Source organism: Curtobacterium sp. MCLR17_032 (assembly GCF_003234795.2).
Taxonomy (GTDB): Bacteria; Actinomycetota; Actinomycetes; order Actinomycetales; family Microbacteriaceae; genus Curtobacterium.
Genome location: NZ_CP126268.1, coordinates 2,461,139 through 2,518,809 on the forward strand (window position 1 = coordinate 2,461,139; position 57,671 = coordinate 2,518,809).

50 protein-coding genes, 4 tRNA genes and 1 other RNA gene (2 of these 55 running past the window's edge) are annotated in these 57,671 nt (G+C 71.2%); 16 read left to right on the top strand and 39 right to left on the bottom strand.

Annotated elements, in window-relative coordinates:
• Together DEI97_RS11540 and DEI97_RS11545 are read right to left on the bottom strand one after the other, a co-directional pair.
• Positions 1–521 carry the start of an Rv2578c family radical SAM protein gene (locus DEI97_RS11540; RefSeq protein WP_258376660.1) on the bottom strand. The gene continues 670 nt to the left of window position 1, outside the view, so 521 of the gene's 1,191 nt are visible here — the first part of the coding sequence; the start codon lies at positions 519–521; its stop codon lies off the left edge, out of view.
• A gap of 46 nt (positions 522–567) precedes the next feature.
• Complete coding sequence (locus tag DEI97_RS11545) at positions 568–2,055, bottom strand: malate:quinone oxidoreductase (RefSeq protein WP_111074316.1); 1,488 nt, start codon at positions 2,053–2,055, stop codon at positions 568–570.
• A gap of 119 nt (positions 2,056–2,174) precedes the next feature.
• On the opposite strand from DEI97_RS11545, the gene DEI97_RS11550 reads away from it, so the two are divergent.
• The gene (locus DEI97_RS11550; RefSeq protein WP_111074317.1) at positions 2,175–3,284 is read left to right on the top strand and encodes a hypothetical protein; all 1,110 of its coding nucleotides are present in this window, start codon (positions 2,175–2,177) and stop codon (positions 3,282–3,284) included.
• A 72-nt stretch (positions 3,285–3,356) separates the two neighbouring features.
• On the opposite strand, the gene DEI97_RS11555 is transcribed toward DEI97_RS11550, so the two are convergent.
• The 5 genes from DEI97_RS11555 to ffs all read right to left on the bottom strand — a co-directional run bounded on the left by DEI97_RS11555 (position 3,357) and on the right by ffs (position 9,683).
• On the bottom strand, positions 3,357–4,433 hold the full coding sequence (locus tag DEI97_RS11555) for an aspartate-semialdehyde dehydrogenase (protein WP_111074318.1): 1,077 nt from the start codon (positions 4,431–4,433) through the stop codon (positions 3,357–3,359).
• 17 nt (positions 4,434–4,450) lie between these two features.
• Complete coding sequence (locus tag DEI97_RS11560) at positions 4,451–5,716, bottom strand: aspartate kinase (protein ID WP_110824600.1); 1,266 nt, start codon at positions 5,714–5,716, stop codon at positions 4,451–4,453.
• 163 nt (positions 5,717–5,879) lie between these two features.
• Complete coding sequence (recR, locus tag DEI97_RS11565) at positions 5,880–6,479, bottom strand: recombination mediator RecR (protein WP_111074319.1); 600 nt, start codon at positions 6,477–6,479, stop codon at positions 5,880–5,882.
• Positions 6,479–9,361, bottom strand: coding sequence for a DNA polymerase III subunit gamma and tau (locus DEI97_RS11570; protein ID WP_111074320.1), 2,883 nt, complete (start codon positions 9,359–9,361; stop codon positions 6,479–6,481). The genes recR and DEI97_RS11570 overlap by 1 nt, the downstream gene beginning before the upstream one ends.
• A gap of 225 nt (positions 9,362–9,586) precedes the next feature.
• Positions 9,587–9,683, bottom strand: an RNA gene (ffs, locus tag DEI97_RS11575) — signal recognition particle sRNA small type.
• 37 nt (positions 9,684–9,720) lie between these two features.
• Here ffs and DEI97_RS11580 point away from each other — a divergent pair.
• Entirely contained in the window at positions 9,721–10,395 is a 675-nt protein-coding gene (locus tag DEI97_RS11580) for an SDR family oxidoreductase (protein ID WP_111074321.1), read from the top strand.
• 126 nt (positions 10,396–10,521) lie between these two features.
• Here DEI97_RS11580 and DEI97_RS11585 read toward each other — a convergent pair whose 3' ends face one another.
• Complete coding sequence (locus DEI97_RS11585) at positions 10,522–11,718, bottom strand: acetate/propionate family kinase (RefSeq protein ID WP_111074322.1); 1,197 nt, start codon at positions 11,716–11,718, stop codon at positions 10,522–10,524.
• A complete protein-coding gene (gene pta, locus DEI97_RS11590; RefSeq protein WP_111074323.1) occupies positions 11,715–13,868 on the bottom strand; it encodes a phosphate acetyltransferase in 2,154 nt (717 codons plus the stop codon). The genes DEI97_RS11585 and pta overlap by 4 nt, the downstream gene beginning before the upstream one ends.
• Positions 13,869–13,998: 130 nt before the next feature.
• On the opposite strand from pta, the gene DEI97_RS11595 reads away from it, so the two are divergent.
• Together DEI97_RS11595 and DEI97_RS11600 are read left to right on the top strand one after the other, a co-directional pair.
• A tRNA-Ser gene (locus tag DEI97_RS11595) sits at positions 13,999–14,083 on the top strand.
• Positions 14,084–14,520: 437 nt separating this feature from the next.
• Positions 14,521–15,084, top strand: a complete 564-nt coding sequence (locus DEI97_RS11600; RefSeq protein ID WP_284158272.1) for a hypothetical protein — start codon at positions 14,521–14,523, stop codon at positions 15,082–15,084.
• Positions 15,085–15,153: 69 nt separating this feature from the next.
• On the opposite strand, the gene DEI97_RS11605 is transcribed toward DEI97_RS11600, so the two are convergent.
• Both DEI97_RS11605 and DEI97_RS11610 read right to left on the bottom strand, forming a co-directional pair.
• Entirely contained in the window at positions 15,154–17,208 is a 2,055-nt protein-coding gene (locus tag DEI97_RS11605) for a helicase HerA-like domain-containing protein (RefSeq protein WP_111074325.1), read from the bottom strand.
• Between the two features lie 66 nt (positions 17,209–17,274).
• On the bottom strand, positions 17,275–18,531 hold the full coding sequence (locus DEI97_RS11610) for a multidrug effflux MFS transporter (RefSeq protein ID WP_253463725.1): 1,257 nt from the start codon (positions 18,529–18,531) through the stop codon (positions 17,275–17,277).
• Positions 18,532–18,825: 294 nt separating this feature from the next.
• Between DEI97_RS11610 and DEI97_RS11615 the strand changes: the two genes are divergently transcribed.
• Positions 18,826–19,407: a TetR/AcrR family transcriptional regulator gene (locus DEI97_RS11615; protein ID WP_181439184.1), complete on the top strand. Its 582-nt coding sequence runs from the start codon at positions 18,826–18,828 to the stop codon at positions 19,405–19,407.
• A gap of 18 nt (positions 19,408–19,425) precedes the next feature.
• On the opposite strand, the gene DEI97_RS11620 is transcribed toward DEI97_RS11615, so the two are convergent.
• The 5 genes from DEI97_RS11620 to DEI97_RS11640 form a co-directional block, all read right to left on the bottom strand.
• A complete protein-coding gene (locus DEI97_RS11620) occupies positions 19,426–20,001 on the bottom strand; it encodes a substrate-binding domain-containing protein (protein ID WP_181439185.1) in 576 nt (191 codons plus the stop codon).
• 29 nt (positions 20,002–20,030) lie between these two features.
• Positions 20,031–21,416, bottom strand: a complete 1,386-nt coding sequence (locus DEI97_RS11625; protein WP_111074328.1) for an MFS transporter — start codon at positions 21,414–21,416, stop codon at positions 20,031–20,033.
• 75 nt (positions 21,417–21,491) lie between these two features.
• Positions 21,492–22,637 carry a cystathionine gamma-synthase gene (locus DEI97_RS11630; protein ID WP_111074329.1) on the bottom strand — a complete coding sequence of 382 codons (1,146 nt, stop codon included), beginning with the start codon at positions 22,635–22,637 and terminating at the stop codon, positions 21,492–21,494.
• Between the two features lie 151 nt (positions 22,638–22,788).
• The gene (locus DEI97_RS11635) at positions 22,789–24,153 is read right to left on the bottom strand and encodes a cystathionine beta-synthase (RefSeq protein ID WP_111074330.1); all 1,365 of its coding nucleotides are present in this window, start codon (positions 24,151–24,153) and stop codon (positions 22,789–22,791) included.
• A 338-nt stretch (positions 24,154–24,491) separates the two neighbouring features.
• The gene (locus tag DEI97_RS11640) at positions 24,492–26,393 is read right to left on the bottom strand and encodes an ABC transporter ATP-binding protein (protein ID WP_111074331.1); all 1,902 of its coding nucleotides are present in this window, start codon (positions 26,391–26,393) and stop codon (positions 24,492–24,494) included.
• Positions 26,394–26,603: 210 nt separating this feature from the next.
• On the opposite strand from DEI97_RS11640, the gene DEI97_RS11645 reads away from it, so the two are divergent.
• Positions 26,604–28,016, top strand: a complete 1,413-nt coding sequence (locus tag DEI97_RS11645; RefSeq protein ID WP_111074332.1) for an amino acid permease — start codon at positions 26,604–26,606, stop codon at positions 28,014–28,016.
• A 173-nt stretch (positions 28,017–28,189) separates the two neighbouring features.
• Positions 28,190–29,113, top strand: coding sequence for a hypothetical protein (locus DEI97_RS11650; protein WP_146248091.1), 924 nt, complete (start codon positions 28,190–28,192; stop codon positions 29,111–29,113).
• A gap of 151 nt (positions 29,114–29,264) precedes the next feature.
• Here the strand turns inward: DEI97_RS11650 and rplL are convergent, their stop codons facing one another.
• The 4 genes from rplL to DEI97_RS11670 all read right to left on the bottom strand — a co-directional run bounded on the left by rplL (position 29,265) and on the right by DEI97_RS11670 (position 32,812).
• Positions 29,265–29,648 (bottom strand): 50S ribosomal protein L7/L12, encoded by a 384-nt coding sequence (rplL, locus tag DEI97_RS11655; RefSeq protein ID WP_111074334.1) that lies wholly within the window; start codon positions 29,646–29,648, stop codon positions 29,265–29,267.
• A gap of 51 nt (positions 29,649–29,699) precedes the next feature.
• Positions 29,700–30,215 (bottom strand): 50S ribosomal protein L10, encoded by a 516-nt coding sequence (gene rplJ, locus DEI97_RS11660; RefSeq protein ID WP_110824615.1) that lies wholly within the window; start codon positions 30,213–30,215, stop codon positions 29,700–29,702.
• A gap of 306 nt (positions 30,216–30,521) precedes the next feature.
• Positions 30,522–32,057, bottom strand: a complete 1,536-nt coding sequence (locus DEI97_RS11665; protein ID WP_111074335.1) for a sensor histidine kinase — start codon at positions 32,055–32,057, stop codon at positions 30,522–30,524.
• 14 nt (positions 32,058–32,071) lie between these two features.
• The gene (locus DEI97_RS11670) at positions 32,072–32,812 is read right to left on the bottom strand and encodes a response regulator transcription factor (RefSeq protein WP_111074336.1); all 741 of its coding nucleotides are present in this window, start codon (positions 32,810–32,812) and stop codon (positions 32,072–32,074) included.
• Positions 32,813–32,918: 106 nt separating this feature from the next.
• Between DEI97_RS11670 and DEI97_RS11675 the strand changes: the two genes are divergently transcribed.
• The 5 genes from DEI97_RS11675 (at position 32,919) to DEI97_RS11695 (ending at position 38,715) form a co-directional block, all read left to right on the top strand.
• A complete protein-coding gene (locus tag DEI97_RS11675) occupies positions 32,919–33,998 on the top strand; it encodes an acyl-CoA dehydrogenase family protein (protein ID WP_181439186.1) in 1,080 nt (359 codons plus the stop codon).
• Complete coding sequence (locus DEI97_RS11680) at positions 33,995–35,437, top strand: bifunctional PIG-L family deacetylase/class I SAM-dependent methyltransferase (RefSeq protein ID WP_258376661.1); 1,443 nt, start codon at positions 33,995–33,997, stop codon at positions 35,435–35,437. The genes DEI97_RS11675 and DEI97_RS11680 overlap by 4 nt, the downstream gene beginning before the upstream one ends.
• Entirely contained in the window at positions 35,434–36,180 is a 747-nt protein-coding gene (locus DEI97_RS11685; protein WP_181439187.1) for a glycosyltransferase family 2 protein, read from the top strand. Before DEI97_RS11680 ends, DEI97_RS11685 begins: the two co-directional genes overlap by 4 nt.
• 128 nt (positions 36,181–36,308) lie before the next feature.
• Entirely contained in the window at positions 36,309–37,874 is a 1,566-nt protein-coding gene (locus tag DEI97_RS11690) for an ABC transporter permease (RefSeq protein WP_111074339.1), read from the top strand.
• Positions 37,875–37,983: 109 nt separating this feature from the next.
• Complete coding sequence (locus tag DEI97_RS11695; RefSeq protein WP_258376662.1) at positions 37,984–38,715, top strand: ABC transporter ATP-binding protein; 732 nt, start codon at positions 37,984–37,986, stop codon at positions 38,713–38,715.
• A 141-nt stretch (positions 38,716–38,856) separates the two neighbouring features.
• Here the strand turns inward: DEI97_RS11695 and DEI97_RS11700 are convergent, their stop codons facing one another.
• The 6 genes from DEI97_RS11700 to DEI97_RS11725 all read right to left on the bottom strand — a co-directional run bounded on the left by DEI97_RS11700 (position 38,857) and on the right by DEI97_RS11725 (position 45,227).
• A complete protein-coding gene (locus DEI97_RS11700; protein ID WP_111074421.1) occupies positions 38,857–39,798 on the bottom strand; it encodes a TolB family protein in 942 nt (313 codons plus the stop codon).
• A gap of 232 nt (positions 39,799–40,030) precedes the next feature.
• The gene (locus tag DEI97_RS11705) at positions 40,031–40,870 is read right to left on the bottom strand and encodes a carbohydrate ABC transporter permease (RefSeq protein WP_111074340.1); all 840 of its coding nucleotides are present in this window, start codon (positions 40,868–40,870) and stop codon (positions 40,031–40,033) included.
• Entirely contained in the window at positions 40,863–41,858 is a 996-nt protein-coding gene (locus DEI97_RS11710; protein WP_111074341.1) for a carbohydrate ABC transporter permease, read from the bottom strand. Before DEI97_RS11710 ends, DEI97_RS11705 begins: the two co-directional genes overlap by 8 nt.
• A 92-nt stretch (positions 41,859–41,950) precedes the next feature.
• Positions 41,951–43,252, bottom strand: a complete 1,302-nt coding sequence (locus DEI97_RS11715) for an ABC transporter substrate-binding protein (RefSeq protein WP_111074342.1) — start codon at positions 43,250–43,252, stop codon at positions 41,951–41,953.
• Positions 43,253–43,374: 122 nt separating this feature from the next.
• Positions 43,375–44,484: a Gfo/Idh/MocA family protein gene (locus DEI97_RS11720; protein ID WP_111074343.1), complete on the bottom strand. Its 1,110-nt coding sequence runs from the start codon at positions 44,482–44,484 to the stop codon at positions 43,375–43,377.
• Positions 44,481–45,227, bottom strand: a complete 747-nt coding sequence (locus DEI97_RS11725) for a sugar phosphate isomerase/epimerase family protein (protein WP_111074344.1) — start codon at positions 45,225–45,227, stop codon at positions 44,481–44,483. Before DEI97_RS11725 ends, DEI97_RS11720 begins: the two co-directional genes overlap by 4 nt.
• A 141-nt stretch (positions 45,228–45,368) precedes the next feature.
• Between DEI97_RS11725 and DEI97_RS11730 the strand changes: the two genes are divergently transcribed.
• Positions 45,369–46,580, top strand: a complete 1,212-nt coding sequence (locus DEI97_RS11730) for an ROK family transcriptional regulator (protein ID WP_111074422.1) — start codon at positions 45,369–45,371, stop codon at positions 46,578–46,580.
• A gap of 62 nt (positions 46,581–46,642) precedes the next feature.
• Positions 46,643–47,368: a YqaJ viral recombinase family protein gene (locus DEI97_RS11735; protein WP_111074345.1), complete on the top strand. Its 726-nt coding sequence runs from the start codon at positions 46,643–46,645 to the stop codon at positions 47,366–47,368.
• Here the strand turns inward: DEI97_RS11735 and DEI97_RS11740 are convergent.
• From DEI97_RS11740 to DEI97_RS11765, 6 genes are all read right to left on the bottom strand, one after another.
• Entirely contained in the window at positions 47,319–47,969 is a 651-nt protein-coding gene (locus DEI97_RS11740; RefSeq protein ID WP_111074346.1) for a Pr6Pr family membrane protein, read from the bottom strand. The genes DEI97_RS11735 and DEI97_RS11740 overlap by 50 nt on opposite strands.
• Before the next feature lie 140 nt (positions 47,970–48,109).
• Positions 48,110–48,799 (bottom strand): 50S ribosomal protein L1, encoded by a 690-nt coding sequence (rplA, locus tag DEI97_RS11745; RefSeq protein WP_111074347.1) that lies wholly within the window; start codon positions 48,797–48,799, stop codon positions 48,110–48,112.
• Positions 48,800–48,879: 80 nt separating this feature from the next.
• A complete protein-coding gene (gene rplK, locus DEI97_RS11750) occupies positions 48,880–49,311 on the bottom strand; it encodes a 50S ribosomal protein L11 (RefSeq protein WP_110824626.1) in 432 nt (143 codons plus the stop codon).
• Between the two features lie 143 nt (positions 49,312–49,454).
• The gene (nusG, locus tag DEI97_RS11755; RefSeq protein ID WP_111074348.1) at positions 49,455–50,570 is read right to left on the bottom strand and encodes a transcription termination/antitermination protein NusG; all 1,116 of its coding nucleotides are present in this window, start codon (positions 50,568–50,570) and stop codon (positions 49,455–49,457) included.
• Between the two features lie 170 nt (positions 50,571–50,740).
• Positions 50,741–51,001 carry a preprotein translocase subunit SecE gene (gene secE / locus DEI97_RS11760; protein WP_374107147.1) on the bottom strand — a complete coding sequence of 87 codons (261 nt, stop codon included), beginning with the start codon at positions 50,999–51,001 and terminating at the stop codon, positions 50,741–50,743.
• Between the two features lie 34 nt (positions 51,002–51,035).
• A tRNA-Trp gene (locus DEI97_RS11765) sits at positions 51,036–51,108 on the bottom strand.
• A gap of 248 nt (positions 51,109–51,356) precedes the next feature.
• On the opposite strand from DEI97_RS11765, the gene DEI97_RS11770 reads away from it, so the two are divergent.
• Positions 51,357–52,538, top strand: coding sequence for a pyridoxal phosphate-dependent aminotransferase (locus tag DEI97_RS11770; RefSeq protein ID WP_111074423.1), 1,182 nt, complete (start codon positions 51,357–51,359; stop codon positions 52,536–52,538).
• Between the two features lie 165 nt (positions 52,539–52,703).
• Here the strand turns inward: DEI97_RS11770 and DEI97_RS11775 are convergent, their stop codons facing one another.
• The 3 genes from DEI97_RS11775 to DEI97_RS11785 are packed head-to-tail and all read right to left on the bottom strand — an operon-like array spanning position 52,704 to position 54,606.
• The gene (locus tag DEI97_RS11775; RefSeq protein ID WP_111074350.1) at positions 52,704–53,735 is read right to left on the bottom strand and encodes a UDP-N-acetylmuramate dehydrogenase; all 1,032 of its coding nucleotides are present in this window, start codon (positions 53,733–53,735) and stop codon (positions 52,704–52,706) included.
• Between the two features lie 2 nt (positions 53,736–53,737).
• Positions 53,738–54,160, bottom strand: a complete 423-nt coding sequence (locus DEI97_RS11780; RefSeq protein WP_111074351.1) for a MaoC/PaaZ C-terminal domain-containing protein — start codon at positions 54,158–54,160, stop codon at positions 53,738–53,740.
• Positions 54,157–54,606: an FAS1-like dehydratase domain-containing protein gene (locus DEI97_RS11785; RefSeq protein WP_111074352.1), complete on the bottom strand. Its 450-nt coding sequence runs from the start codon at positions 54,604–54,606 to the stop codon at positions 54,157–54,159. The genes DEI97_RS11780 and DEI97_RS11785 overlap by 4 nt, the downstream gene beginning before the upstream one ends.
• A 132-nt stretch (positions 54,607–54,738) precedes the next feature.
• Here DEI97_RS11785 and DEI97_RS11790 point away from each other — a divergent pair, with 132 nt between their 5' ends.
• Positions 54,739–55,146 (top strand): hypothetical protein, encoded by a 408-nt coding sequence (locus DEI97_RS11790; protein ID WP_111074353.1) that lies wholly within the window; start codon positions 54,739–54,741, stop codon positions 55,144–55,146.
• A gap of 176 nt (positions 55,147–55,322) precedes the next feature.
• On the opposite strand, the gene DEI97_RS11795 is transcribed toward DEI97_RS11790, so the two are convergent.
• From DEI97_RS11795 to DEI97_RS11810, 4 genes are all read right to left on the bottom strand, one after another.
• Positions 55,323–55,396 (bottom strand) — tRNA-Met (locus DEI97_RS11795).
• Between the two features lie 45 nt (positions 55,397–55,441).
• A tRNA-Thr gene (locus DEI97_RS11800) sits at positions 55,442–55,513 on the bottom strand.
• 90 nt (positions 55,514–55,603) lie between these two features.
• On the bottom strand, positions 55,604–56,845 hold the full coding sequence (locus tag DEI97_RS11805; protein ID WP_111074354.1) for a M23 family metallopeptidase: 1,242 nt from the start codon (positions 56,843–56,845) through the stop codon (positions 55,604–55,606).
• 156 nt (positions 56,846–57,001) lie between these two features.
• On the bottom strand, positions 57,002–57,671 hold the 3' portion of the coding sequence (locus tag DEI97_RS11810; protein WP_111074355.1) for an inositol monophosphatase family protein. It continues 161 nt past the right edge of the window; 670 of the gene's 831 nt are visible here — the last part of the coding sequence; its start codon lies beyond the right edge, outside the window; its stop codon occupies positions 57,002–57,004.

Consider the following 57,671-nt stretch of genomic DNA (forward strand, 5'->3'; position numbering starts at 1 on the left):
GCCGCTTCGACCAGCAGCGGGATGTCCCGGCGGAGCAGGCTGCCCTTGGTGAGGATGCTGAACGGCGTCCCCGACTCCGCCAGCGCTCGGATGATGCCGGGCATCAGGCGGTAGCGTCCCTCGGCCCGCTGGTACGGATCGGTGTTGGTGCCGAGTGCCACCGGGTGCCGGTCCCAGCTCGGCTTGGCGAGTTCGCGCGTCAGGACGTCCGCCACGTTGGTCTTCACGACGATCTGCTGGTCGAAGTCCGCGCCGCCGTCGAACTCGAGGTAGGTGTGGGTCGGGCGGGCGAAGCAGTACACGCACGCGTGGCTGCACCCCCGGTAGGGGTTGATGGTCACCCCCCAGGTGCCGCCGTCCGCTCCCCCGACCTTGTTCAGCGCCGACTTCGCCAGGACTTCGTGGAACGTCACGCCGGCGAACTCCGGGGTCGTCACACTCCGGACGAACCCGCTGTTCGACTCGAGCCCGGGGAGCATGTCGCTCCGCTCGGCCGTGATCGCCTGTCCGTCCCACCGCATGCACTCATTCGAACACACGTTCGAACGGGGCGCAAGGCGACCGAAGTCAGCGGTGCAGTCCGAGCACCGCCGCAGTGCGGTCGAGTGTGGCGTCCGCCAGCGCGGCGTCGTCGCCGAGGTCCTGCCCGTACGTCGGGACCATCTCGCGCACCGTGGGCTGCCAGCCGTCCCACCGGTCCGGGAAGCACTTGCGGAGCATGCTCAACATGATCGGCACCGCCGTCGACGCACCCGGCGATGCTCCGAGCAGCCCGGCGATCGAGCCGTCCGCCGACGTGATGACCTCGGTCCCGAACTGCAGGACGCCGCCCTTGTCCTTGTCCGGCTTGATGACCTGGACGCGCTGGCCGGCCGTGATCCGGTGCCAGTTCTCGGGCTCGGCTGCGGGCATGAAGTCGCGGAGGGCGTCGAACTTGGTCTGCTTGGACGCCAGGAGCTGCCCGATCAGGTACCGGACCAGGTCGAAGTTCGAGAACGCGACGCTGAGCATCGGCCGCAGGTTGTGCGGCCGGATCGAGGCGAACAGGTCGAGGACCGAGCCCTGCTTGAGGAACTTCGGGCTGAACCCGGCGTACGGGCCGAACATCAGCGAGGCGCTGCCGTCGACGATGCGGGTGTCCAGGTGCGGCACGGACATCGGCGGAGCACCGACGCTCGCCTTGCCGTAGACCTTCGCCGAGTGCTTCTGCACGACCTCGGGGTCATCGGTGCGGAGGAACTCGCCGGACACCGGGAACCCGCCGTAGCCGCGGATCTCCGGGATGCCGGACTTCTGCAGCAGCTGCAGGGCGCCACCACCCGCACCGACGAAGACGAAGTCCGCCGCGATGCGCTGCTTGGTTCGACCGACCTCGTTGCGGACGTCGAGCACCCAGCCGTCGGACACCTTCGAGCGGACGATCTTCGTGACGCGGTGCGACGGCTCGAACTCGAGCCCGTCGATCTCGAGCCGGTCGAACAGCTGTCGGGTCAGCGAGCCGAAGTCGACGTCCGAGCCGGCCGCCGAGTAGGTCGCCGCGATCGGCTGGTCCTTCTTGCGGCCCGGGATGAGCGCCGGCGCCCACTTGCGGATCTGCTCGGCGTCCTCGCTGTACTCGAGCCCCGCGAACAGCGGGTGGTCCTTCATGGCGTCGTAGCGGGCACGCATGTAGGCGACGTTGTCCGCACCCCAGACGAACGAGATGTGCGGCGTCGGGTTGATGAAGCTCTTCGGGTCGGGCAGGGTGCCGTCCTCGACCAGGTGCGACCAGAACTGGCGTGACACCTGGAACTGCTCGTTGACCGTCACGGCCTTCGCGATCTCGACGCGACCGTCCGGCAGCTCTGGCGTGTAGTTCAGCTCGCAGAGTGCGGAGTGGCCCGTCCCGGCGTTGTTCCACGGGTTCGAGGACTCCTGCGCTGCCGAGCCGAGTCGCTCGTAGACGCGGATCTTCCAGTCCGGCTCGAGCCGGTGGATGATCGCGGCGAGCGTGGCGCTCATGATCCCTCCCCCGACGAGGACGACATCGATGGGGTCCACCTGCTTCACTGCCACCCGTCGAGCCTACCTCCGTTCCCTGCGCGGCCGCGGATCACCTTGCACCTGATGGTCGATTGCGATCCCACATATCTCATACAGTGTTGGGGTTCCTGGCCCTCCACCGAAAGCACACCATGCGCCGCACCACGACCATGGCCGGGCTCGTCGCCGTCCCCCTCCTCGCGACCGCCCCGCTCCTCGCCGTCTCCACGTCGGCTTCCGCCCAGACCGTCGTCGACGCGACCACGTCCGACTCGACGGTCACCAGCACGCTCCGCCTCGCCGGCTCGAACGGCTTCGTCGCCGTGGGCAGCGTCGACGGCGTCGAGCAGGCACACACGAACGCCGCCACCGCCGACGCCGTGCTCCACCCGGAGCCCGGCGCCAGCGGTCCGCTGATCATCGGCGATCGGTGCTTCAGCCCGCTCAACGGACCGGGTCTGCCCTACGCGCTCGTCATCGACGCCACCGACCCGTCGCGGTGCCTCACCATGCGCACCGTCGCGAGCGCCGACGGTTCGCTCCGGTTCGTCGCGGACGACGCACTCTCCCCCGGCAACGGACTGACGCTCGAGCAGACCCCCGGGTCCTCCGCACTCCGTCTCGGCGACGCCGGCTCCGACTTCGACGTCGTCACCCGCGGGGAGTTCACGGCTCCGGAGCTCACCGAGACGACGATCACGGTCGGTTCCGACCTGGCCGGCACCGCGCAGCCCGGTGCCCACGTCGTGGTCGTCCGAGGTACCGACGTGCTCTGCGAAGCGGACGCCGCCGGCGAGGACGCCTCGCAGCCCGGCGCGTGGTCGTGCGCCGCCGACCTGCAGGTCGGCGAGCACGACCTCGAGCTCTACGGCGTCTCAGCGGCGAACCAGCCGGCAGGCCCCCGCGCGGTGCACGTCGTCGTCGCCGACGCCAGCACCGATCCCGGGACGGATCCGGGCACCGACCCCGGCACCGACCCGGGCACCGACCCCAGCCCCGAGCCCGGACCCGACCCCGACCCGGGCACCGACCCGGACCCGGCGCCCGGCGTCGATCCCGCCCCCGGCGCCGGATCCCTGCCGGGTACCCCGTCCGCGACCACCGCACCGACGCCGACCAGCAGCCCGACGGCGACGGCAGCACTCCCCGATCGGCTCGCCTACACGGGTGCCGAGGTCGGCACGGCCACTGCCGCCGCCGGCGTGTTCCTCGGCCTGGGTGGTCTCCTGACCGTCCTGCGCCGACGCCTGCGTCGGTCCTGACCCACCGGCACCACGACGGACGGGAGGCCCGCTACCAGCTGGTAGCGGGCCTCCCGTCCGTCGTGGCGTGCGTCAGGACGCGGCAGCACCGGCCGTGGCGCGGCTCGCGACCACGACCTCGGCGATCTGCACCGCGTTCAGGGCGGCACCCTTCCGCAGGTTGTCGTTGCTCACGAACAGCGCCAGGCCGTGTCCGGCGGGTGCCGACTGGTCGGCGCGGATGCGACCGACGAAGGTCGGGTCCTGCCCGGCCGCCTGCAGCGGGGTCGGCACGTCGGAGAGTTCGACGCCCGGGGCGGACGCGAGCACCTCGGTCGCACGCTCCGGCGAGAGCGGGCGCTCGAACTCGGCGTGCACCGAGATCGAGTGGCCGGTGAAGACGGGCACGCGGACGCAGGTGCCGGCGACGAGCAGGTCCGGCAGGTCGAGGATCTTGCGGCTCTCGTTGCGGAGCTTCTGCTCTTCGTCGGTCTCGCCCGAGCCGTCCTCGACGATGCTGCCGGCGAGCGGGACGACGTCGAACGCGATCGGACGGACGTACTTGACCGGCTCGGGGAACGTCACGGCCGAGCCGTCGTGGGTGAGCGCCGCGGTGTCCTGCTCGAGGGCGGCACGCGCCTGCCCGAGCAGTTCCTCGACACCCGCCAGTCCGCTGCCGGAGACCGCCTGGTAGGTGGTCGCGACGAGGCGACGCAGACCGGACTCGGTGTCGAGTGCCTTGAGGACCGGCATGATCGCCATCGTGGTGCAGTTCGGGTTCGCGATGATGCCCTTCTCGGCGGCGGCGATCGCGTCCGGGTTCACCTCGCTGACCACGAGCGGGACCTGCGGGTCGAGCCGCCAGGCGCTGGAGTTGTCGATGACGAGCGCGCCGGCGGCGGCGAAGCGGGGCGCCAGCGCACGGGACGCCGACGCACCCGCCGAGAAGAGCGCGATGTCGATGCCGGACGGGTCAGCGGTCTCCGAGTCCTCGACCACGATCTGCTGACCGCGGAACGGCAGGGTGGTCCCCGCGGACCGGGCGCTCGCGAAGAAGCGGACCGTGTCCGCCGGGAAGTCGCGCTCCTCGAGCAGACGGCGCATCACGGCACCGACCTGACCGGTGGCGCCGACGACCGCGACGGTGAGCTGGGTGTTGTCGGACTGCATGGTGCTCCTGCTCGGGGTCAGCGGCCGGTGCCGGCGTAGACGACGGCCTCGTTGTCGGCGTCGAGACCGAACGCCTCGTGCACGACGCGCATGGCCTCGTTCAGGGTGTCGGCTCGGGTGACGACCGAGATGCGGATCTCCGACGTCGAGATCATCTCGATGTTGATCGAGGCGTCGTGCAGCGCGCGGAACAGCTGCGCTGAGACGCCGGCGTTGGTGCGCATGCCGGCACCGACGAGCGCGAGCTTGCCGATCTGGTCGTCGTACTGGATGCCCTCGTACCCGATGTCGGACTTCGAGACCTCGAGCGCCGTCAGGACGCTCTGACCCTGGTCCTTCGGCAGCGTGAACGAGATGTCGGTCCGGCCGGTCGATGCCGCCGAGACGTTCTGCACGATCATGTCGATGTTCGCTCCGGCGCGCGCCACGATCGTGAAGATCTCGGCTGCCTTCCCGGGCTGGTCGGGCACGCCGACGACGGTGATCTTGCCCTCGGAGAGGTCGCCGGCGATGCCGGTGATGATCGGTTCTTCCACGGTTTCCCCCTCGGCAGGGTTGTAGACGATGGTGCCCTCGACGTTGCTGAACGAGGAACGGACGTGCAGGGTGACTCCGTGCCGACGGGCGTACTCGACGGCGCGGATGTAGAGGACCTTCGCACCGGATGCTGCGAGCTCGAGCATCTCCTCCGTCGTGACCCGGTCGATCTTGCGGGCCTTCGGGACGATGCGGGGGTCGGCGGTGAAGATGCCGTCGACGTCGGTGTAGATCTCACAGACGTCGGCGTCGAGCGCGGCGGCCAGGGCGACGGCGGTCGTGTCGGAGCCACCGCGGCCGAGGGTGGTGATCTCCCCCGTGGTGCGGTTGAAGCCCTGGAAGCCGGCGACGATCGCGACGTGCCCGGCGTCGAGTGCTTCCCGCACGCGCTTCGGGGTGACGTCGACGATGCGGGCCTTGCCGTGCTGGGCGTCCGTGAGCATGCCGGCCTGGCTGCCCGTGTACGACGAGGCTTCGACCCCGAGGCTCTTGATCGCCATCGCGAGGAGCGCCATCGAGATCCGCTCGCCCGCGGTGAGGAGCATGTCGAGCTCACGTCCGGCCGGGATCGGCGTGACCTCGTGCGCCAGGTCGACGAGCTCGTCGGTGGTGTCGCCCATCGCGGACACCGCGACCACGACGTCGTTGCCGGCCTTCTTCGTCTCGACGATGCGCTTCGCCACGCGCTTGATGCTCTCGGCATCCGCGACGGACGAACCACCGAACTTCTGCACGATCAAGGCCACGGGCACGCACTCCTGGGGACGGTTCTCCGCGACGTCACGCGGCTCGACAATCGTAGACGGTGTTCCACGGATGTTGCGTCCGAGCGGGTCGGCACGCAACGATCCCGCGTGGGCACCCGGACAGGTCGCTCGACCGGCGGGCAGTCCGGGGTGCGGGTCCGGGTCAGCCGCCGACGACCCGACGACCCTCGAACGCACGGCCGAGGGTGACCTCGTCCGCGTACTCCAGGTCGCCGCCCACCGGCAGCCCCGAGGCCAGACGGGTCGTGCGGATGCCCATCGGGACGAGCAACCGGCTGAGGTAGGTCGCGGTCGCCTCACCCTCGAGGTTCGGGTCCGTGGCGATGATGACCTCGTCCACGGTGCCGTCGGCGAGCCGCACCATGAGTTGCTGGATCCGCAGGTCGTCCGGTCCGACGCCGTCGATCGGGCTGATCGCCCCACCGAGCACGTGGTAGAGCCCCCGGAACTCGCGGGTGCGCTCGATCGCGGCGACGTCCTTGGCTTCCTCGACGACGCAGATCGTCGCCGGCGACCGTCGCGGGTCTCGGCAGATGCTGCACTGCACGTTCTCGGTGACGTTGCCGCAGACCTCGCAGAAACGGACCCGCTCCTTGACGTCCGCCAGGAGCTCGGACAGGCGGGTCGGGTCGAACGACTCGGTCTGCAGGATGTGGAACGCGATCCGCTGCGCCGACTTCGGACCGATGCCGGGCAGCCGCCCGAACTCGTCGATGAGGTCCTGCACGATGCCGTCGTACATCAGATCGTCCCCTCGGTCAGCGACGTCTCCTCGATGAACTGCGCACCGAGGATCTCACGCACGACCGCCTCGCCGTAGCGTCCGGGGACGGGGGCACGACGGGCGCCTGACGGCGCCTGCTGGGCCTGACGGGACGGCTGCGCCTGGGCGTTCGGCTGCTGCGGAGCGGTCGGCTGCTGTGCGGCAGCCGGCTTGGCTGCAGCGGGCTGCGACGGGACGCGGCCGGACGGTGCGGAACGGCCGTGACCGGGGTCCGGGAAGGGCGCGCCGTCGTCGAACGGCTCGTCGTCCAGCGGGTAGTCGTCCACCGGGATCGCGTCGGCCGGCACGGGAGGCGCGGCGGACCCGGACGGGGACGCTGCGGTCCTCGATCGGGTCGGCTCCGGCGACTGTGCGGGCGCAGCTGCCTCGGCAGGCGCGGTCGTCTCGGCAGGCGCGGCCGTCTCGGTAGGCGCGGCGCGCTCGGCCGGGGCGACGGTGGCGTCCGACGGGACGACGCCGAAGGGCGCGCCCCACGCGGGGACGACGTCCTCGGGCACGGCACCGGTCGTCGGGTCCGACGCGGGGATCGTCGCGACGGCCCACTCGGTGACCGGTCCGGAGTCCTGGGCTGCGGGCTGCGCGGGGGCTGATCGCTCGGGAGCTGATCGCTCCGCGGCGGGACGCTCGGATGCGGGGCGCTCGGGAGCGGATGCTCCCTGCGGGGCGGAACGCTCCGGCGTGAGGCGTTCCGACGTCTGGCGTTCCGGCGCAGACGGCTGCGACGCCGACGCCGGATCGGCCTGCGGCTGGCGCTGACCCTGCGGCGCGCGCTGTTCGGGCTGCTCCGGAGACTCTGCCTGCTTCGGCGCCGAAGCCTGCTGCGGCGCCGTGGTCCGGGCGGACTGCTCGGGCTTCGCCGGGGCCTGCTGCACCGGCGTTGGCTGCGGGGGCGCCTGCTGCGCCGGCGGCTGCTGTGCGGGTGCCTGCGCCGGCCGGGCACCGGCAGCGCCCGGTCCGCGTGCCACGAACTTCACCCGGAAACCGAGCAGGTCCGTGATCGCGCTGCGGAGGTGCTCGCTGACGCTGGTGTCCGGCCCGCTCATCTCCTTGAACGAGGCCACGTCCTGCTGGCTCGGGAACGTCAGGGTCAGGACGTCGTCCTTGAGCGCGGTGACCTGTGCCGTCGCGACGACCGCCCACGCCGAACGCTTGGCGCGCTGGACGTGCTCGACGATCTGCGGCCAGGTGTCCCGCATCTGCTGCAGACCGACCGGGGTCACGGAGCGGACCGCGGGCTCGGACCCGATGACCGTGCCGACTCCGGTGGAGGACGGCGAGGCCTGTCCCTCGGGCTCGGAGTCTCCGGCAGAGCCGGGCTCTGCCGTGGCAGGTTCCGGCTTCCGGGTGGTGGTGTCGGTCGCCGGGACCGCGGCGGCCCAGGACGCTGCGGCGTCGCGTGCCGCTTCGCCCGGGCCCTCGTCCGTGTGCGAGGCCGGGGCCTCGGGAGCAGTGGAGGCAACGGGAGACGCGGTGCTGGTCGGAGCGGCACCCGCCGGAGCCGGTGGGGCGGCGGACGCAGCAGTCGGCACCGAGGCCGAGGGAGCAGCCACGGGTGCCGCAGCAGGCGCCGTCGGAGCAGATCCCCCCGGAGCAGATCCCCTCGGAGCGGACGTCGTCGGAGCGGACGTCGTCGCGGCCGGCATCGTCTCCGGCGGAGCCTGGTGTCCGCCGGCATCGCCGACACCGACGCGACGCTCGAGCCGCTCGACACGGGCGAGTGCACCGCGCTGGGTGTCGTCGGCCTCGGGCACGAGCATCCGGGCGACCATGAGTTCGAGGTGCAGTCGGGGCGAGGTCGCACCGGTCATCTCGGTCAGGGCACGGTTGGCGATGTCGGCACCCCGGGACAGCGCGGTGGCACCGAAGACCCCGGCCTGGCGGGACATCGTGTCGAGCTCTTCGGGCGAGATGCCGCGGAGGACCGCACCGGCGCTCTCGTTGGTGGCCGCGACGACGATCAGGTCGCGGAGGCGTTCGAGCAGGTCCTCGACGAAGCGGCGCGGGTCCTGACCGGTCTGGACCACGCGGTCGATCGCCGAGAACGCGGACGCTGGGTCAGCCACGGCGAGCGCGTCGACCACGTCGTCGAGCAGGGCGGCGTCGGTGTAGCCGAGCAGGGCGACGGCCCGCTCGTAGGCGATCGCACCGTCTTCGCTGCCGGCCATCAGCTGGTCGAGCAGCGACAGGGTGTCGCGCACCGAGCCGCCGCCGGCACGGACCACGAGCGGCAGCACACCGGGGGCGACCGAGACGGACTCCTGCGTGCAGAGCTGCTCGATGTACTCGAGCATCGTGGCCGGCGGGACCAGGCGGAACGGGTAGTGGTGGGTCCGGGACCGGATCGTGCCGATGACCTTCTCGGGCTCGGTGGTGGCGAAGATGAACTTGACGTGCTCGGGCGGTTCCTCGACCAGCTTGAGCAGCGCGTTGAAGCCCTGCGGCGTGACCATGTGCGCTTCGTCGAGGATGAAGATCTTGTAGCGGTCGCGCGCCGGGGCGAAGACGGCACGGTCGCGGAGGTCACGGGCGTCGTCGACACCGTTGTGGCTGGCGGCGTCGATCTCGATCACGTCGAGGGAGCCACTGCCGCCACGCGCGAGTTCGACACAGCTGGGGCAGACGCCGCACGGGGTGTCGGTCGGGCCCTCGGCGCAGTTCAGGCAGCGCGCGAGGATGCGTGCCGAGGTCGTCTTGCCGCAGCCGCGCGGGCCGCTGAACAGGTACGCGTGGTTGACGCGGTTGGTCCGGAGTGCGGTGCGGAGCGGGTCCGTCACCTGCGACTGCCCGATCAGCTCGGCGAAGTTCTCGGGCCGGTAACGGCGATACAGGGCGGTGACCACGCGACCAGGGTAGTCGGGACCGCCGACACCTCGACACCGCTCTCCACAGCCCGTCCGACGGCGATCGAAACAGAGCGAGCACGCCCCAGAAACGAAGAAGACTCCTCACGCACGGAACCAACACAGCCCCGGTGCCCATCGCGAGCACGCCCCAGAAACGAAGAAGACTCCTCACGCACGGAACCAACACAGCCCCGGTGCCCATCGCGAGCACGCCCCAGAAACGAAGAAGACTCCTCACGCACCCGCCAGAGCCCGGTTACCCTTGCTGCGTTTCCGCCCTGGGGGAGTTGGCCTGGATGGCGTCACGTGAGGAGCCGCTGAACACTCTACCGGACGGAAGGAGCAGCATCGAACCCATGAAGATCGCCATCGCAGGGGGACACGGCCAGATCGCCCTGATCCTCGAACGCCTCATCACCGAAGCCGGACACGACGCCATCGGCATCGTCCGGAACCCCGCGCACGTCTCCGACGTCGAACAGACGGGTGCGCGAGCACTGGTCGCCGACCTGGAACAACTGGGTGAGGACGAGCTGGCGCTCCGCCTGCGCGGTGTGGACGCGGTGGTGTTCGCCGCGGGCGCCGGGCCGAACAGCGGTGCCGAGCGGAAGCTCTCGGTGGACCGGGACGCCGCTGTGCTCCTCGCCGAGGCCGCGGTGCGCCTGGACATCGAGCGCTTCGTGATGATCTCCGCGATGGGCGCGGACGCGTACGACCCGGAGCGTGCGAAGCTGCCCGCCCAGGACGAGGACGACGTCTTCCAGGTCTACCTCCGCGCGAAGGCCGAGGCGGACGCGAACGTGCGGATGCGTCGGTTCCGGTGGACGATCGTCCGCCCGGGCGGCCTCCTCGACACCCCGCCGCAGGGCACGGTGACGGTGGGTCGCACGGTCCCCCGCGGTTCGATCCCCCGCGCGGACGTCGCGGCCGTCGTCCTGCACGCGCTGCTCGACGACACGGCGGTCGGCAAGCAGTTCGAGGTCACCAGCGGTGACACGCCGATCCCGGCCGCGCTGAACGCGCTCGGCTGACGGAACGGAACCCTTGACGGACCGGACCGTTTGACGGACGGGAGGCCCACCACCGGTCCGGTGGTGGGCCTCCCGTCCGTCAGGGGGTCGCGCCGCGCACGACGCCGGCCGACGGGACGACGCTGGTCAGAGCGCGACCGCTGCCGACTGCCGCGCGATCTCGAGTTCCTCGTCGGTCGGGATGACGAGGACCGCGACACTGGAGGCGTCCGTCGAGATGCGGCGAGCCTCCTTGGAGTGCAGCTCGTTGCGGTCCGGGTCGATCTCGATGCCCAGGTGCTCCAGGCCGGCGAGCACCCGACGGCGGAGCAGGGCGTTGTTCTCCCCCACTCCCGCGGTGAACACGACGGCGTCGAGCCCGCCGAGCTGGGCGGTGTAGGCGCCCACGTAGCGGCGGATCCGGTGGCGGTACACGGCGAGCGCCGCCTCCGCCGTCTCGTCGCCCTTCGTCGCGGCGTCCTGGACGTCGCGCATGTCACCGCTGCCGGTCAGGCCGAGGAGCCCCGACTGCTTGTTGAGCATGGTGTCGAGTTCGTCGAAGGACAGCCCGGCCTCGCGGTGCAGGTGGATGAGCACAGCCGGGTCGAGGTCGCCGGAGCGGGTGCCCATCACGAGGCCCTCGAGGGGGGTGAGCCCCATCGACGTCTCGATCGACTTCCCGCCGTCGATGGCGGCGGCCGACGCCCCGTTGCCGAGGTGCAGGACGATCGTCTTCAGCTCTGAGAGCGGCCGGTCGAGGAAGACCGCGGCCTGCTCGGAGACGTACTTGTGGCTCGTGCCGTGCATGCCGTAGCGGCGGATCTGGTACTGCTCGGCGAGGTCTGCCGGGATCGCGTACGTGTACGCGTGCGGCGGCATCGTCTGGTGGAACGCGGTGTCGAACACGGCGACGTGCGGGACGTCCGAGAAGACCTGCTTCGCGGCCCGGATGCCCTCGAGGTTCGCCGGGTTGTGCAGCGGCGCGAGGCTCGACAGGTCGTCGATCTCCTGCTCGACCTCGTCGGTCACGACGGTGGCCTGGTCGAACCGGGTCCCACCGTGCACCACGCGGTGACCGACGACGGCCGGCGGGTGCTCGTCGAAGGACGGCCCGACCTTGCCGAACGCGTCGATCATCGCCTGGAAGCCGGCGGCGTGGTCGGGGACCTCGGCGCTGTCGTTCGACGAGGTCTCCCCGGTCAACGCGTTGGTGTGCTTCCACGACCCGCGGGACTCGCCGATGCGCTCGACGAGTCCGGACGCGAGCGTGCGCTCGTCGTCGAGCTCGATGAGCTGGTACTTGAAGGAACTCGAGCCGGAGTTGACGACGAGGGCTGCACTCACGAGGGGTCGCTTTCTGTTCGAGCAGTCGGCGCTGCTTCGGTTCGAGCGGTTGGCGCTGCCGTGCCCGCCTGGATCGCGGTGATGGCGACGGTGTTCACGATGTCGCTGACGAGCGCGCCGCGGGACAGGTCGTTGATCGGCTTGCGGAGCCCCTGCAGGACCGGTCCGATCGCGACCGCCCCGGCCGAGCGCTGCACCGCCTTGTACGTGTTGTTGCCGGTGTTGAGGTCCGGGAAGATGAAGACCGTCGCCTGCCCGGCCACCGGGGACCCGGGCATCTTCGTGCTCGCGACCGTCGGGTCGGCGGCGGCGTCGTACTGGATCGGTCCCTCGACGGGCAGGTCGGGACGACGCTCGCGGACGAAGGCGGTGCCGGCACGGACCTTGTCGACGTCCGCACCCGACCCACTGTCGCCGGTCGAGTAGCTGAGCATCGCGACCCGGGGCTCGATGCCGAACTGCGTCGCGGTCTCGGCGGACGAGATCGCGATGTCGGCGAGCTGCTCACTGGTCGGGTCCGGGATCACGGCGCAGTCGCCGTACACCAGGACGCGGTCGGCGAGGGCCATCAGGAACACGCTCGACACGATGGAGGTGTCCGGCCGGGTCTTGATGATCTCGAACGACGGCCGGATGGTGTGCGCCGTGGTGTGCTTCGCGCCGGACACCATGCCGTCGGCGAGCCCGAGCTGCACCATGAGCGTGCCGAAGTACGAGACGTCGGTGACGGTGTCGCGGGCGAGCTCGACGCTCATCCCCTTGTGGGCGCGGAGGGCCGTGTACTCCTGGGCGAACCGCTCGCGCAGCTCCGGGTCGAACGGGGAGAGCAGCTGCGCGGCGTCCAGGTCGAGTCCGAGCTCCGTCGCGCGTGCGCGGATGGCGGCCGGGTCGCCGAGGATCGTCAGGTCACACACCTGCCGCTGCAGCAGCGTCGACGCCGCGCGGAGGATGCGGTCGTCGTCACCCTCGGGCAGGACGATGTGCTTGCGGTGCTCACGCGCCCGGTCGATCAGCCCGTGCTCGAACATCAGCGGCGTCACCACCCCGGACGGCGTCAGCTGGAGTCGGGCGAGCAGCGCCTCGGCGTCGACGTGCCGCTCGAACAGCGCCAGGGCCAGGTCGGCCTTGCGGGGCGAGTCGGCCGCGAGCCGCCCGCGCGTCTGCGTGATGCGGAGTGCGGTGTCGTAGGTGCCGAGGTCGCTCTGGGCGATCGGCAGCGAACTCGACAGGCCCTCGAGCAGCCGGGAGATCTGCGGAGCGGTCTCGAAGCCGCCGTTGAGGATGACGCCGGCGATGCTCGGGAACGTCTCCGACTCGTTGGCGAGCAGCGTGGCGATGAGGACGTCGTTGCGGTCGCCCGGGACGACGACGATGCCACCCTCGATGAGCCGCGGCAGGACGTTCTCCATGCTCATGCCGGCGACCACGGTGCCCAGGGCCTCCCGGTCGAGCAGCGCGTCGTCGCCGCGCACCAGGGTCGCGCCGGTCGCGGCCAGCAGGGCACGGACGGTCGGGGCGACGAGGACCGCGTCCTCCGGGATCGCCCACACGGGGGCGTCCGGGTGGTGGTCGTGCACCGCGGTGCTGACGCTCGCGACGATCGATTCGAGGGCGTCCGGGTCGGAGCGGTTCACCACGACGCCGAAGAGCTGGGCGTGTTCGGCGCGGAGTTCACTCGTGGTGACGTCGGCGACCTGCGCCATGTCGTCCGCGGTCCGGGGCGCGCGCTCGGCCGAGTCCCGACCGCCGAGCACCAGCAGCACGGGCGCGCCGAGGTTCGCCGCGACCTTGGCGTTGAAGGAGAGCTCCGTCGGGCTGCCGACGTCGGTGTAGTCGGAGCCCAGGACGACCACCGCGTCGCAGCGTCGCTCCACCTGGCCGAAGCGGGTGATGATCGTCGCGAGGGCCGCGTCCGGGTCCGCGTGCACGTCGTCGTACGTCACCCCGACCGCGTCGTCGTACGGGATCTCGACGGCGGTGTGCTGGAGCAGGAGCTCGAGGACGTAGTCGGGTTCGGCGACCGACCGCGCGACCGGTCGGAAGACGCCGACGCGTCCGACGGTGCGGGCGAGCGTCTCGAGCACGCCGAGTGCGACGGTGCTCTTCCCGGTGTGTCCTTCGGCTGACGTGATGTAGATGCGGGTCGACACCTTCCCCAGGGTAGACCTCGCATGTGCTCGGACCTCCGGAGCACCCGTGAACTCCGGGCCCGGCACAGGTGGTCGTGAGCACCCTCGCAGACCTGTACCATGGGGTGTCGTCACCGTGAGGTGATGGCTCGGAGGATTCGCCTAGTGGCCTATGGCGCACGCTTGGAAAGCGTGTTGGGTGCAAGCCCTCGGGGGTTCGAATCCCCCATCCTCCGCAGGAACCAGACGGAACCCCCGCAGCACCAGCTGCGGGGGTTCCGTCGTTCCGGTCTCCCCCAGCCGGGAGGCCCGTCCACCGCTGGTCCCCCAGGCTGCGGACCGGCCCGCACCCCGTCTCCTGCGGACCCTCCGGAAAGCGGTACCCGGCCTGTCCGGCGCCCCGTTCCTCCCCTATGCTGACCGGACCGAGCACGCCGGAGGGACCCGGTCGGGCTCGGCACCATCGGACGGCACAGACGCCGTCCCGGGCCGACCACGATTCGTGCCCGGCGCCATCATCGCTCGCACACCGAGCCCCGTCTCCCGGGGCGGATGTCGGGCGATCCGGCGCAGTCCGGGGACGAGGAGGCCTGCCGTGGGGGCAACGACGGCGCGAGCGACACCGCTCGACACCAGCACCGCAGACGTGGTCATCCGACCGCGCGCTGCCCTCGTGCGTTCAACGGCACTGAGCATCGGCTTCTCGGCCGTCCCGATCGCCGTCGCCGTCGTCTGGGTCGCCGTCCCGAACGGTCCCTGGCTCGTCGTCGGCGCCGTGGTCGGGCTGTTCACCCTCGCCGTCCTGGTGGCGTTCCTGCGCCTGCGTTCGTCCTTCGTGGCGGTCGACCCCGACCGGGTGGCGATCCGGGGGGTCCTCAGCGCGCGACGATCGTTCGCCAGGGCACAGGTGCACGAGGTCGTGCTCGCCGCCACGCACGGCGCCGCGGTCGACCGCACCAGCCGCGAGCTCGTCGCCTTCGACGCGAACGGCGAGACGCTCTTCCGGATGCGCGGGGAGGTCTGGGGCGACGACGGCATCGACCGCCTGGTCGACACGCTCGACGTCCGCACCACCCGCTTGGCCCGGCCGATGTCGACGCGGGAGTTCACCCGGCGCTGGCCCGGCATCCGCGCCTGGTACGAGCGGCCCCGCGCCTACGTGCTGGTCGGTGGCGTGACCGCGCTCGCCGTCGGGGGTCTGCTCGTGGCCGAGGCCGTGGGGCTCGCGCGCCGCTGACCGTCCCGGCGCCGCCGATGTCGGCGCTCCGGCGTCGGCGCTCCGGCGTCAGCGCTACCGATGTCCGTGCTACCGGCGTCGACGCAGCGTCGAGAAGACGCCGCGCACGACCTCCTTCGCGATCGACCGTCCGAGCGAGCTGCCCAGCGCACCGCCGAGCAGGTCGCTCAGCGGATCGCCGCTCGCCCGCGAGGTCGAGGACGAGGACGAGGACCGATGGGACCGACCGGACCGTGACGACGACCGCGACCGCCGTTCCGCTGCAGCACGGTCGGCGCGCTCGATGTCCCGCTGCGCCTTCTCGTACTCCGCCTGCGCCGCCGCCCGCTCCTTCGCCTCGCGCTTCGCGTCGGCAGCCGCCCGGCGGGACGCCTCGACCCGGGCCTTCGCGTCCGCACGTTCGGCATCGGCTGCGGCGTCTGCAGCGGCCTCGGCCGCGTCGTCGGCCGCTGCCTGGGCTGCGGCCGCCTCGAGTCGGCGGGCGAGCATCTCGTGCGCCGAGTCCGGGTCGACGCGGGTGCCGTAGGTCGCCAGCAGCGGTGAGGCGTCGACGCGCGCCTGCATCACGTCCGCCGGCATCGGGTCCATCGAGCCGCGCGGTGCCCGGAGCCGGGTCCACGCGACCGGGGTCGGTGCGCCGCGTTCGTCCATCACGGTGACGATCGCTTCACCGGTCGCCAGGGAGGTCAGCACCTGCGCCAGGTCGTAGTCGCTCGTCGGGTACGTCGACACCGCAGCACGGAGGGCCTTGGCGTCGTCGGGGGTGTGCGCGCGGAGCTGGTGCTGGATGCGCGACCCGAGCTGCGCCAGGACCTCGCTCGGCAGGTCCTCGGGGCTCTGGGTGACGAAGACGATGCCGACGCCCTTCGACCGGATCAGCCGGACCGTGCGGACGATCTGGTCGCGGAAGTCCTTCGAGGCGCCGTCGAACAGCAGGTGCGCCTCGTCGAAGAAGAACACGAGTTCCGGACGGTCGCGGTCCCCCACCTCGGGCAGCTCGTTGAACAGGTCGGCGAGCAGCCACATCAGGAAGGTCGAGAAGACCTGCGGCCGGTCCTGCACGCCCGGCACCTCGAGCAGGCTGACGATCCCCGGGCCGTCGGCGGCCGTCCGGAGGAACAGCCGGGTGTCGATCTCCGGCTCGCCGAAGAACTGGTCGGCACCGGCGTCGGCGAACGTGATGAGTTCGCGGAGGATGACGCCCGCGGTCTGCTTCGACAGCCCGCCGAGCTCCGCCAGCTCCGCCTTGCCCTCGGGGCTGGTCAGGAAGGTCAGGACGCTCCGCAGGTCGGTGAGGTCCACGAGCGGCAGCCCGGCGCGTTCGGCGTGGTGGAACACCAGGCCCAGGGACGACTCCTGCGTGTGGTTCAGCCCGAGGACCTTGGCGAGCAGCAGCGGGCCGAACCCGGACACCGTTGCCCGGATCGGCACGCCGGTCCCCTGCCCGCCCAGGGAGTACAGCTCCACCGGCACCGCGGCGGGCGACCAGTCCTGGCCGATCCCCGTCGTCCGGTCGAGCAGGCGGTCACTCGGTGTACCGGGCAACCCGAGGCCGGACAGGTCGCCCTTCACGTCGGCCGCGAAGACCGGCACCCCGGCGGCGGCGATCTGTTCAGCGAGCAGCTGCAGGGTGCGGGTCTTGCCGGTGCCCGTCGCGCCGGCCACCAGGCCGTGCCGGTTGAGCATGCCGAGCGGGATGCGGATCTGCACGTCGGGGAGCGCGTCGCCGTTCACCAGCGCGCCGAGTTCGAGCACGCTGCCCGTGACCTGGTACCCCTGCCGGACCAGGGCGACCGCGTCGGCGTCGAGCGGAGCCGCGGACGCGGGAGCGGGCGGCGCTGCGGACGCGGGAGCGGGCGGAGCCGCCGCAGCGGGAGCGAGCGGAGCCGCCGTGTCGGTCGACTCGGACGCCGGCGCGACCGCCTGCACGTCCGCCGGCTGCGCACCGGACGTGACCGGAGCCTCCGCACCCGACGCGACCGGAGCCTCCGCCCCGGCTCGCACCGCGGCCGCGAGCTCGTCCGCCCGTCGCGCCGCGTCCTCTGCCAGCCGCACCGCTTCGTCCGCTGCGGCCCGCGCAGCCGCCGCCGCTGCCCGTGCCTGCTCCACCGCGTCGTCGTCCATGCGGCACAGCCTAGGGACGCACCGGTCCCGCCGTCCGGCCGGTCGGCAGACCTGTGGAGAACCCGGTCAGTGCGTCAGCGCCGGGACGGTCCGGGGCCGCACGACGACCCACAGGACCAGGATCGCGACGGCTGCCGTGCAGCCCATCACGAGCGCCATCGGGGTGGCGGTCGAGATGCCGAGCAGTCCGACGACCGGTGAGATGAGTCCGGCGACGCCGAAGTTCAGGGCTCCGAGGAGCGAGGCGGCGGTACCGGCCTCCTTGCCGTGCGAGGCGAGTCCGATCACCTGCACGAGCGGGAACGAGAACCCGCAGGCGGCGATGTAGAACCACAGCGGGATGAGCACGCCGACCAGCCCGGCACCGAGCTGGTCGAGGACCACGATCGCCAGGGCGGCGAGGAACAGGGTCGCCGTCGAGCCGACCAGGATCCACTGCGGACCGACCCGCTGCGCCAGCCGCGACGAGATCTGCACTCCGAGGACCACACCGACGGAGTTCACCGCGAAGAGCAACCCGTACTGCTGGGGATCGAGCCCGAACACGCCCTGGAACAGGAACGGCGAGGCGCTGAGGTACGAGAACAAGCCGCTGAAGACCATCGCGCCGATCAGGGCGACGCCGACGAAGATCCGGTCCGAGAACAGCGCCTTGTACCGCTGCCCGATGGTGGAGTGACCGGACTCCTGGCGTCGCTCCTTCGGGAGGGTCTCGACGATGAGCAGGATCGACGCGATCACGACGGCGGTTCCGTAGCAGGCGAGGAACACGAAGATCCCGCGCCACGAGACGAACCGCAGCATCTGCGACCCGATCAGCGGCGCGAGGATCGGCGCCAGGCCGTTCACCATCGCCAGACGCGACAGCATCCGGACGAGGGGCTTGCCGCCGAACAGGTCACGGACGGTCGCCATCGCGACCACACCACCGGCCGCGGCGCCCATGCCCTGCAGCACGCGGAACACGGCCAGCACCTCGACGTTCGGCGCGAGGGCGGCGCAGATCGACGCCACGACGTGCACGCTGGTCGCGATGATGAGGGGCAGTCGGCGTCCGACCTTGTCGCTCCACGGTCCGACCAGTAGCTGGCCGATCGCGAAGCCGATGGTGGTCGCCGTCAGGGTGAGCTGGACGGCGCCCTCGGAGATGCCGAGGTCGCGCTCGAGCGACGGGAACGCCGGCAGGTACAGGTCGATGGTGAACGGCCCGAGCGCCGTGAGCGCTCCGAGCACGAAGACGTAGACCAGACGCTGACCACGGGTCAGGGAGTCGCCGGGGTGCAGGATGGTCTTGTGGGGACCGGTGGTCGCGGGCGCGGACACGAGGGGATCCTCCGAAGGGGACGAGAGAGTGGGATCGGCCGCTCGAATCGATTCGGTCCGTTCCACCATGGTACGGGTTGCCCCGGACGGGCGACAACCGTCGGACGGGACGGTCCGCGCTCCACGGCTCGATCGCGCCCCGCCCGGTCGCCGCTTCCGCCGGGGCACGGACGGGAGGCCCGCCAACCGTCCTCGATGCCGGTGCGGCGGACGTGTGGCCGGGCCGGACGGTGCGGTACGGTCGGACTCCTGACCCGCGCTCGTCGCGGGACCGATCGAGATGGGAGGAGCGTCATGGTCGACGCTCGGATCCTGCACACGACGGCCGCACTCCGCGAAGCCGTCCTGCGCCTCGCCGCCGATCGTCCGGTCTCCGAGATCACGGTCGCGGACGTCACCCGTGCCGCCGGCATCAACCGCGCGACGTTCTACTCGCACGCGGTCTCCCCCGGCTCGTTGCTGGCGGACGTCCTGACGCCCGAACTCGACCGGATCCGTGCGGACGACGCCGAGGCCCGCCGCGTGGCCGTCGAGCGGGGTGCTGGCCCGGACGACCTCGCCGCCATCACCCGGCGGGGCATCAACGCCGTCGTCGACCACGTCACCGCACACCGCGAGATCTACGCGCTCGCCCTGCCCGACCCGGCGGACGCGTCGCTGCACCGCCTGCTCGTCGACCACTTCACGGTGTCGAGCACGATGCACATCCAGGAGCTCGACCCCGCCGTGAAGCCGGAGCTCATCGACGAGGTCGCGGCGGGCTTCGTGGCCCAGGGCTTCGTCGGCGCGATCGAGGCCTGGCTCGGTGGCCCCCGCCGGTCCCGCAAGGCCCTGGTCGAGACGATCACCCGGTCGTTCCCGGCCTGGTGGAGCTGACCAGCCCCTCCGAACCTGCTACTGCTTCGTCGGCTCCTCGCCGCGCTGCAGCGACGACACCGTGTCGACCGCCCGGCTGACCAGCGCCGCGTCCGAGTCGCCGCCGTCGACGCGGTAGTCCGACGACAGTCCGTCGTTCCCGCCCCCGGAGGACGGCAGCGCGCCATCGAGCGCGACCACCACGACCCCGGCGTCGTGCGCGGTGCGGAGCTCGGTGCGGAGCGCCGACGCATCCGCCGCACGGACGAGCAGGGCCTTCGCACCGGTCCGGACCAGGTCGCGGACCGCCGCACGCTGCCGTGCGGGCTGGTCGCCGGTGGCGACGCGGATGTCCGGGCGGAACCCGGCCTCGGTCAGCTCCTCGCGGAACCGGGTGGCCAGGGAGCGGCCGTCGCCCGAGTCGCTCGGGGTCCCAGCGTCCTCGGTCAGCACGACACCGATCACCGCGTTGTCGGCGAAGCCGCCGTCGGAACTCGTCAGGTCGGTGCTCCGGACCGGGGTGGGTGCGGCCGTGGTGGTGCCCGTGCAGCCGGCGAGCACGACCGTCGCCGCCGCGAGGGCGGCGGTCAGGACGGCGACTGCGGTGCGGCGCACGGTTCCTCCTCGTTCCGGGGTCTGCCAGGCTACCCGTCCGACACCGGCGGGGGCGGGACCGCTCCGAGTCGGCGGACGGCGACGAGCCCCACGAGGGCGATCAGCGTCATCGCCACGAACACCAGCGTGAAGGCGACCGGCTCCTCCCGACCGCCCGCGGCCGTGAACAGCAGCCCGGCCACCGCGAGGCCGACGACGCTGCCCGAGGCGTCCGCGATCGTCAGGGCGGAACTCGCGAAGCCGTCGTCGCCCTCGCGCGAGAACCGGAGCGTCAACATCGACGTCCGCGGGTAGGCGACGCCCATCCCCGCGCCGCCGACGAACCACCCGGCGACGAGCACCCAGGCGGGCAGGCCGACGAAGGCCACCGCGAGTGCCGACAGCAGGCTCACCAGGACCAGCCCGAGCCCCACGGCGAACGCCCGGGCCGCGGGCAACCGGTCCTCGCCGAGCCGGCCGTGCGCCCAGCTCGCCGACGCCCAGCTCAGTGCCGCGACCGTCAGGGCGAGCCCGGCGGCCGAGGCGCTCAGCCCGTGCTGGGCCTGCAGCAGGAACGGCACGTACGCCTCGCTGCCGAAGAACCCCGCGGCCAGGACGCCGCGGAGCAGCACCACCGACGGCAGGCCCGGCCCCCCGGTGAAGGTCCGTCGCGGCAGCAGCGGGCGGAGTGCCGCCCAGGCCCCGACGAGCCCGACGACGACCGAGGCGACCCGGACCGGCACGGGCAGGTCCGGGGCGAGGTTGAGCAGGAGCACCGCTGCGGCGGCGCCGACCGACCACCCGATGCGGCTGCCCTGCCAGGGCGGGCGTGCCTCCAGGGCGGGTGCGTGCAGACGGCGGAGCGTGGGGACCAGGCACGCGAACGCGACCACCGCGATGCCGAGCGCACCCGCGAACACCCAGTGCCAGCCGAACGCATCGGTGACGATGCCCGCGAGCGCCGGACCGATCAGTGCCGGGACGACCCACGCGGCGGCGAACCCGGCGAACACCGCACCGTGCAGCTCGGCGGGGAAGACCCTGGCGACCAGCACGTAGAGGACGACGTCGATCGCGCCGGCGCCGAACCCCTCGACCAGTCGTCCGGCCAGGAACACCGGCATGGTCGGGGCGAGCATCACGATCGCGGTACCGACCGCGAACAGGGCCGCGGACACCCACGCGACGACACGACCACCCGCACGGTCCGTCCAGTTGCCGGCCAGCACCATGCCCGGCACGCCGGCAGCCAGGGGTGCGGCGAAGCTCAGCGAGTACAGCGCCTCACCGTGCAGGTCAGCGGCGATGACCGGCATGATCGTCGTCATCGCCAGGTTCTGGAACGCCGAGACCGCCACGATCGCGACCATGCCCACGGTGGCGACGAGGTGGCGAGGCTCGAAGAGGCTCGGCCGCGTCGCCGTCGTGGAGGTCACCCGTTCATCGTAGGACGGTCGAGCCGGACCCGGCGCGGGCGGGCGCCGGCCCGGGTCCGTCCGCGTTCGGACCGCTCAGCGCTCGAGCGCCTGCTGCACGTCCGCGACCAGGTCGCCCGCGTCCTCGATGCCGACCGACAGGCGGACGACGTTCTCCGGGACGGCGAGCTCGGTGCCCTTGACCGAGGCGTGCGTCATCTCGCTCGGGTACCCGATGAGCGACTCCACCCCACCGAGCGACTCGGCCAGGGCGAACAGCTCGGTCGACTCGGCGAACCGCTTCGCCGCCTCGGGACCCCCGGCGAGCGCCACCGACAGCATGCCGCCGAAGCCGCGCATCTGCTTCGCCGCGACGTCGTGCCCCGGGTGCTCCGGCAGACCCGGGTAGTAGACGTGCTCGACCGCGGGGTGGGCGAGGAGCGCCTCGGCGACGGTCTGCGCGTTCGCGGAGTGCCGCTCCATCCGGACGCTGAGGGTCTTGATCCCGCGGATCGTCAGCCACGCGTCGAACGGCGACGAGATCGCGCCGCCGCCGAACTGCACGAACGCGACCTTCTCGGCGAGCTCCTGGTCACGGAGGACCACGGCGCCGCCGACGACGTCCGAGTGGCCGCCGAGGTACTTGGTCGTCGAGTACACGACGACGTCGGCGCCGAGGGCGATCGGCTGCTGCAGGGCCGGCGAGGCGAAGGTGTTGTCGACGACGACCAGCGCGCCTGCCTCGTGCCCGATCGCGGCCAGGGTCTCGATGTCGGCGATCTTCATCAGCGGGTTCGTCGGGGTCTCGACCCACAGCACGGTCTTCGCCGGGCTGTCCGCGAGTGCGGCACGGACCCGGTCGGGGTCGCTCATCTCCACCGTGACGAGGTCGATCCCCCACGGCACGTGCAGGCGGTTCGCCAGACGGTGGGTGCCGCCGTAGACGTCGTTGCCCATGACGATGCGGGCGCCGGGCTCCAGGTAGGCGCGGAGCAGGGCGTCCTCCCCCGCCAGGCCGGACGAGAACGAGTACGCCGCGACACCGCCGTCGAGGTCAGCGAGGAGCGTCTGCAGCGAATCGCGGGTCGGGTTGCCGGACCGCGAGTACTCGTAGCCGCCGCGCAGGCCGCCGATACCGTCCTGCACGTAGGTGGAGGTCAGGTAGAGCGGCGGGATGACGGCGCCGGTGGGGCCGTCCGGCTCCTGGCCGGCGTGGATGGCGCGGGTGCTGAACTCGGTCATGTCGCGGGTGCCCCTTCCGGGAGGCTCGGTGCGGTCTGGGTGGGTCGGGTCGCGGTGGGCGTCGGCTGGGTCGCGTGCTGCCGGGCCGGCGTCGGCTGCGTCGCGTGATGCCGGGCCGGCGTCGGCTGCGTCGCGTGCGGCCGGGCCCGCGTCACTCGGAGAGGTAGGTGAGGAGGTCGTGCCGGGTGAGGACCGTGACGGGCTTGCCGTCGTTCACGACGAGCAGCGCGTCGGCCCCCTCGAGCCCCTTGCGGGCCGCGGCCAGGGACTCGCCGATGCCGATCAGCGGCAGCGGGTCCCCGACGAACGGCGCGAGGGCGTCGGCCATCCCCGCTGCGCCGGTGAAGACGTGGCCGAGCAGGGCCTTCTCCTCCACCGCGCCGGCGACCTCGCCCATCACGACCGGCGGTTCGGCGCTGAGGACCGGCATCTGCGAGACGCCGTACTTCGTCATGATGTCGATGACGTCGCGGATGGTGTCCGACGGGTGGGCGTGCACGAGGTCGGGCAGGCGACCGTCCTTGCCCGCGATGAGGTCCCCGACGGAGCGTTCGTCGTCGGTCTCGGCGAAGCCGTACGAGCGCATCCACCGGTCGTTGAAGATCTTGCCGAGGTAGCCACGGCCGCCGTCGGGCAGCAGGACCACGACGACGTCGTCCTCGGACAGGGACTCGGCGGCGCGGAGCGCGGCGACCACGGCCATCCCGCTCGACCCGCCGACGAGCAGCCCCTCCTCACGAGCCAGGCGGCGGGTCATCGCGAACGACTCGGCGTCGGAGACGGCGATGATCTCGTCCGGGATCCCGGCGTCGTAGGCGGCCGGCCAGAAGTCCTCGCCGACACCCTCGACCAGGTAGGGACGACCGGTGCCGCCGGAGTAGACGGAGCCCTCGGGGTCAGCGCCGACGATCCGGACGCGCCCCTCGGACGCCTCCTTCAGGAAGCGCCCGGTGCCGGAGATCGTCCCGCCCGTGCCCACGCCCGCGACGAAGTGGGTCAGCTGTCCCTCGGTGTCCCGCCAGATCTCGGGACCGGTCGTCTCGTAGTGGCTGCGGGGGCCGTTCGGGTTGGCGTACTGGTTCGGCTTGTACGCGCCCGGGATCTCGCGCACCAGCCGGTCGGACACCGAGTAGTAGGACTCCGGGTCATCCGGTGCGACGGCGGTCGGGGTGACGACGATCTCGGCACCGTACGCGGTGAGGACGTTCCGCTTGTCCTCGCCGACCTTGTCCGGCAGCACGAACACGCAGCGGTAGCCCCGCTGCTGGGCGACGAGCGCGAGTCCGACGCCGGTGTTGCCCGAGGTCGGCTCGACGATGGTGCCGCCGCGCCGCAGCTCACCGGAGGCCTCGGCCGCGTCGAGGATCCGCGTCGCGATGCGGTCCTTCGACGAGCCGCCCGGGTTCAGGTACTCGACCTTGACCAGGACGGTCGCCCGGATGCCCTCGGTGACACGGTTCAGCTTGACCAGCGGGGTGTCGCCGACCAGGTCGACGACGGAGTTCGCGTAACGCACTCATCGAGTCTAGGCGGCGCATCCCCGCTGTCCACGGAGTGCGTCGCCCGGTTTCGGGGCTCCCCGGGAGCACCCGTTGCGCGGTGCCCGAGCGCCCGTCGTCGACCCGGCCGAGACCCCGCGTCGGACGCTGTCCGCCCCGGGGCGGCCGGGTCGGTCCGGAGCCAGCCCGAGACCACCGGGTCGGTCCGGGGTCAGCCCCGGCTCGAGACCACCGGGTCGGTCCGGGGTCAGCCCCGGCTCGAGACCACCGGGTCGGTCCGGGGTCAGCCCCGGCTCGAGACCACCGGGTCGGTCCGGGGTCAGCCCCGGCTCGAGACCACCGGGTCGGTCCGGGGTCAGCCCCGGCTCGAGACCACCGGGTCGCTCTGCTGCTCGTGCAGCGTCGCGTACGTCCCGCCGCGGGCCAGGAGCTCGTCGTGCGTCCCCTGCTCGGTGATCTGCCCGTGGTCGAGGACGAAGATGACGTCGGCGTCGCGGATCGTCGACAGCCGGTGCGCGATCGAGATCGTCGTGCGCCCGCGCGCAGCGGTGTCGAGCGCCGCCTGCACGACGCGCTCGGAGATCGAGTCGAGTGCACTCGTCGCCTCGTCGAGCACCAGGACGGGCGGGTCCTTGAGCAGCACCCGGGCGATCGCGATCCGCTGCTTCTCGCCGCCGGAGAGCCGGTAGCCCCGCTCCCCCACGATGGTGTCGTACCCGTCCGGGAACGACGCGATGGTCTCGTGGATGTTCGCCGCCCGCGCCGCCCGTTCGAGCTCGGCGTCCGTCGCGTCGGGCTTGGCGTACCGCAGGTTGTCGCCGATCGACGAGTGGAACAGGTACGTCTCCTGGCTCACGATGCCGATGTGCGCCATCAGGTCCTCGTGCACCAGGTCACGCACGTCCTGTCCGGCGAACCGCACGGAGCCCGCCGTCGCCTCGTAGAGCCGTGGCACCAGGTACGAGATCGTGGTCTTGCCCGCACCCGAGGGGCCGACGAACGCCGCGAACTGCCCCGGCTGCAACTCGAACGAGACGCCGCGCAGGGTCGGCTTGTCCGGCTCGCCGTCCGGGTAGGCGAAGGAGACGTCGTCGAAGGCCACGTGCCCGACGCGGCGTTCGTCCACCGGCTTCGCGGTGGCGGAGTCCGTGATGGCCGGCTTCAGGTCGAAGTACTCGAAGATGCGGGCGAACAGCGCCCCGGAGGTCTGCAGGTCGAGCACGACCCGGAGCAGGCCGACCGTCGGGAACAGCAGCCGGGACTGCACGGTCGTGAACGCGACGATCGTGCCAGCGGTGATCGGGACGCCGCCTTCGATCAGGTACGCCGCCACCAGGTAGATCACCGCGGGGATGATCGACAGGAAGATCTGCACGATGGCGAAGAACCACTGGCCGGACATCTGTTGGCGGACCTGCAGGCCGATCTGGTTGCGGTTCTCGTCGCCGTAGCGGTGGATCTCGCTGCGCTGCTGGTTGAAGCTCTTCGCGAGCAGGATCCCCGACACGCTCAGGGTCTCCTGCGTGATCGCCGTCATGTCCGACAGCGACTCCTGCGTCTGGGCGGCGATCCGGGCGCGGACCTTGCCCACCTTGCGCTGCGCGATGACGAGCAACGGCAGGAGCACGACGGCCACCAGGGTCATCTGCCAGCTGAGCAGCAGCATCGCGACGACCGCCGCGATGACGGTCACGGTGTTGCCGAGCACGGACGAGATCGTGTTGTTCAGCACGCTGGCGACACCGCCGACGTCGTTCTGCAACCGGCTCTGGATCACGCCGGTCTTGGTCCGCGTGAAGAACGCGAGCTCCATCCGCTGCAGGTGCCCGAACAGCCGCATCCGCATGGCGCCCATGACCTTGTTGCCGACCGTCGCGGTCAGGTAGGTCTGCCAGACACCGATGCCGGCGCTGAGGATCCAGAGCCCGATCATGGCGCCGACGAGCACGGCGAGCACCGGCACGTCGGGGCGTCCGCCGGGCGGGAACAGCCCACGGTCGAACGCCTGCTGGGTCAGGAGCGGTGGGACCACCGACACCGCTGCCCCGATGAGGACGAGGACGACCGTCAGGCCGATCGAGCGGCGGTGCGGGACGAAGAGCCCGGCGATGCGGCGGAGCAGGTGCGGGATCTGGGGCGCTTCGGCGTTCGCGGCACGCTGCGCGTCCGGGTCTCCGCTGGAGATCCGGCTGCGGCCGTGGCCGCCGCCGGGCCCGCCACCACCACGCATCCCGCCGCCACCGGCGACGGAGCCCATCTGACTCATCGACACCCTCTCCACGCCTCGCGGCGTCGTCCTCGCATGAATGTACGCCCGCGCACCGACCCGGCCCGACGCGTTCGCCGAGGGCTGTGGACGGAGGTGATCCGTGCCTCCCGTGTGCAGGAGTGGACGCGACCGGTTTGGACCCCGTCCGAGGGCCGTGGGACGATGACCCGTCCCCCGCCCGTGCCCCCGTGAGGTCCCATGTCGTCCGCGCCGTCACTCGCCCACCAGCTCCTCCGGCGGAAGCCCGTGGACCAGCTCCGAGCCGAGGCAGCGGCCGGGGTCGACGGACAGCCGCTCCGCCGGACCCTGGGCGTCTGGCACCTGACGATGATCAGCGTCGGCGCGACACTCGGCACCGGCATCCTGGTCGTCCTCGGGACCGCCGTGCCGCTCGCCGGCCCCGCCGTCTGGATCTCGTTCGTCCTCGCGGGCGTCGCCGCGCTGCTCTCCGCGCTCTCCTACGCCGAGATGGCCGGCGCAGTCCCGACGTCGGGATCGAGCTACTCGTACACCTACGCGACCATGGGTGAGGGCATCGCCTGGGTCTGCGGGTGGTGTCTGGTCCTCGAGTACGCGGTGTCGGTCGCTGCCGTGGCCGTCGGTGCCAGCCAGTACGTCGACGAGACGCTTCGGGTCTTCGGGCTGCACCTGCCGACGGCGCTGTCCGCGCCTCCCGGTGACGGTGGTCTCGTGAACCTGCCGGCGGCCGCACTCGTCCTCGTCGCGATGCTGGTCCTGCTGCCGGGGGCGAAGGAGAGCGCCTGGGTGAACACGCTCATGGTGCTCGTGAAGATCGCACTACTGGTGTTCTTCGTCATCGTCGCGTTCTCGGCGTTCCGGATCGGGAACTTCGAACCGCTCGCGCCGATGGGTGCCGCCGGTGTGAGTGCTGCGGCCTCCCGGCTCTTCTTCTCGTACATCGGTTTCGACGCTGCGTCCACCGCCGGCGAAGAGGCGAAGAACCCCCGCCGCGACCTGCCGCGCGCCATCATCGGGTCCATCGCGCTCATCACCGCGCTGTACATCCTGGTCGCCGTCGCGGCCATCGGTGCGCGGTCGTGGACGTCCTTCTCCGCCGACGAGGCCTCGCTCGTCCGCATCGTCGTCGACGTCACCGGGCAGCCCGTCGTCGCGCTCGTGTTCTCGATCGGCGCGGTCATCGCGATCGCCAGCGTCGTCCTCACCGTGCTCTACGGCCAGACCCGGATCCTCCTCACGATGGCGCGCGACGGTCTCGTGCCGAAGGTGTTCGGTCGGGTGTCGCCGCGCACCGGGACCCCGATCGCGAACACCCTCATCGTGGGCATCGTGGTCACGATCGTCTCGGCGCTCGTCCCCCTCGGCGAGCTCGCGGACGCGACGAGCATCGGCACGCTCATCGCGTTCGCACTGGTGAACATCTCGGTGATCGTGCTCCGGCGCACGCAGCCGGACCTGGAACGGTCGTACCGGGTGCCGTTCTTCCCCGTCGTGCCGGTCCTCGGCGTGCTGTTCTGCCTGTTCCTGGCGGTGACGCTCGGCGCGGGCACGTGGATCGCGTTCGGCATCTGGATGGTCGCCGGCGCGGTGCTCTACGTGGCCTACGGCCGCCGCCACAGCACGCTCGCGTAGCGCGCCCGCCGCCGCGAGGTTCGCGCTCAGCGACAGTTCTCGCGCCGGGTCGCCCGAGCCGTGTCGCTGAGCACGAACCGCGCCGTCCCTCCACATCGGCACCCGCGATGTGTCCTGTGCACAGGCGTGGCCCGCGGCGATCGACGGGGCTCTGTGGTTCTGCACCATCGAGCATGCACGAGCATCGGAAGCGTCCGCACCTCCTCCGGGCCGACACCCCTGATCGAAGCGTTGCGCGCGCACTGCAACGAGGACACCGGAGCGGGGAACTCGTCCTCCTGCGGGCCGGGGTGTTCATCCGGCGGTCCGAGTGGGAGGCGCTGGACGAACCCGGGCGTCACCTCGCACGGGCCCGCGCGGTGGCCCCCGACCTCGAGCCCAGCAGCGCCTTCTCGCACGTCACTGCCGCCGTCGCGCACGGCTGGCCGGTCATCGGGAGCCTGCCCGAGCGGGTGCACGTCACCGATGACCTCCGTCCCCGGACCGCGCACCGAGCGGGACTCGTGCGACATGCCGGCCCCGTCCCCGAGCTCGACCCGATTCGGCTCGACGGCGTCGGCGTGACTGCGCCGCTGCCCACGGCGCTGTCGTTGATCCGCTCGGTGCCGGTGCACGTCGCAGCCGTCGCCCTGGACGCCGGCCTCCGGGACGGCGGTTTCGATGTCGACGACCTCGTCGCATCGCTCCCCACCGCCGGCGAACGAGGCTCCGCCCGCGGGCCCATCGTCGTCGGCGCCCTCGACTGCCGACACGAATCAGTCGGTGAGTCGTTCACGGCGATCCGCCTCGTCGAACTCGGCGCTCCGACAGTGGTGCCGCAACACGAGTTCGCGGGTTCGGGCGGCCGTGCCGATCGGGTCGACTTCTGGCTCCCGGACGTCGGCGTCGTGATCGAGTTCGACGGCAAGCAGAAGTACGTCGATCCGACGATGATCGGCACCAGTGACCCGGCCGAGGTGCTGTGGCGCGAGAAGGTCCGCGAAGACCGGCTGCGTCGTCAACCGGAGGTCCGGACGGTGGTCCGGGTGACGTGGTGGCATCTCATCGAACTTGACCGCTTCCGCGCGCTGCTCCGGGCACACGGTGTGCGCTTCTGAGTTCTGCGTGGCGTGTTTCGCGCTGAGCGACAGGGCTCGCCGGATGCAGCACGAGCGCTGTCGCCCAGCGCGAAACTCGGCCAGCCCGCCCCGCACACGACGAAGGCCGCCGCCCCGAGGGGCAGCGGCCTTCGTGACCAGAAGGTCAGACTCAGACGAGCTCGACGGTGGCGCCGGCGGCCTCGAGCGAAGCCTTGGCCTTGTCGGCGGTCTCCTTGTTGGCGCCCTCGAGCACCTTGGCGTCGGCGGTCTCGACGAGCGCCTTGGCCTCGCCCAGGCCGAGCGACGTGAGGCTGCGGACCTCCTTGATGACCTGGATCTTCTTGTCACCGGCCGACTTGAGCACGACGTCGAACTCGGTCTTCTCCTCGACCTCCTCGGCGGGGGCAGCAGCGCCACCGACCGCAGCAGCGGCGACGGGGGCGGCAGCGGTGACCTCGAAGACCTCTTCGAACTTCTTCACGAAGTCAGAGAGCTCGATGAGCGTGAGCTCCTTGAAGGCCTCGATGAGCTCGTCCTGCGAAAGCTTCGCCATGATTTTCTCCTACTACTCAGTACGTGATGTGGTTGTGGAACGCGTGCCTGGTCAGGCCGCGGACTCCTGCTTCTCGCGGAGGGCGTCCACCGTGCGGACGGCCTGCGAGAGGGGTGCCTGGAACAGGTACGCAGCACCGAACAGCGAGGCCTTGAAGGCGCCGGCGAGCTTGCCGAGCAGCACTTCGCGGGACTCGAGGTCGGCGAGCTTGTCCACCTCGGTCGCGGTGAGCGGGTTACCGTCGAAGTAACCACCCTTCACCACGAGCTCGGGGTTCGCCTTGGCGAATGCACGCAGCGACTTCGCGACGGCGACGGTGTCACCGTGGACGAAGGCGAGAGCGGACGGACCAGCGAGCTCGTCGTCGAACGACGTGATGCCTGCTTCGTTGGCCGCGATCTTGGTCAGCGTGTTCTTCACCACGGCGTACGTGGCGTGCTCACGGATCGAGTTGCGGAGCTCCTTGAGCTGCGCGACCGTGAGACCGCGGTACTCGGTGAGCAGAACGGCGTTCGAGCTACGGAAGGACTCCGTGAGCTCGGCGACCGCAGCTTCCTTGTTCGCCATGGTTCTCCTTGGGGTTCTTGCTGGCAGCCCCGGGTCCCATGGCTGTGGTGAACACAACCCGCACACGAAAAAAGCTCCGGCGCAGAGGCTCGGAGCTGCTCCGACACGATGTGTAGGAGTGGTTCTGAACACCTGCGCGGGCTGCCTCGTGACGAGGACCTTCGGTCACTGTCCATGCGTGAACACGGCAGCAACGACCAGCGGTCTTTGGCTGAACAGAACCGTACCACACCGCGGCGTCGGTCCGGAAGCACCGGTTCCGGGAGTGAGTCCGGACGGGAGGCACGCCCCCGCCCGCCCCGCCGGTCACCCTCCGGAGCGGTCGGGCACCCCGGCCCAGGCCGGAGGGGCGGCATCGGCAGCACTGGCGGCGCCGCCACCCGCATCCGCACCCGCGGCACCGTCATCCGCGGCCCCGGCATCCGCACCGTCCACCCGCCGCGCCGGCAGGTGCACCGTGAACACCGTGTCCCCCGGTTCGCTCGTCACGCTCACCCGCCCGCCGTGCGCCTGCACGACGGCGTCCACGATGGCGAGCCCGAGGCCGGTCGACCCCGCGGTCCGCGAGCGTGAGCTGTCGGCGCGGGCGAACCGTTCGAAGAGCTTCGGCAGGAACTCCGGGTCGATCCCCTGCCCGTCGTCGCGGACGGTCAGGTCGACGCCACCGTCCGGCGCCGACGCGATGCCGACCGTGATGCGCGTGCCGTCCGGCGTGTGGGTCCGGGCGTTGGTGACCAGGTTGACGATCACCTGGTGCAGGCGTGCCGCGTCACCGACGACCTCGACGGGTTCGGCAGGCAGGTCGACCTCGATCGGGTGGTCCGGCGAGGCGGCGTGGGCGTCGTTGACGGCGTCGAGCACCAGGCCGGTCAGGTCGACGTCGTCGAACTGGATCTCGCGGCCCTCGTCGAGACGGGCCAGCAGCAGCAGGTCCTCGACCATCGAGGTCATCCGGACCGACTCGGACTCCACCCGACTCATGGCGTAGACGACGTCCGGCGGCAGGTCGGCGCCCATCCGTCGGGTGAGTTCGGCGTACCCGCGGATCGAGGCCAAGGGCGTCCGGAGTTCGTGCGAGGCGTCGGCGACGAACTGCCGGACCTTCTGCTCGGACCGTTCGCGGGCCTGCATCGCGTTGCCGATGTGTCCGAGCATCCGGTTGAACGCGGTGCCGACGCGGCCCACCTCGGTGCCCGGATCGGCATCGGGCACACGGACGCCGTCGAGGGCATCACTGCGGTCGAGCGGCATCCGGGCGACGGTCGAGGCTGTCTCCGCGACGCGGTCGAGCGGCCGGAGCGCGCGTCGGACGGCGGCGGTGGCGACGGCCGAGGCGACGAGGAGCGCGAGCACGGTGACGACGAGCACCACGCCGAGCAGCTTCCACACACTCTCGTACACCGGGGCGAGTGGCAGGCCGACGACGAGCACGGCCGGTCCGACGTTGGCTGCGGTCACCCGGTAGCGCCCGAGGTCGGAACCGAGGTCGATGGTGTGCGGCTGACCGTCGACGGCCAGTCCGCTCAGGGGTCGGACCACGGCGCTCGACAGGCGTTCGGCCTGCCCCGAGTTGTCGAGCAGACTGCCGACGACCGCGTTGCCGTCGAGGATGTACACCGTCAGCGTGCCGGCCGCCTGTGCTGACGGGCGTCCGAACTCCGGCCCGTTCGGGCCCTGCTGCTCGACCGACCGCTGCGCTCGGGTCGTCGCGTACTGCAGCTGCTCGTCGATCGCCGATCGTTGGATGGAGAACAGCGCGATGATGCTGCCGCCCCCGATCACCGCACTGACGGCGACGACCAGGGCGACGATGCTCAGGACGAGCCGACGACGGAGGGTCATGCGGAACGCCCGGTTCAGACGGTGGGCTTGATGACGTACCCGACGCCACGCACCGTGTGGATCATCGGCTCCTCGCCGACGTCGATCTTCTTGCGCAGGTAGGAGATGTAGATCTCGACGACGGAGGACTTGCCGCCGAAGTCGTACGACCACACCCGGTCCAGGATCTGCGCCTTCGACAGCACGCGGCGCGGGTTGCGCATGAGGAAGCGGAGCAGCTCGAACTCGGTCGCGGTGAGTTCGATGGTGCGGCCGGCCCGGGTGACCTCGTACGACTCCTCGTCGAGCACCAGGTCGCCGACGACGATGCGGGAGTCGCCGGCCTCGCTGACGGAGATCTGCGAGCGGCGGATGAGGCCACGGAGGCGTGCGACGACCTCTTCGAGCGAGAACGGCTTGGTGACGTAGTCGTCGCCGCCGGCGGTGAGTCCGGTGACGCGGTCCTCGACGGAGTCCTTCGCGGTGAGGAACAGCACCGGGGTGTCGTCGTTGTTCTGCCGCAGTCGGCTGAGGACCTGCAGCCCGTCGAGGTCGGGCATCATCACGTCGAGCACCATGGCGTCCGGGTGGAACTCCCGTGCCTTCGTCAGGGCGTCCTGGCCGCCGTTCGCGCTGCGGACGTCCCAGCCCTCGTAGCGGAGGGCCATCGAGAGCAGGTCGGTGAGGCTGGCTTCGTCGTCGACGACCAGGATGCGCAACGGCGAACCGTCGGCACGGGTGAGGCGCGGGGGTGCGGAGGGCTGCGAGATGGTCACGTCTTCGAGTATCGAGAGATTCCTATGAGCCGTCTGTGGCCCGTCCCAGTGCGCCCTGTGGATCGTCCTCGTCGACGTGGATGCAGTCCTCAATAGCCTGACGTCGATGCTGGACTCCCTTGCTTGGCCCGACGGTGCGCGACACGTCGACACCGCTGCGATCACCGCCCTCGTGCTCGGTTCCGCCGATCCCACGGCCGCGGACGCGCCCACCGCCGGGAGGCCCGTCCCGCCCCCGCAGCACCGGCTCGCCGTCGCGCAGACCCTCGCGTCCACCACCCCGCCCCTCGTCGCTGGGACCGCCGGCCAGGTCTTCGCGACCCTCGCGGCGGTCGCTGCCGCGGACGTCACGACCGCCCGGGTGGTCGAGCCCCACCTCGACGCGCTGACGATCCTGGCGCAGGCCGGGATGGAGGTCCCCGCGGGGTCGACGTGGGGTGTCTACGCGGCCGAGGCCCCGGGCCTCCGCCTCGAGGCACACCCGACCGAGGACGGCGGCGTCGTCCTGGACGGCACGAAGCCCTGGTGTTCGCTGGCGTCGACGCTCTCGCACGCCCTGGTCACCGCGCACGTCGGCGAGGAACGTCGGCTCGTCGCGGTGTCGCTCCGTCAGACCGGCGTCGTTCCGCACGACCACGTCTGGGTCGCCCGCGGCCTGCCCGACGTGCCGAGTGGTCCGGTCGACTTCACCGCAGTCCGGGCGAGCACGGTGGGCGAGCCCGGCTGGTACCTCCGCCGTCCGGGCTTCGCCTGGGGTGGCATCGGGGTCGCCGCGTGCTGGTGGGGTGGTGCGGTCGGGCTGGCGCGGGTGCTCCGTGCACACGCCGCCGCGCGACCGGAGTCCGAACTGCTGCGGGCCGCACTGGGTTCGGTGGTCGCCGACCTCGCGGACGCCGAGGACGCCCTCGCCAGCGCCGCCCGCCGGATCGACGACAGCACCGGCACGGCCGACGACGCCACCGACTGGCCGCTCCTCGCGCAGGTCGTCCGCTCCCGGGTGCGCCGGGCCGTGGACGCCGTGCGGACCCAGGTCGTCCGGTCGATCGGCCCCGGCCCGCTGACGAGCGACCCCGCCGTCGCCGCACGGGTCGCCGACCTCGAGCTCTACGTGCTGCAGGACCACGGCGACCGGGACCTCGCCCGCATCGGCCGGATGGTGCTCGAGCGCGGCGGTGTGGCGTGGTGAGCTTCGACCACCGGGCTCCGGGGACCGACCCGGACGCCTGGACGCCCGTGCTCGCCCGGGTCCACGCGACGCCGATCGTGCTCAACGGGTACGACCGGGTCCTCGTCGTCGCGCCGCACCCCGACGACGAGACCCTGGGTGCCGGCGGCCTCATCGCGATCGCGGCGGAGGCCGGACTGCCGGTGCACGTCGTCCTGGTCAGCCGGGGTGAGGGGTCGCACCCGGACTCCCCCACGACCACGCCCGATCAGCTCCGCGTCCGTCGGACCGCGGAGTTCAGCGCAGCACTGGACGCACTGCACCCCGCGGTGACGTCCACCGTCCTGGACGTGCCGGACGGCGGACTGCGCGAGCACGCCGAGGTGCTCGCACACGCCCTCACCGAGCACCTGCCGAGCGGCCCCGCAGCACCCGGCTCCGCCGCAACCGGCCCCGCAGCAACCGGCCGTACCCTGCTCGTCGCCCCCTGGCAGGGCGACGGGCACCGTGACCACCGGATCGCCGGCGAGGTCGCCGAGCGCCTCGCCGCCGAGACCCCCGGCGTCGACCTGCTGTCCTACCCCGTCTGGGCGTGGCACTGGGACGACCCGGCAGCACCGGCCCTGCCCGTCGCCGGACTGCGCGCCCTGCCGCTGTCGACGGCCGCGCTCGACCGGAAGCGCCGGGCACTCGACGCCCATGCCTCGCAGGTCCGCCCCCTCTCGCCGGCGCCCGGGGACGAGGCGATCGTCGACGACCGGCACGCGCGGCACCACCTCCGCGACCAGGAGTGGTTCGTGGCACCGAGCGTCGCGGACACCGCCACCGCCAACGCCGACGCCGACGCCGACGAGCACACGACGGCCTCCCGCTCCCGCGAGTCCTTCGACGCCCACTACGACCGCAAGCCCGAGGGCTGGGACTTCGACGGCTCCTGGTACGAGCAGCGGAAGCGTGCCGTGACCCTGGCCGCCCTCCCCCGACGCCGCTACCGGTCCGCGCTCGAACTCGGCTGCGCCACCGGAGTCCTCACCGCGGCGCTGACGGAGCGGGCAGACTCCGTCCTCGGCACCGACATCTCGCGTGCCCCGCTGGAGCGCGCCCGACGGCGAGCGCCGTCGGCACAGTTCGTCCAGGCCGCCCTGCCCGCCGAGTGGCCGGCCGGCCGCTGGGACCTCGTGGTGATGTCCGAGGTCGGCTACTACCTCTCCCCCGCCGACCTCGACGCCACGATCGACCGTGTCCTGGCCTCACTCGACGACGACGGTGTCCTCGTCGCCTGCCACTGGCGGCACCCGGACAGCGACGCCGTCACCGACGGGGACACGGTCGACGCGCACCTGGCGGCGCGCTGGCCCCGCCCGGCACTGGTCCGCCACGTCGAGCCGGACTTCGTCCTCAGCGTCCTGCCCGGTCCGGCCGTCGCCAGCGTCGCCCGGACCGAGGGACTCGTCCGGTGACGCTCCGGCTCGACGTCGTCGTCCCGGCACACGACGAACAGGACCGGATCCTCGCCTGCCTGGAGGCCCTGGCCACCGCCGTCACGACCCTCCGGCACCAGCACCCCGAGGCCTCGGTCCACGTCACGGTCGTCCTGGACGGCTGCACCGACGACACCGCCGTGCTGGTCGCCTCCGTCGCCGCCGGGTCCCCGTGGCTCGAGACGCTGGTCACCGACCACGTCGGGGTCGGTCGGGCACGGTCACTCGGTGCCGCCCACGCCCTGGCCCGACCCCTCCCGCCGGCCCGAGCCCTCCCTCCGGACGGCCACGACGACGACCTCGACCGTCGCTGGCTCGCCCACACCGATGCCGACTCGCGGGTCGCGGCGGGGTGGCTCGTGCAGCAGCTCGATGCCCTCGTCGCCGGCACACACGTCCTCGTCGGTGCCGTGGTGCCGGACCCGGACGACCTCGACGCGGTGGTCCTCGCCCGGTGGCAGGCGACCCACCCGCCCGGTGCGACCCTCGGCCACGTGCACGGAGCGAACCTCGGCATCCGCGCGGATGCCTACCGTGCCCTGGGCGGCTTCGACCCGGTGCCGGAGCACGAGGACGTCCGACTGGTGGCGCGCGCCCGCGCGCTGGGGCTGCGGGTGGACGCGACCACGAGCCTCCCGGTCGTCACCAGCGGTCGGTTCGACGGCCGGACACCGGGCGGCTACGCCGAGCACCTGCGCCGCACCTACGGCGACGCCTCTTGACCTCCTTACTGTTCTGATAGCGGACCGAAGGGGCGCCCTTGGTGCGCCTTCCTAGGTTCTCCTCGTCGGCCCCCGGCGCGTGATCCGCGCGACCGGTGCTCCCGGGTCGGCCCACACCGAGGAGAACCATGTTCCTGACCTACCTCAGGCGCGAACTCACGAACCGCAAGAAGCAGACGGTCATCATCGCGGTCGGGATGGCGCTGGCCATCGCGCTCGTCGTCATCGTCTCGTCGATCGCGAGCGGCGTGCAGTCCGCCCAGTCGAGCGTCCTGGCGTCCGTGTACGGCGTCGGCACCGACATCACCGTGACGAAGACCGAGACCCCGACGTCCAGCAGCACCGGCCGGCCGTCGTTCGACTTCGGCGACCAGGGCTCGTCGGGCAGCAGCAGCGGTTCCACCGACCTGTCCCAGTCCCGCCTGGCGGTGTCCCGCGGCACGAGCACCCTGACCGCCGCGAACGTGGCGACGGTCGCCGGAACCGACGGGGTGGCGGCCGCGACCGGCGTCCTGACGCTCGAGAACAGCACGTTCTCCGGCCAGGTCGAGCAGAGCGACGGCAGCAGCAGTGACGGTGCGGCGCAGGGCGGCCCACCGAGCGGGACCGGCCAGGGCAGCACGGGCCAGAGCGGTACGGGCCAGAGCAGCACCGGCCAGGGCGGTGGTGGCTTCGGCGGTGGCTCGTTCAGCGTCGACTCGTTCACCGTCACGGGCATCCCGGTCTCCGGCGACACGGTCGGCCCGCTCACCAGCACCGAGACGACGAAGGGCCGTACCTTCACCACGGCCGACGCCGGCAAGGACGTCGTCGTGCTCGACGCGGCGTACGCCAAGAGCGAGTCGAAGGCCGTCGGCGACACGGTCTCGATCGGCGGGAAGACCTTCGACGTCATCGGGATCGTCGCCTCGACCGGGTCGGCGTCCACCACCGGCTCGAACACGTACATCCCGCTCGACACCGCGCAGACGCTCGCCGACCTGTCCGGCGAGGTCACGTCCGTCTACGTCTCCGCCGAGTCGTCCTCCGACGTCGCGACGATCAAGACCGCGCTGCAGAAGGAGCTGTCGAGCGCGACCGTCTCCACCGAGTCCGACCTCGCCTCGAGCATGTCCGGCTCCCTGGCGACGGCGTCGGCCCTCGTGTCGAACCTCGGCCGGTGGCTGTCGATCGTCGTCCTGGCGGCGGCGTTCCTCATCGCGATCCTGTTCACCATCTCCGGCGTCACCCGACGCACCCGGGAGTTCGGCACCCTCAAGGCCATCGGCTGGTCGAACGGCCGCATCACCCGGCAGGTCGCGGGCGAGTCGCTCGTGCAGGGGCTGATCGGTGGTGTCATCGGCGCCGCGACCGGCCTCGTCGGCATCCTCGTCGTGAACGTCATCGCCCCCACGGTCTCGGCGAGTGCCGCCACCAGTACCCGGACCGGCCCCGGCGCGGGTGGTGGGATGCCCGGCGCAGCCGCGACCGCGGCGGCCGGCAGCGGCACGACCGGTGGCGCTCCCGCGGGCGGCTTCGGCGGCGGCGGGCAGACGGCGGCGACCACGGACGTCGTCCTGCACGCCCCGGTCACCGTCGAGGTGATCCTGCTCGCCATCGGGCTCGCGGTCCTCGGCGGGCTGCTCGCGGGCGCGCTCGGCGGGTGGCGGGCCTCCCGGCTCCGCCCGGCGGAAGCGCTCCGGAGCGTGGCGTGATGCCGGCCGACCGGCGCACCCCGACCGACCCGGCCGGCACCAGCGCGACCCGCACGACCCGCACGATCCGCACGACCGACCGCACCATCCCGACGACCGAGGAGCCATCGTGACCACCACCGAGACCACAGCCGCCACCGACGGCGTGCCCACAGCCTCCCGGCCCGTCTACCGGCTGTCGGGCGTGACCAAGACGTACCGGCAGAAGAACCGGACCGTCACCGCGCTGGCCGGGGTCGACCTCGAGATCCCGCATGGGCAGCTCGTCGCGGTGCAGGGGCCGACCGGCGGCGGCAAGTCGACGCTGCTGCAGATGCTCGGCGCGCTCGACCGGCCGAGCAGCGGTTCGGTGTTCCTGGGTGACCGGGACGTCGCCGTGCTCGGGGACCGGGCGCTCACCGACGTCCGGGCGACCGAGATCGGCTTCGTGTTCCAGAGCTTCAACCTCATCCCGACCCTGACCGCGCTCGAGAACGTCGAGACCGCGTTCGCGGGCAGCCTCGCGAACCGCTCCCGGGCCGAGGTCCGCGAACGGGCCACGACCGCCCTGCGCGAGGTCGGCCTCGAGGAACGGCTCGACCACCTGCCTGCCGAGCTCTCCGGCGGGCAGCAGCAGCGCGTCGCGATCGCCCGCGCCCTGGTGAAGGACCCGACGGTCCTGCTGGCGGACGAGCCGACCGGGGCGCTCGACGAGGGCACCCGCGACGAGATCATGGGCCTCATCGAGCGGCAGTGGAAGGACCGCGGGTTGACGGTCGTCATCGTGACGCACGACTCGTGGGTGGCGCGGCGCGCAGAGCGTCGGCTGCACATCGAGCAGGGGCAGGTCCGCGAGGTCTAGTCGCCGCTGCGCCGCCGAGGCGGCCGAGGCGGGCGGCGGAACACCGGTGTTCGTGTGTCACACCGCGGATCTCCGCGGCGCGACGGACGAACACCGGTGTTCCACGAAGCCGCGGCGCGGCGGCGCGGCGGCGCGGCGGCGTCAGCCCGCCGCGCCCGGGTAGTCGCAGTACGCGAACCACGACGAGTCCGGCGCCCACGGCGGCACGTTCACGGTCCCCTGCCCGCCGTCGAGGACGACCAGCGTCTCCGGCACCACCGCGATCCGCGCACCACGAGCGAGGACCCCGGGCAGCAGCCGCAGTTCCACCCGGTGGTCCGCCGGGTGCCCCTGCACGCCGGGCTCGTAGGACAGGTACAGCAGGTGCGCACCGTCCGGGGAGACGTGCGGGAACCAGTTCACCCGCTCGTCACCGGTGATCTGCACGGGGTCCGTCGACCCGTCGCGCAGGGCGGCGAGCTGCGCCGTGCCCGGGGTGAACCGCTCGGTGTTGAACAGCAGGGTCCCGCCGTCCGGGGTCCACGCGCACCCGTCGTCCGGGTGCGCGTCGCGGGTCCGGAAGGTCGTCGCGCCGGTCGCCGGGTCGACGAGGGCGACGTCGGTGGTCCAGACGCCCTCCGGTGAGCGTTCGCCCACGATCGCGGCCAGCGCGGAACCGTCGGGAGCGATGCCGTGCAGGTAGTACTTCCGCACGGTCGGCAGGGCGGCGGAGGTGTCGGTGATCCGGCTCCCCGGGCCGCCGGCGGGCAGCGGCACGCGGTACAGCTCACCGTCCCGCCCGCTCACCACGACGGACTGCCCCGAGGGGTCGAGCACGTGGTCGTTGTTGATCTCGGGTACACCCGGCATCGGCACCGGCACGAGCGCGGTCTCGTCGAGGACCGTCCCGGCCGCGGGCACCGGCAGCAGCCAGAGGTCGCCGTCGGCGTTGAGCACCAGGGTGTCGGCGTCCAGGACGTTCGGCGCCTCGACCAACACGGTGTCCGAGGCGAACACCAGCCGGCTCGCGCGCGCCTCGACGTCGTACACGTGCACGCGGCTGGTCTGTCCGGGCAGCAGTTGCCGCCCCCGGGTCTCGGTCATGCGTCCATCCTGTCGTGCGTGGTCCGGGTCGTGGTCGAGGTCGTGGTCGTGGTTCGGCGACGCGCCGCACAACGGAATCCGATCCGAACCGCGGGAGTCCACGGTTCGGATCGGACACGGCAGGTGCAGTCCGCGCCGCACCACGGTCGGGCGGGCGCGCGCCGGCCGCACCACGGACGGGAGGCGCGGTGCGGGACGGACCCGCACCGCGCCTCCCGTCAGGTGGTCGCGGCTACTTCACCGCACCGGCGGTCAGGCCGGCGACGAACTGGCGCTGCACCACGAGGAACGCGATGACGACCGGGATCGAGACGACCAGCGAGGCCGCCATGATCTGGTTCCAGTACACGTTCGTCTGCGTCGAGTACTGCTGCAGACCGACCGCCAGCGTCGAGCCGAGGCCGTTCGTCATGACGGAGGCGAAGAGGACCTCGCCCCAGGCCGTCATGAACGAGTAGATGCCGACCGCCACGAGACCGGGACGGGCCGAGGGCAGGATGATCCGGAACAGCGCGCCCATCGGGCCGGAACCGTCGACCATCGCAGCCTCGTCGAGTTCGCGCGGGATCGTCTCGAAGTAGCCCGCGAGCATCCAGATCGAGAACGGCAACGTGAACGTCAGGTACGTGATGATCAGGCCGAGCCAGCTGCCGACCAGCTGGATGCCGAGCGTGTTGCCGAGGTTGGTGAAGATCAGGAACAGCGGCAGCAGGAACAGCACGCCGGGGAACATCTGCGTCGAGAGCACCGTCGTGGTGAAGGCGCTCTTGCCCTTGAAGTTCCACCGCGACACCGCGTAGGCGGCGAACGTGGCGATGATCAGCGAGAACACCGTCGCGACCGTGCAGACCACGAGCGAGTTGATGAAGTACCGACCGAGCGGGACCGTCGACCACATGTCGATGAACGGCTGGAACGTGATCCGCGACGGGATCCACGTGAAGTCGTTCTGCACGTCGCCGAGCGGCTTGATGGCGGTGGTGATCATGACGTAGAGCGGCACCACCGTGAAGACGGTGAGCAGTGCCAGGACGATGACCTTGAAGGACTTCGCCCCCGTTGTTTCACGCACGGACGGACCTCCGGTTGGTGACGGCCAGGTAGATGCCGGTGACGACGAGCAGGAAGAGGAGGAGCAGGACGCTCATCGCGGCACCGGAGCCGAAGTTCCAGGTGATGAACGACGCGTTGTAGATGTGGAAGCTCAACAGGTCGGCGGCCGGCGGCTGCGCGGTCGAGCCGAACAGCACGAACGGGGTGTTGAAGTCGTTGAACGTCCAGAGGAACATCACCAGCACCAGCGTGACGTTGACCGGGCGGACCATCGGCAGCGTGATCGAGCGCCACTGTCGGAAGGGCTTGGCACCGTCGACCGAGGCGGCCTCGTAGACGTCCGCCGGCACGGACTGGAGGCCCGCCATCAGCATGAGGAACGCGAACGGCCAGGTCTTCCAGATCGCCACGACGACGACGGCCACGAAGGCGTTGTTGCCGATGAGCCAGAACGGCGCGCTCGAACCGAACAGGTGCAGCTGGTCGACCAGGACGTGGTTCAGGGCACCCGAGTCACGCTGGAACATGAACTTCCACGTGATGACGCCGGCGTACATCGGCAGCGCGTAGGGCACCAGGAACAGCGTGCGGAAGAGCCCGCGACCGCGGAACGGCTTCTGCAGCGCGACCGCGGCGGCCATGCCGAAGCCCCAGGACAGCCCGACCACGAGGATCGTGAAGGCGCAGGTGATGAGGAACGAGCTGAGCAGCCCACGGCCGATCGCCTGGTCGAAGTCGACCGCGACGGAGTAGTTCCGCAGCCCGGCGAAGGGCGCGGCACCCCAGTTCGCGATGAAGTACTTGGTGAGCTGCACGAAGCTGATCCAGATGCCGACGAGCATCGGCACGATGTGGATGAGCAGCTCGAAGAGGATCGCGGGACCGACGAGTGCGTACGGGAGCCACGGAGCGCGGCGCTTCCCACGAGGCGACGGCCCCGAGAGGGTCGGCGCCTTCGTGTGCGTCAGGTCGATGGCCTCGGAGTCTGGCAGGACCGTCGTGGACATGGGCAGGCCTTCCGGCTGGTGGAGGGGGTTCGGGAGGTGGGGCGGGAGGCCCGGTCCCGACCTGACGGTCGTGGTCCGGGCCTCCCGTCGGATCAGCCTGCGGCCTGGGAGACCTGGTCCTGGGCCGTCTGCAGCGCGCTCTTGATGTCCTTGTCGGACACCGTCGAACCCGTCGCGATCTTGGCGAACATGTCGTTCATAGCCTTGCCGACCGTGGACTCGAACTGGTCCTCGGCGGGCACCAGCGGGAGCGGCTTCGCCTTGTTGTTGTAGATGTCGAGGAACGTCTTCGTCTGCTCGTCCGTGACGGAGTCAGCAGCGGCGGCGAGCACCGGCAGTGCCGCGTACGGCTTGTCGAGCGTGGTCTGCGTGTCCGCGCTCGTCATGTACTTGACGAACTTCAGCGCGCCCTCCTTGTTCTTCGTGTTCTTGAAGACGGAGAGGTTGATGCCGGCCGGGAAGCTGGCGATCTGCTCGCCACCGGTCGGAGCGGGCAGCGGGACGACGCCGTACTCGTCCGACTTCATGCCGAGCGAGTTGATGGTGTTGTTCGCGTTGTTCTGGTTGAGGATCATCGCGGCCTTCTTGTTCGCGAAGTCCGTGACCGACTGGGTGGCGTTGTCGTACTGCGCGTTCGAGGGGTTCGCGGCCTTCGCGTCCTGCATCAGGTCGATGTAGCGCTTGATGCCGTCGACGTTGGCCTTCGAGGTGAAGGTCGGCTTGCCGCTCTTGTCGAACCACTCGCCGCCGTTCTGCGCCGAGTTGATGAACGCGAAGTGCGCGTTCTCGGTGTACGAACCACCGGCGAGGCTGAACCCGTAGGTGTCACCCTTCGTCAGCGTCTTGGCCGCGGTGACGAGGTCGTCCCAGTTCGTGGGCGGCTCGATGTTCGCGTCCTTGAGCATCTGCTTGTTGTAGAAGAGGCCGTAGGCGAGGCCGTAGAGCGGGACGCTCGTGACGGTCTTGTCCGGGGCGCCACCGGTGGAGAGCGCGACCTTGCCGAACTTGTCGGCACCGCCGATCGCCTTCATCTCCGAGTCACCGAACTCCTGGAAGGCGCCGGTGGCCTGGAGCGAGGTCGCCCAGGTGTTGCCGATGTTCACCACGTCCGGACCCTGGCCCGAGGTGACGGCGGTCTGGATCTTCGTCTGGAGGTCGTTCCAGCCGATGACCTGGAGGTTGACCTTGATCCCGGTCTCCTTGGTGAACTTCTCGAGGACGGGGGTCAGCACCTCCTTGTCGTTCTGCAGGGACGTGCCCTGGTTCGACGCCCAGTAGGTGAGCGTCTTCGAGTCGCCGGCGGAACCGGACGACCCGGAGGAGCAGGCTGCGAGGCCGGTCACGGTGAGTGCCGCGGCCGCGGTGATGGCCAGTGCGCGGATGGCAGTGCGCATGAGGCTCTACTTTCTCGTCGTTGAGATCTTGCAGGAGGTGGTGCTCGGTGGTGGTGCTGGGTGCTGCTGTGTGGGACGGGGCAGGGCCGGGTCGGACCAGGGTCCGGTCGGGCTGGACCTGGTCAGGCCAGGGTCTGCTCCGCGGGGTCCCAACCCTCGGGGAGGGTCGGGGAGGGTGTGACCGTGCTCTCGACGAGCACGGTCTCACCACGTTCGGCTGCCTCGGCGATGGAGACCATCACGTCGAGGACGTGGAAGGCGAGGGCACCGGGGACCCGGTTCTCCTCACCCGCACGGAGGGAGCGGGCCAGGTCGACCACGCCCGTCCCCCGCGAGTAGGTGGACCCGACGGCGGGGATCGTCTCGGGCTCGTCGGCGCCGAGCGCGTACAGCTCGGTGTCGCCGTCGAAGTCGTTCGGGTCGGGGAAGACGACCGTGCCGGTCTCGCCCGCGATCTCGACGAAGCCGGTGCGGCCGCGGTCGGACTCGAACGAGAAGACGCTCTGCGCGCTGCCGCCGTTCTCGAACTGGATCAGCGCCGAGTGGTTCGTCGGGACGTCGACCGGGAAGTCGGTGCCGGCCTTCGGGCCCGAGCCGATCGTGCGGGTGGCGCGGGACTTCGACGCGGTGGCCGTGACCTTCGCGACCGGTCCGAACGCCTGCACGAGGGTCGTGATGTAGTACGGGCCGATGTCGAACAGCGGGCCGGCACCGTACGCGAAGAGGAACTCGGGGCTCGGGTGCCAGGACTCCGGGCCGGGGCTCTGGAAGAGGGTGAGCCCGTTCAGCGGGGTGCCGATGCGGCCGTCGCGGATGGTGCGGAGCGCGGTCTGCAGTCCGGCGCCGAGGAACGTGTCCGGGGCGACGCTGACGGTCTTGCCGGCGGCGACCGCGGCGTCGCGGAGCTGCGCGGCGCTCTGCCGGTCCAGCGCGTAGGGCTTCTCGCCCCAGACGTGCTTGCCGGCGGCCAGGGCCTGCAGCGCGACCTCGACGTGTGCCGCCGGGATCGTGAGGTTCACGACGATCTCGATGTCGTCGACGGCGAGCAGTTCGTCGACCGTGCCGGAGCCCGGCACGCCCCACTTCTCGGCCTGCGACGCTGCCCGGGGCAGGTCGATGTCGGCGATGAAGAGGACCTCGACGTCGGGGAAGACCGTCAGGTTGGACAGGTACTGGTCCGAGATGACGCCGGCGCCGATGACACCGACCCCGACACGTCCCGCGGCGCTCATGCGTGTGCTCCGGCGAGGAAGGCGTACGAGTCGCGGACGGCCTGGACGACGTCGCCGTCGTGGTCGTCGAGCTCGATGACCTGCTGGGCGTCGGGCGCTGCGGCCACGATGTCGCGCACCGGCATGATGCCGTTGCCGACCGCGACCTGCTGCTTGTCGTCGTGCGAGCCGTCGCCGTCCTTGACGTGCAGGAACCGGACCTGGTCGCCGAGTCGGCCGAGGACGGCCACCGGGTCGTCGCCGCCGACCTTCGCCCAGTAGGTGTCGAGCTCGAGGACGACGGCGTCGGAGAGGGCCCCGGCGAAGACCTCGAAGGCGCTCGTACCGTCGATGCGGTTCGAGAACTCGAACGCGTGGTTGTGGTAGCCGAGGGTCAGACCGTGGTCGGCGGCGCGGGGCGCGAGCTCGTTGAACTGCCGGGCGATGGCCTCGACGTCTTCGCGGGTGGTCCAGCGTGCTTCGTCGACGTGCGGGTCGATCAGCGTGCCGAGCCCGACGGTGACGCTCGCGGTGAGGATGCGCTCGAGCCCCTGCTCGTCCACGTCGAGGAGACGTGCGTGCCCGCTCGGCGCGGTCAGACCGGCCTGCTGCAGGGCGGCTACGTACTCGTCGGCACGGTCGACGAAGCCGAAGAGCTCGACGTTCGTGAAACCGATGTCGGCGATCGTCGCCAGGGTTCCGGGGAGGTCCGTCGTCAGTGCGTCACGCACCGTGTAGAGCTGGACCGAGAGCGGTTGGGGCACCAGGTGTTCTCCTCATCGAGATGTGGTCTTCTCTGACCGATCGTCACACTATGGGCGCTTTTGTCGGCGGTCAAGCAAAAGTTCGAAGAGGTTCGACGACCTTCGTTGCGTGGCCCGGACGATGTGTGGTTCACTCCGACCATGGTCGACTTGACGCGGACGGCGACGACGCCGCCGGTCGGGGCCAGCGAGCTCTTCCAGATCCTGCGCGACGGCGTCCCGCGGACCCGAGGTGAACTCGCTGCCCTCACCGGGATGGCGCGCTCGACCATCGGCGTGCGCATCGACGCCCTGGTCGACGTCGGACTCGTCGGGTCCGTCGACACCGCCGCCTCCACCGGCGGACGACCCCCGGCACAGATCGCGTTGCGCCCCGCCGCGCGACTCGTCGTCGCCGCCGACCTCGGTGCCTCGCACGGCCGGGTCGCGGTGACCGACCTGGTCGGCACCCAGCTCGCCACCCGCGACGCCCGGATCGACATCGCCGCCGGACCCGTCCCCACGCTCGAGTGGCTCGTCGGCGTCGTCGACGAACTGCTCGACTCGGTCGGCCGCGCCCGCGACGACGTCATCGCGTTCGGCATCGGCCTGCCCGGCCCCGTCGAGTTCTCGACCGGACGCCCCGCCAACCCGCCGATCATGCCCGGCTGGGACGGCTTCGACGTCCCCGGGTGGCTCCGCCAGCACGTCCGCGCCCACGTCCTCGTCGACAACGACGTGAACATCGCGGCCCTCGGCGAACGGGCACACGGCTGGCCGGACCTCGACCACCTGCTCTTCGTGAAGGTCGCCACCGGCATCGGCTCCGGCATCGTTTCGGAGGGCCGGCTGCAGCGCGGCGCGCAGGGCACCGCGGGCGACATCGGGCACGTCCGGGTCTCGCGGGCGGGCGACGTCCCCTGCCACTGCGGCAACACCGGCTGCCTGGAGGCCGTCGCCTCCGGTCCGGCGATCGCCCGGGCACTGCGGGCGAAGGGCCACGACGTGCACACCAGCGCCGACGTCATCGAGCTCGTCGCCCGGTCCGACCTCGACGCCATCGGTGCCGTGCGCCAGGCCGGCCGGGACATCGGCGAGGTCCTGGCGACCTGCGTCTCCCTCATCAACCCGTCGGTCATCGCACTCGGCGGCTCGATCACCCAGGCCGGGGAGCACCTGCTCGCCGGCGTCCGGGAGGTCGTCTACTCCCGCTCGATGCCCCTCGCCACCGAGCACCTCGTCATCGCGCAGTCCCGCGCCGGCTCGATCGCCGCACTGCAGGGCGCCGCAGCGCTCGCCATCGCGTACGCGCTGTCCCCCGCGGGCGTCGACGAGCTGGTCACGATGGCCGAGGGGCGGCAGCTGGTCTCCTGACCGCCGCACCCCGACCGCGTGCCGGTTTCGCCGGTGCCGGTGGTCGGGTGGACAATCGTGGGGTGACGATCGTGCAGCCCACTCTCTGGGGCGACCTGGATGACGGGTGGGAGGCCCAGCCCGGCCCCGCCACGTCGGCCGGCGGTCGGTCTGCGGGTGTTCGGGCCACCGGCTCCGCGCGTCCGACTCGCGCACACGACACCTTCACCGCGCTCCGCGGGCACACCGAGCGGATCGTCGCGCACTCGTCCGACCGCGTCGCCTGGCTGCGCGCCCGCGCGATGGGCATCACGGCCACCGACGTCGCACGTCTCGCGTCCCTCCACGCCGTCGACGCGGTCGTCGCCGACAAGCGGTACGGCTCCCGGTTCGCCGGCAACGTCTACACCGAACACGGCAAGGAACGCGAACCCGTGATCGCCTCCTGGGTCGCCGCGACCCACGGCATCCAGCCCTCGGCACACCTGTTCCACGCCGCCACGAACCGGGCACACCTGGCGACCCCGGACGGTGTCGGGCTCGACCGCGACGGCCGTCTGCTGCTGGCCGAGATCAAGACCACCGCGAACGGGTTCACCCGCGTCCCCCGGCACTACATGCGGCAGGTGTGGTGGCAGCAGTACGTACTCGGTGCCGACCGGACGCTGTTCGTCTGGGAGAAGCACGACGACTTCGTGCCGGTCGCCGACGAGCCCGAGTGCCGGTGGATCGACCGCGACGACGACGCCATCCGCGGGCTCATCGCCCTCGCGGACCTGGTGCTCGATCGCCTGCGGGACGCTCGCTGACCGGGACCAACCGCAGTCGGGACAGCGCGACGACGATCAGGCCCATCAGGCCGATGAACACCGCGACGCCCAGGCAGTACAGCGCGACCACGCCGTAGCCCGACTTCGGGTCGAGGAACGGGTAGGGCACCCAGCCGTCGGTCGCACCGCGGATCACGACCACGACCAGCCAGGCCGCCGGGTAGATCAGGAACCACCACACGTCGCGGAAGAACAGTCGGCTGCGGTCCGAGAACAGCAGCCAGTCGATCACGACGTACAGCGGGATCCAGCGGTGCAGCACGTCGTTGGACCAGGACTGCCCCACCGGCTGCCCGACCTGGGCGAGCAGCGTGTTGTAGACCAGACCCGTCGTCGCGATGTAGACCGTGGCGGCGCCGCGGAACAGGTCCAACCGGCGGCCGGCATCGCGCCGGCGCACTGCTGCCACGACGGTGAGGACGAAGACGACCGCGACCAGGATGTTCGACTGGTTCGTGAAGTACCCGAAGAAGTTCCAGAACACGAACCCGTTCTGGAGCGCACGCTGCAGGTCGTCGACGATGGCCGCGACGATGGCGATCGCGGCCACGAGCCGCAGGACGTTCACGAAGATCCGCACGGGATCACGGTACTGGTCGATCGCCCTGTCCGGAGAACGCGGAGCGGGGCTCGCCGCACCGGGGACGCAGAACGGCCCGCACCGGAGTGCGGGCCGTTCTGGTCGTGCTGTGGATCAGTGCGATCCGCTGCTGATCGGGATCAGAAGACGTTGACGTCCAGCGGGATGCCCGGGCCGAAGGTCGTCGAGACGGCGCCCTTCATGATGTACCGGCCCTTCGCGGCGCTCGGCTTGAGACGGACGATCTCGTCGAGCGCGGTGGTGATGTTCTCGTCGAGCTGCTCCGGCGTGAACGAGGCCTTGCCGACGACGAAGTGCACGTTGGAGTGCTTGTCGACGCGGAACTCGATCTTGCCGCCCTTGATCTCGTTCACGGCCTGGGCCACGTTCGGGGTCACGGTGCCGGTCTTCGGGTTGGGCATGAGGCCACGCGGGCCGAGCACCTTGCCGAGACGACCGACCTTGCCCATGAGCTCCGGGGTCGAGACCGCGGAGTCGAACGAGGTGTAGCCCTCGGCGACCTTCGCGATGAGCTCGTCGCCACCGACCTCGTCGGCGCCGGCGGCGATGGCAGCCTCAGCGGCTGCACCCGTCGCGAAGACGATGACGCGGGCGGTCTTACCGGTGCCGTGCGGGAGGATGACGGTGCCGCGCACCATCTGGTCCGCCTTGCGGGGGTCCACACCGAGCTTCAGCGCGACCTCGACGGTGGAGTCGGTCTTCGCAGAGCCGGTCTCCTTCGCCAGGGCGACTGCCTCGGTGGGGGTGTAGAACTTGTCGGCCACGATCTTCGCGGCCGCGGCGCGGTACGCCTTGGACTTCTTCGCCATGGTGGTCTCCTTGCGAGATACGTGGTTGGCGAGCCGGCGCGGCTCTCCCACGGTGAGTACTGGGGTGTGGAGGGTGAGGCTCAGGCCTCGACCGTGATGCCCATCGAACGAGCGGTACCGGCGATGATCTTCGTCGCCTGCTCGATGTCGTTGGCGTTCAGGTCAGCCTGCTTGGTCTCGGCGATCTGACGGATCTGGTCCGCCGTGATGCGTCCGGCCTTCACCGTGTGCGGCGTCGCGGAACCCTTGTTCACACCCGCGGCCTTCTTGATGAGCTCGGCTGCCGGCGGGGTCTTGAGGATGAACGTGAACGAACGGTCCTCGTAGACGGTGATCTCCACCGGGATGACGTTGCCGCGCTGCGACTCGGTCTGGGCGTTGTACGCCTTGCAGAACTCCATGATGTTCACGCCGTGCTGACCGAGCGCCGGACCGATCGGCGGTGCCGGGTTGGCGGCGCCCGCGTTGATCTGCAGCTTGATCAGGCCCGTGACCTTCTTCTTCGGTGCCATGTTTCGCTTTCCTCCTGGGATCGAACGCACGGGGACCCGTGCACTCTCCCGCGTCTCCGGCGGTTCCGGATCGCGGTGACGGATCCGCAGCGCACGAGGCGCGCGGACCCAAACTCGAACAGTCTAGTGGATGGTGTCCAGCTCTAGAGCTTGGTCACCTGGTCGAAGCTGAGCTCGACCGGCGTCTCGCGCTCGAAGAGCGAGACGAGCACGGTGAGCTTGCCGCTCTCCGGCTTGATCTCGGAGATCGACCCCGGCAGACCCGCGAACGAGCCTTCCTTGATGGTGATCGTCTCGCCGACCTCGAAGTCGACCTCGGCCTGGGGCTGTGCCTGGGCGAGTCCGCTGCCCTTGGCGCCGCCCTTGGTCGGGGCCGCCTCGGCGACCTGGACGAGGGACTTCAGCATGCCGAAGGCCTCGTCGAAGCGGAGCGGAGTCGGGTTGTGCGCGTTGCCGACGAAGCCGGTCACACCCGGGGTGTGGCGGACGACGGACCACGAGTCCTCGTCGAGGTCCATGCGGACGAGCACGTAGCCGGGGATCCGGACGCGGGTGACCAGCTTGCGCTGCCCGTTCTTGATCTCGACGACGTCCTCCATCGGGACCTCGGCCTGGTAGATGTAGTCCTCCATCGACATCGAGACCATGCGGTTCTCGATGTTCGCCTTCACGCGGCGCTCGAAGCCCGCGTAGGAGTGGATGACGTACCACTTGCCCGGCTTCATCCGCAGTTCGGTCTTGAACGCCTCGTACGGGTCGACCTCGGACTCGTCGTCGTCGTCCTCGGCCGTGATCGTGACCTCGGTGTCGGGAGCCAGGTCGACCTCGGACTCCGGGGCGATCGCACCGAGCGTGTCGGCGGACTCTTCCGCGGCGACGGTGGCGTTCGCTTCGTCCGCGGTCTCGTCCTCGAGCTCGGTCTCTTCTTCGTCCTCGACGGCTTCGACGGCGGCTTCGGCCTCGTCGGCGGTGTCGATCTCGAGCGCGTCGTCGACGACGGCGTCGGCTTCCGGGTCACGCGATTCGGCGAGGGCGTCGAGCGTCTCGTCGAGCTCGGTGCTGACGGTGCCGTCGTCCGGCTCGTCGCTCAGCCCGAGGGACTCGTCGTCGTCGTCCTCGACGGAGATCGCGCGCTCCTCGGCGGAGTCGGTCGAACGGAGTTCGCTCGTCTCGACGTCGCCTTCCTGGTTCTCCTCGACCTCGGAAGACTGCTCGGCAGCGGTCGCGAGGTCGATGTCGTCGCGGGAGTAGTCAGACACAGTCGGTTCTTTCCGTTCGATGGTGCGGATCGGGATGGCGCTCGTGTCCCGGGCAGGGAACGGGTCACCGTCTCCGGAAGACCGTACCCCGAGGAGGACCGGAGCGGTCGGACCTGCGGTCAGGCCGGGCGCGCCAGGAGTGCAGCGCGCCGGGGTTGATGCCAGCTGGGTCAGGCCGTGGGGCCGTTGCCGAACACGTAGCCGACGCCGAGACCGAACACGAAGTCGAGGACCGACACGAGGATCATCATCACGACGACGAACACGAGCACGACGCCCGTGTAGCTGAAGAGTTCCTTGCGGGTCGGGGTGACGACCTTGCGCAGCTCGCCGAAGACCTGGCGGATGAACAGTGCGATCGCGGCGAAGGGGCCACGGCGCTGAGCCCGGTCGACCTTTGCCTGGGTGACGACGTCGTCAGTCGTCTCCACGTCTTTGCTCGCCACTTCAACCCTTCCCGATGTGCAGGGCGGACAGGACTTGAACCTGCAACCTGCGGTTTTGGAGACCGCTGCTCTACCAATTGAGCCACCGCCCTTCGGAACGTCCACCCGTACGGGATCCGGTCGTTCCAGGGAGAAGAAGTCCGTTTCCGACAGACTTCAACCGCCGCAGAACAGTGTACGGGAGTCCCGACGGCGGTGTCCACTTGACGGGTGCTCCGGCGCGGCGCGTCGGTAGGCTGACCCCGTGAGCACCGAAGCCGCCAGCCCTCAGCCCACCGACAGCCCCGACAGCAGCCCGCGCCCGGGCACGGACGCAGGTGCGCCCGGGGACCGTCCGCGCATCGCCTCCCGCATCGCCGCCATCGCCGAGTCCGCGACCCTCAAGGTCGACGCCAAGGCGAAGGCCCTCAAGGCCTCCGGGCGCCCGGTGATCTCCTTCGCCGCGGGCGAGCCCGACTTCGCCACCCCGGCGCACGTCGTCGACGCGGCCGTCGCGGCAGCGCAGGACTCGGCGAACCACCGGTACACCCCGGCCACGGGCCTCCCGGACCTGAAGCGCGCGGTCGCCGACAAGACCGCGCGCGAGTCCGGCATCGCCGTCGACCCGTCGCAGGTCATCATCACGAACGGCGGCAAGCAGGCCGTCTACCAGGCCTTCCAGACCGTGGTCGACGCCGGGGACGAGGTCCTGCTGCCCGCGCCGTACTGGACCACCTACCCCGAAGCCATCCGACTGGCGGGCGGCGTCCCCGTCGACGTCTTCGCCGGCAGCGACCAGGACTACCTCGTCACCGTCGAGCAGCTCGAGGCAGCGCGGACCCCGCGCACGAAGGCGTTGCTCTTCTGCTCCCCGTCGAACCCGACCGGTGCCGTCTACTCCGCCGAGCAGACCCGCGCCATCGGCGAGTGGGCGCTGGAGCACGGCATCTGGGTGATCAGCGACGAGATCTACCAGGACCTGCTCTACGACGGCCTCACCTTCTCCGGTGTCCTCGAGCAGGTCCCGGCCCTCGCGGACACGACGATCCTGGTGAACGGGGTCGCCAAGACCTACGCCATGACCGGCTGGCGGGTCGGCTGGATGATCGGCCCGGCGGACGTGGTCAAGGCCGCGTCGAACCTGCAGTCCCACCTGTCCTCGAACGTCTCGAACGTCTCGCAGCGTGCCGCGATCGCCGCCCTGGACGGCCCGCAGGAGCCCGTCCTGGCGATGCGCGAGGCCTTCGACCGTCGCCGGCAGGCGATCGTCGCCGGCCTCAACGCCATCCCGGGGTTCAACACGCCCGTGCCGCAGGGGGCGTTCTACGTGTACCCCGACGTCACCGCGTTGCTCGGTCGCGAGTGGGCCGGCAGCACGCCGACCACGACCCTCGAGCTGGCGGACCTGATCCTCGAGCACGCCGAGGTCGCGGTCGTCCCGGGCGAGGCGTTCGGGCCCTCCGGGTACCTGCGCCTGTCCTACGCGCTCGGCGACGACGACATCGCCGAGGGTGTCGCCCGTCTGGCCCGCCTGTTCGGCTGACCCCGGTCACCCCGAACGGCACGACGCGCCCCGTCTCGACGGGGCGCGTCGTCGTTGCGGGGAGCGATGTCGTCGGAGTCGGCGACGGCCGGGAGGCACGCCTCGCGTCCGCCACGCCGCAACCGTTGCCGGCACCGTCGCCGTCGCCGTCGCCGTCGCCGTCGATCAGGCGAGCAGGTCCCCGACCACGACGGGCTCCGGCACGAGCGTGACGCCGAAGCGGTTCGCGACCGTCACCTGCACGTAGCGCGCGAGCTCGGCGACCTGGGCCGCCGTCGCTCCCCCACGGTTCGTCAGCGCGAGGGTGTGCTTCGTGGAGATCCCGGCGCGGGACCCCGGGACGCCGTAGCCGCGGTGCACCCCGGCGTGCTCGATCAGCCAGGCGGCGCTGAGCTTCACGTCGTCACCGGCCGGCCAGCGCGGTGCGTCGTCGGGCATCGTCTGCGCGAACCCGGCCGACACGATCGGGTTGGTGAAGAACGAGCCGGCGCTCCAGGTGTCCGGGTCGGCGTCGTCGAGCACCATGCCCTTGGACCCGCGCAGCCGGAGGACCTCGGCGCGGACGTCGGCCGGGGCGACGAGGGTGCCGAGCTCGACGCCGAGGGACCCCGCGAGCTGGGCGTACCGCACCGGGACCCCGTCGTCGGAAGCCGTCCCGAGCCGGAACTCGACGGTCAGCACGACGCCGCGACGACCGTGCTTGAGGGTGCTCGTGCGGTAGCCGAGCGCCAGCTCGGACGCGGGGACCCAGGAACGCTCGCCGGTCTCGGCGTCCAGGAAGTCGACGGCGGTGAGCACGTCGGAGAGCTCGACCCCGTAGGCGCCGATGTTCTGCACGGGGGCGGCACCGACCGTGCCCGGGATGCCGCTGAGGGCCTCCAGTCCGGTCCATCCGCGCTCGACGGTCGTCGCGATGAACGCGTCCCACGGCTCCCCTGCGGCGACGCGGACGGTGACGCCGTCGGCGTCGGGCACCGCGTCGACCCCGCGGGTGCGGACCACCACCACGGTGCCGGGGAAGCCCTGGTCGGCGACGAGCAGGTTGCTGCCGCCGCCGAGGACCAGCCAGTCGTCCTCGTCCGCCCAGGCGTCGACGATGTGGGCGACGAGTTCGTCGGTCGTGTCCGCGACCAGCAGTCGGCCGGCCGGACCGCCGACGCGCAGGGTCGTGAGCTCGGCGAGCGTCGTCTCCGCCACGGTCAGTGGAACGCCACGGTGACCTGCGCCTTGCCGAGCACGGTCTGCCCGGCGGCGGTCACGGTGAGGTCGATGCGCTGCGGGCGGCCCTGGTCGTCGAGGGTGCCGACCTTGGCGACCACGCCGACGTCGGCACCGTCGGTCGGGTCGACGACGACGGGGCGGGTGAAGCGGACGCCGTACGAGGCGACCCAACCGCGGTCGCCGAGCCACTCGGCGACGGGCTGGACGGCGAGGCCCATGGTGAGCATGCCGTGTGCCAGGACGCCGGGCAGCCCGACCGAGGCGGCGACGTCGTCGCGGTAGTGGATCGGGTTGAAGTCCCCGGAGGCCCCGGCGTACCGGACGAGCGAGTCGCGGGTCAGGTGCACCTGGCGCTCCGCGACGACGGTGCCGACCTGCAGGTCGGCGGCGGTGTCGGTCATGCGTCATCTCCTCGGACGACGAGGGTGGACGTGGCGGTGACGACGTGCTGTCCGTCGGCGTCGACGACGCTCGACTCGGCGGTGACCATCGCGTTGCCGCCCAGGGTCTTCACGCTCGTGACGGCGAGGGTCGCGGTGAGTTCGTCCCCGGCGACGATCGGTCGGGCGTAGGCGAACTTCTGCTCGCCGTGCACGACACGGGAGAAGTCGATGCCGGCGTCCGGTTCGGCCAGGAGCTGCGCGAGCGTGGCCTCCTGCACGACGACCGCGAAGGTGGCCGGGGCGACGACGTCGGCGTGCCCGGCGGCCCGTGCGGCGGCGGGGTCGGAGTGGATCGGGTTGGTCGCGAACACGGCGCGGGAGAACTCGCGCACCTTCTCACGACCGACCAGGTACGGCGGGGCCGGCGGGAACGTCCTGCCGACGAGCTCGGGGTTCACTGACACCCGGGCAGTCTACCGAGGCCCTCGGACGCCGGACTCGACGTTGGTGATGAGCTCGACCTTGTCCATGAGTTTGCATCGGTTAGGCTGGCGGCGCTCGGTCGGGGGACGACCGGGCGGGGGCGGGGAGTGGCGATGGAGACGACGACCGAGTACACGGTGCTCGAACACCACGGCTGCACGGCGGTCGAGCTCGTCGACACTGCCCTGCGCGCCGTCGGACACCGGGTCGCGTCCGGCGAGGGCCGCCTGCTCGTGACCGCGGGGAACCCCGTGATGACGGTGCTCCTCGGCGCGCTGCTCCACCCATCCCGGCAGTACCGGCGCTACGAGCTCGCACTGACGTCAACGCCGGGCCATGCCGTCCTGACACTGCGGCACGCGGGTCACGGAGCGGCGGTCGTGGGCGGCATGATCGGGGCGAACCGCCGACGCGAGGCCTGGCACCGCATCGCCGGCCTGGTCGAGACGACCCTGCACGGCGGCGGCGTCCTGCTGCACCGCACGGACCGCATCGACACGTCGGGTATCAAGCTGCACTGACCCGTCGGGCTGGAGGCGCGGGGCCCGTCGGGCTGGAGGCGCGGGACGCGTGATCGAGGACCAACCGACCGCCACGGAACGGGCGGTGCGGGGAACGACGAAGGCCCGGCGCTGCTGCGCCGGGCCTTGCCGTCTTGACGTCGTTCCCGCTGATCACACTCGTTCGACCAGCACGGTAGCGAGGGCGGGACTTGAACCCGCGACACCACGATTATGAGCCGTGTGCTCTAACCAACTGAGCTACCCCGCCATGGATCCGCAGCGATCACTGCGAAGTGACAACACTGCGAGTCGGAGCCCCGAGTCAGGATTGAACTGACGACCCCTTCCTTACCATGGAAGTGCTCTACCACTGAGCTATCGGGGCGAGTACCGCGAGCGGCACCACACGAGGATAGCAGACCCGCGACGGTGGTCTGGAACCGACCGTGACGCCCGGGCGTGCCGTCCGCGAGGGCTAGTTCGCGTTGGCCTGGAGCCACGCCAGCGGGTCCACCGGGACGCCGTCGATGCGGATCTCCAGGTGCAGGTGCGGGCCTGTCGAGTTGCCCGTGCTGCCGACCAGACCGACGGTCTGACCGACCTTCACGTGCTCGCCCTGCACGACCTGGAACGAGTTGTCGAGCATGTGCCCGTAGACGCTGACGAACTGCTTGCCGTCCACGTCGTGCTCGATCCAGACGTCGTTGCCGAAGCCGCCGTCGTTCGCCTGCACCTTGATGACGGTTCCGTCGGCCACCGCGCCGATGGCGGTACCGGCACCCGGGGCGAAGTCGACGCCCTGGTGGAACGTGGAGCAGAACGAGCACCCGGCGACCTGTCGGCCACCGAAGCCCGAGGAGATCGGCACACCGACCGGGAACGGCCACTGGATCGTGCCGTTCGCGTCGTTCGTGAACGTCGAGGGGTCGGTCGCCATGCCGGCGGCCGGGGTGACGCTCCGCTGCGCTTCGGACACGGTGTAGGCATCGCGGTCCACGGTGCCCTCGACGGCGTCACCGACGGAGAGCGACTGCGCGTCCTGCACGGAGGCACGGACGGCCGCGGCACCGGGCTGCGGGACGTAGAGGGCCTGCGCGGGCAGCGAGGTCGAGACGACGAGACCGGCGGTGAAGAGCAGTGCGCCGACGACCGTCACGCGGGACGCGGTCCGGCGGAACGAGGTACCGGAGGCCCGCGTCGCACGACCGGCGGCCGGTGCGGTGCGGGCGATGTGCCGCGTGGCACGGTCCACGCGGGGGCCGTCGGCGATGACCGGCACGGCCGGGGCCGCGGCACGGGTGGCCTTCGGGGCAGCGGCACGGCTCGCCTTCGACGCAGCGGTCCGGGTCGCGCGCTTCGTCGCGGAGGTGCGGCGTGCGGCGGCGGGACGAGCGGCGACCGACACCGGAGCACCTTCGGCGAGCGGTGCGACGACCGGGGAGGACGGTGCCGGCGGGGTCAGCGGTGCCGCGCTCGAGGCCGGGAGGACGGGCGACGAGGGGGCCGGCGGAGTCGTGGGGCCGGAGCCGACGGGCGCCGGACGAGCAGCGTCACGAGCGGGTGTGGCGACCGAGCGGTCGACGTCCGACCGCCGGCGGGACGTCTTCGCGGCGGCGCGTTCGGCTTCGATCCGAGCTCGTCTCGTCAGGTGCACGGACGGCGTCGCCCCAGGGGCGTTGCGGTCGATGGTCGTGGGCGTCTGCGAGGAGTCGAGCATGCGTTCGGTGATGATCCTGAGTTCGAGGCACGGGCGCTCGTCGGTAACGAGCAGGTAACGGGACTCCTGAACGGTAGCAAAGGAGTTCGGTGCTCGCCAGTCGTGTGCACGCCTGTGCAGACCCCCCAGAGCGGGTGGCTCGGCCCGGGTCGGAGCTCAGTCGCCCAGGACGTCGTCCTCCAGCGTGCGGACGAGGGTGGCGAGGTCCTCGACGATGCTCGGCGCGGCGAAGAGGAAGGACCGCGTGTCGCCGACCTCCCACGTGCGGACGTCCGCTCCGGCCGCGGCGGCCACGATCGAGCCGGCCGCCATGTCCCACGGGTTGATGCCGCGTTCGTAGTAGGCGTCGACGGTGCCCGCGGCCACGGCGCAGCAGTCGAGTGCGGCAGCTCCGGCACGGCGGACGTCACGCACCTCGGTGATCAGCCCGGCGAGGACGGCCGCCTGCTCCCACCGGCGTTCGGCGGTGTACCCGAAGCCGGTGGCGACGAGGGTCTCGGCGAGGGACTCCGGTGCGGCGACGGTGAGCGGACGTCCGTCGAGGGTGGCCACTCCCCCGGCCACGGCGCGGTACACCTGTCCGGTCGCCGGCGCGATCACGACACCGGCGACGGGCTCCCACATCGCGGGGTCGGGGACACCGCGGACGACCCCGATGCTCACGGCGTGGGCGGGGCTGCCGTAGAGGTAGTTGACCGTGCCGTCGATCGGGTCGACGACCCAGGTCAGGCCGGAGGTGCCCGTCGCTGTGCCGGACTCCTCGCCGAGGAAGGCGTCGTCCGGGCGTGCTTCGCTGATGCGCCGGCGGATGAGCGCTTCGACCTCG

Coding starts and splice junctions, on each gene's coding strand:
- DEI97_RS11550 (WP_111074317.1), top strand. CDS start 2,175: ATGCGCCGCACCACGACCATGGCCGGGCTCGTCGCCGTCCCCCTCCTC.
- DEI97_RS11555 (WP_111074318.1), bottom strand. CDS start 4,433: ATGCAGTCCGACAACACCCAGCTCACCGTCGCGGTCGTCGGCGCCACC.
- recR (WP_111074319.1), bottom strand. CDS start 6,479: ATGTACGACGGCATCGTGCAGGACCTCATCGACGAGTTCGGGCGGCTG.
- DEI97_RS11580 (WP_111074321.1), top strand. CDS start 9,721: ATGAAGATCGCCATCGCAGGGGGACACGGCCAGATCGCCCTGATCCTC.
- DEI97_RS11605 (WP_111074325.1), bottom strand. CDS start 17,208: ATGGACGACGACGCGGTGGAGCAGGCACGGGCAGCGGCGGCGGCTGCG.
- DEI97_RS11615 (WP_181439184.1), top strand. CDS start 18,826: ATGGTCGACGCTCGGATCCTGCACACGACGGCCGCACTCCGCGAAGCC.
- DEI97_RS11630 (WP_111074329.1), bottom strand. CDS start 22,637: ATGACCGAGTTCAGCACCCGCGCCATCCACGCCGGCCAGGAGCCGGAC.
- DEI97_RS11640 (WP_111074331.1), bottom strand. CDS start 26,393: ATGGGCTCCGTCGCCGGTGGCGGCGGGATGCGTGGTGGTGGCGGGCCC.
- DEI97_RS11645 (WP_111074332.1), top strand. CDS start 26,604: ATGTCGTCCGCGCCGTCACTCGCCCACCAGCTCCTCCGGCGGAAGCCC.
- DEI97_RS11650 (WP_146248091.1), top strand. CDS start 28,190: ATGCACGAGCATCGGAAGCGTCCGCACCTCCTCCGGGCCGACACCCCT.
- rplL (WP_111074334.1), bottom strand. CDS start 29,648: ATGGCGAAGCTTTCGCAGGACGAGCTCATCGAGGCCTTCAAGGAGCTC.
- rplJ (WP_110824615.1), bottom strand. CDS start 30,215: ATGGCGAACAAGGAAGCTGCGGTCGCCGAGCTCACGGAGTCCTTCCGT.
- DEI97_RS11665 (WP_111074335.1), bottom strand. CDS start 32,057: ATGACCCTCCGTCGTCGGCTCGTCCTGAGCATCGTCGCCCTGGTCGTC.
- DEI97_RS11675 (WP_181439186.1), top strand. CDS start 32,919: ATGCTGGACTCCCTTGCTTGGCCCGACGGTGCGCGACACGTCGACACC.
- DEI97_RS11690 (WP_111074339.1), top strand. CDS start 36,309: ATGTTCCTGACCTACCTCAGGCGCGAACTCACGAACCGCAAGAAGCAG.
- DEI97_RS11700 (WP_111074421.1), bottom strand. CDS start 39,798: ATGACCGAGACCCGGGGGCGGCAACTGCTGCCCGGACAGACCAGCCGC.
- DEI97_RS11710 (WP_111074341.1), bottom strand. CDS start 41,858: ATGTCCACGACGGTCCTGCCAGACTCCGAGGCCATCGACCTGACGCAC.
- DEI97_RS11715 (WP_111074342.1), bottom strand. CDS start 43,252: ATGCGCACTGCCATCCGCGCACTGGCCATCACCGCGGCCGCGGCACTC.
- DEI97_RS11720 (WP_111074343.1), bottom strand. CDS start 44,484: ATGAGCGCCGCGGGACGTGTCGGGGTCGGTGTCATCGGCGCCGGCGTC.
- DEI97_RS11730 (WP_111074422.1), top strand. CDS start 45,369: ATGGTCGACTTGACGCGGACGGCGACGACGCCGCCGGTCGGGGCCAGC.
- rplA (WP_111074347.1), bottom strand. CDS start 48,799: ATGGCGAAGAAGTCCAAGGCGTACCGCGCCGCGGCCGCGAAGATCGTG.
- rplK (WP_110824626.1), bottom strand. CDS start 49,311: ATGGCACCGAAGAAGAAGGTCACGGGCCTGATCAAGCTGCAGATCAAC.
- DEI97_RS11780 (WP_111074351.1), bottom strand. CDS start 54,160: ATGACCGACACCGCCGCCGACCTGCAGGTCGGCACCGTCGTCGCGGAG.
- DEI97_RS11790 (WP_111074353.1), top strand. CDS start 54,739: ATGGAGACGACGACCGAGTACACGGTGCTCGAACACCACGGCTGCACG.
- DEI97_RS11805 (WP_111074354.1), bottom strand. CDS start 56,845: ATGCTCGACTCCTCGCAGACGCCCACGACCATCGACCGCAACGCCCCT.